This is a genomic window from Streptococcus sp. HMSC34B10 (assembly GCF_001839505.1).
GTDB classification, from domain to species: Bacteria; Bacillota; Bacilli; order Lactobacillales; family Streptococcaceae; genus Streptococcus; species Streptococcus peroris.
On the sequence record NZ_KV841553.1, the window covers coordinates 150639 to 192441 of the forward strand.

Here is a 41803-nt window from a genome sequence, read left to right on the forward strand (position 1 = left end):
ATAGATCCGTTCTAAGTATGGGTCTTTATCGAATTTCATTTTTAGATACTTGGTCAAAGTTGTTACCGATAAATACTTTTCCATCTCAGCCTCCCTCTTTCTCAAGTTTTTCCTGAGTATTATTATACCAAAAAACCGTTTAAAAATCTCTTTTTTCACCTCTAGAATACGAAAACAAGACTAGATTTCTTTGACCTTATCTTATAATATACAAAAGCCCTCGGAAAAAATCCAAGGGCTTTAATTAGTTCAATGAACTATTTTATTTTTTCAAGTTGTAGAATGATTCCAATCCACGGTATTCAGCTACTTCACCAAGTTGATCTTCGATACGAAGTAATTGGTTATATTTAGCGATACGGTCAGTACGTGAAAGTGAACCAGTCTTGATTTGTCCTGCGTTTGTTGCAACTGCGATGTCAGCGATTGTTGAATCTTCAGTTTCACCTGAACGGTGTGATACAACAGCAGTGTAACCAGCTTCTTTAGCCATTTCGATAGCGTCGAATGTTTCAGTAAGAGTACCGATTTGGTTAACTTTGATAAGGATTGAGTTAGCACATCCTTCTTTGATACCACGTGAAAGGTAGTCAGTGTTTGTTACGAAGAAGTCGTCACCAACCAATTGAACTTTACCGCCAAGACGTTCAGTAAGAGCTTTCCAACCTTCCCAGTCGTTTTCATCCATACCATCTTCGATAGTGATGATTGGGTATTTGTCAACCAATCCTTCAAGGTAAGCGATTTGTTCTTCAGCAGTACGAACAGCAGCGCCTTCACCTTCGAATTTAGTGTAGTCGTATACTTTACGTTCTTTATCGTAGAATTCTGATGAAGCACAGTCAAATCCGATAAATACGTCTTTACCTGGAACATAGCCAGCAGCTTCGATAGCAGCAAGGATAGTTTCAACACCATCTTCAGTTCCTTCGAAACGAGGAGCGAATCCACCTTCATCACCTACGGCTGTTTCAAGACCACGAGATTTAAGGATTTTCTTAAGAGTGTGGAAGATTTCAGCACCCCAACGAAGAGCTTCTTTGAATGATGGTGCACCAGCAGGTACGATCATGAATTCTTGGAAAGCGATTGGAGCGTCTGAGTGAGAACCACCGTTAACGATGTTCATCATTGGAGTTGGAAGAACTTTAGTGTTGAATCCACCAAGGTAGCTGTAAAGTGGGATTTCAAGGTAGTCAGCAGCAGCACGAGCTACAGCGATAGACACACCAAGGATTGCGTTAGCTCCCAATTTACCTTTGTTAGGAGTACCGTCAAGTGCGATCATAGCACGGTCGATAGCTTGTTGGTCACGTACATCGTAGCCGATGATTGCTTCAGCGATGATGTTGTTTACGTTGTCAACAGCTTTTTGTGTACCAAGACCACCGTAACGAGATTTATCACCATCACGAAGTTCAACTGCTTCGTGTTCACCAGTAGAAGCTCCTGATGGAACCATACCACGTCCGAAAGCACCTGATTCAGTATAAACTTCTACTTCAAGTGTTGGGTTACCGCGTGAGTCTAGGACTTCGCGAGCGTAAACATCAGTAATAATTGACATTTTTTACTCTCCTTTTGAGTTAAATTTTTTACACCTCTATGATACCTCAAAAAGAGACCTTTTTCAAGAAAAAACGTTATCTTTGTGCAAATTCTCCTTATCTATATAAAGTAACCGTTTTCTTTTGCAAGTGATATTGAGACTTTTATGATATACTATGATTATGACTGATTTATCAAAACAAATCCTAGAAAAGGCCAATGGTGGTCTTAAATTAAATCCTGATGAACAAAGACGCTTCCTCGGTACCTTTGAAGAACGTGTTCTTGGATATGCAGACCTTGAAACAGCTAATGATGATAAATTTCAAAAGGCTTATGTATCTATTTTAGAGAGTCTAAAAAAAGAAACTGAACAACTTTTTGTCAAAATTTCTCCTCAAGTAGTGTTTGAAAAGCAGGTCTATTATCTAAAACAAGCCAAAGATGCTGACTGCCAAGCAACCATCGTTTCTGAAGAACATAACTCTTCTCCTTTTGGTCTAGTTATCCATAGCGATGCTCCTGTTCAAACAAAAGAAAAAGACCTCAGAAAGGCCTTTTCAGACTTATGGTTGGAAAAAGAGAGTAAAGCTCCTACTTCTCTCTGGAAAAAATGGTTTGGTTAATTTTTTCAAAGCTAAGACTTGACCGATGTTTGCAGCTGTATTTTCTAAGTAGACAGCTGCTTTTTTTAGACTCTCTTCCAATGGTTCGCTTTTTTCTAGTATGGAAAAAGCAGCGACGATATTCTCAAATGGTAAGGGAGGTAAATCATCTGCCAAACTACCACAAATAGCAATGACTGGAACACCTTCGGGTGTTCTTTTTGCTACACCGATGGGAGCTTTACCGGCTAAACTTTGTGAATCCAGTCTACCTTCGCCAACAATCACTAGGTCTGCATTAGTAACTTTTTGATCGAAGTTTATCAAATTTAAACAAGTTTGAATACCAGATACAATCTCTGCTCCAGCGAAGGCACACAAGCCGGCTGCAATCCCACCGCCTGCTCCTGCACCATCTAATTGTAAAATTTCAGGTGCAACTTTATCATAAAAGTTTTTAATTGCAACATCAACTTCTTGGAATTTAGCTGGATCCATTCCCTTTTGTTTCCCAAATGTAAAGGTAGCACCATGAGGTCCACAGAGAGGATTGGTCACATCGGCCAGTATTTTTATATTTACATCAGAGGGAATTTGAAGTACTCTTTCCTTCGAAATCTTTCTTATTTCAAATAAAGATTGGCCACAAGCCTTCAGTTCCATTCCATTTTTATCATAAAACTGATAACCAAGACCTGATGCAATTCCAAGTCCGCCATCGTTACTAGCTGTACCACCAACACCGACATAGATATCTTTTATCTTTTGGCCTATTAAATGCCGGATCAGTTGAGCAATTCCCTTTGTTTGAACCTCTAGGGGATTTCGTTTTTCAATAGGAATTTTAGCAAGACCGACTAAATCTGCAACTTCAAAAAGAGCTAGTTTTCCTTTTTGAAAGTAAGGCATTTGAACCTCATCACCAAAAGGACCAGTAACCTGTACTGTTTTCTCTTCCAAACCTAGAGAACTTTTAATGGCGTCTACTGTTCCTTCACCTCCATCACCAACGGGTAAAAGTAAACACTCCACGTTAGGTATGGCCCTTTCGAATCCTCTTTTTATAGCTTCTGCTACTTGTTTTGCAGGTAGACTCTCCTTAAAAGAGTCAGGTGCTATAATTATTTTCATATTGATTTCTCTTTCTACCTAAAAGAAGTCTATCTTATCTAATGCTTTCAGTAAATCTCTATCATCTACCTGAAGATTTATTTGCTTTTTCACAATGTCCTTAGCACAAAAAGCTATGCCCGTCCCTGATTTTTTAAGCATTTTTAAATCATTAGCTCCATCACCGATTGCAATAGTTCTTTCGATTGGTACCTCTAATTCATCAGCCCATCTTACAAGAGTTTCTTCTTTGACTTCTCTACTGATGACTTGACCAACCAGATTTCCAGTTAAACAACCATCTCTAATTTCCAGTTGATTGGCAACAAACAATGAAATTCCTAAATCTTTTGCTAATCTTTCCACGATAGTGGTAAATCCACCTGATACCAAGCCGACTTCTATCTGATTTTCTTGAAGAGTTTCAATAAACTGCTCAGCATTTTTACTAAGGTGTAGTTCGTGATAAATCTTATCAAAAACCTCTATAGAAAGCCCTTTCAGAAGAGAAACACGTTTTCTCAAACTAGATTCGAAGTCTAATTCACCTTTCATAGCTTGGGCGGTTAGGAAAGCTACTTCTTCTTCACAATCCGCCTCTTTCCCTAATAAATCAATAACCTCTTCTTCTATCAAGGTCCCATCAACATCTAAGACACAGAGTCCTCTGACTTTATTCATCTATTTCCCTTACTTTCATCATCTCAAAAAATCGTATGAAAACTTCATACGATTTTAATGATTTAGTTTGCTAAGCTGTGATACAAATCAAGGTAAGACTGACAAGCAGTATCCCATGAGAAGTCACATTCCATGGCTTGAACTTGCATATTTTCCCAAACATCCGGATGGTTGTGATAAACATCCAAGGCGGTTTGTAAAGCCCAGTTGAGCCAGTAAGGAGTCAGGTTGTTAAAGCTAAATCCTGTACCAGTTCCTTCAATCGGATTGAATGGCTGAACAGTATCTCTCAAACCACCAACCTCATTGACAAGAGGCAAAGTTCCATAGCGCATAGCCATCATTTGTGAAAGTCCACATGGTTCAAAGCGACTTGGCATAAGGAAAATATCACACGCTGCATAAATCTCTTGTGCGAGTTTTACATCAAAGGTAATATTGGCAGACAATTTTTCTGGGAATACTTGTCCAAACCAGGAGAAAGCTTGTTCGAAACCAGGATCTCCTGTACCCAAGAGAACGATTTGAAGGTCTTCTTGAAGCATACGATGCAATCCTTCAACAACGACGTCAAAACCTTTCTGTCTTGTTAAACGTGATACAATACCAATCATTGGAACATCCGGACGGACAGGAAGACCAACTCTTTCTTGAAGTTTCGCTTTATTTTGAGCCTTACCTGACAAATCAGTCTTATCAAAATGGTACTCTAACAAAGCATCTGTCTCTGGGTTGTATAAATCAGTATCAATTCCGTTTACAATACCAGAAAGCTTACCAGATTCCATTCGGAGAATTTGATCAATACCACACCCAAACTCAGTTGTCATAATTTCATGAGCATAACTTGGTGATACAGTTGTAACACGATCAGCATAGAGAATACCAGCCTTCATCCAGTTGAGGCAATCATTCCAGCGAACTGTACCATCCGCATAGCGTTCAAAACCAACTCGGAATAAATCCCAAAGCATACCCTCAGAGAACTGACCTTGAAATTCCAAATTATGGATAGTCAAGACAGTTTTGATGTTTTGGTAAGCTTGAATCCATCTGTATTTTTCTTTCAACAAGAAAGGAATCATAGCTGTGTGGTAATCATGAGCATGGAGGACATCAGGGATAAACCCAATGCGTTCCATAGCTTCTAAGGCAGCAAGTTGGAAGAAAGCAAAACGTTCACCATCATCGAAATCTCCGTAAACATGGCCACGGAAGAAATAGTATTGATTGTCAATAAAGTAGAAAGTAACACCGTTTAAAACTGTTTTCTTAACTCCACAAAATTGTTTGCGCCACCCAACATACACTTCAAATTGAAGAACATCTTCGATTTGATCACCAAACTTTGCTTCCACCATGTCATAATACGGTAAGATAACAGCAACTTCCTGTCCTGCTTTTACCAGTGATTTAGGAAGAGCTCCGATAACATCACCCAAACCACCAGTTTTTGAAAAGGGCGCACCTTCTGCTGCTACAAATAAAATTTTCATGAAAAGATATCCTCTGTTACTTTTTCGCCTTTTTTAATAACTACAGGTTTTTCTACCGTACCTCGAACAACAACTCCCGCAGCTATTTCAGCACCCTTGTCTACGATAGCATTTTCAACTTGTGCACCTTCTCCGATAACAACGCGAGGGAAAATAATAGATTCTTTTACAAAGCTATTTTTATTGATTCGAACATTACGTGAAATAACGGATTTAATGACTTCACCTTCAACGATACTACCAGAAGCAAATTGTGATGTATTTACTTTTGAACCAGGTGCATAGTATGTAGGCTCTTCATTTTTAACCTTTGTATGAATCTTTTGATTTGGTGAGAACAAAGAGTAGAATTTATGCTGATCGAGCATATCTATATTCGCTTGGTAATATGTTTCTACTGAATGAATATTTGCTAGGTAACCTGTGTATTCATATGCAAAAGCACCTTCTTTTGCTGCCAAATCCCGCAAAACATACCGTAATTTTTCTGGAAACTCTTTTTGAGCTTCTTCTTCCAAACGTTTAATCAACCATGGTGTATCTACAACAAAGATATCAGTAGACATATTGTAGTAATCTTGATTTGATTTTTTATCAAAGAGTTTGTGGGAAACCACATGATCAGTTTCATCGATATCAAGGATTGCATTTACTTCTGAAATTTCCTTCTTAGGCAATTTCTTATACACAACTGTGATTGGTGACTTGGTCGTATTATGCAAATGGAAAACTTGAGCAAGATCGATATTCACCAAAACATCACAGTTCAAAGATACTGTTTGATTTGAACCAGAACGTTTCAAGTAGGTCAAGAGTTGTTGATAATACTCTTTACCAACCGTACTGCTTTCTACACGGGTATTGTAAATTCCAAGATAGTAGTGACTAAGAAGCGTATTCAAACCCCATTCACGTCCTGAACGAATATGGTCAAAAACAGAGCTGATATTATCTTGTTGAAAAATTCCGAAGATACTACGAACACCAGCATTGGCTAGACTTGAAAGTGGGAAGTCAATCAAACGATACTTTCCTCCAAATGGCAAACTTGCCACTGGACGATTACTTGTCAAGGTTGACATATCATGAAAACCAACGGTGTTTCCTAAAATCGCTGAATATTTATCAATCTTCATCTGTTGCTACCCCCACTACTTCATTATATCCGATTACTTGTACTTCTTCTGTACCATCAATCTCTACACCATCAGCAATGACTGCTCCTTCTCCGATAATCGCACGAGTAATTTTAGCGCCTCTTCCGATAACTGCTCCACTCATGATAACAGAATCAACAACCTCTGCTCCTTTACGAACTTGAGCAGCTGTTGAAAGGATAGAGTGTTTAACTGTTCCATTTACATAACATCCATCTACTACAAGAGAATCTTCTACATGTGCGTGTTCTCCAAGGAAGTTTGGTGGAGCGATAAGGTTACGTGAATATATTTTCCATTGACGATTACGGCTATCTAGAGCATTCTCTGGGGAGATATATTCCATATTTGCTTCCCAAAGTGATTCAATCGTACCAACGTCCTTCCAGTATCCATTAAATTCATAAGCATAGACACTTTCACCAGTTTCAAGATAGTTTGGAATAACGTTCTTACCAAAGTCAGACATGTCAATGTTTGCTTTTTCAGCTGCAACAAGCATGTTGCGTAGACGTTTCCAATCGAAGATGTAAATACCCATAGAAGCCTTAGTAGATTTTGGCTCAGCTGGTTTTTCTTCGAATTCGACAATACGATTATTGGCATCGGTATTCATGATACCAAAACGACTTGCTTCTTTTAATGGTACATCCAAGACCGCAACTGTCAAACTTGCGTTATTGTCCTTGTGAGATTGGAGCATATCATCGTAGTCCATCTTGTAGATGTGGTCCCCTGAAAGAATCAATACATACTCAGGATTGATGCTATCAATATAGTCGATGTTTTGGTAAATGGCATGACTTGTACCTTCAAACCAGCGGTTTCCCTCACTAGCAGAATATGGTTGAAGGATAGAAACTCCTGTGTCAATACCGTCTAAACCCCAACTAGAACCATTACCAATGTGACTATTTAGAGCTAGCGGTTGATATTGTGTAATAACACCAACATTATTGATACCAGAGTTAGCACAGTTTGAGAGAGCAAAGTCGATAATGCGGTAGCGCCCGCCAAATTGCACAGCAGGTTTTGCAATGCTTTGAGTAAGTTTACCGAGACGAGTTCCTTGCCCACCAGCAAGGATTAAGGCTAGCATTTCATTCTTCATTTTCTTCTCCTTTATATGTTTTATTTAATTCTTTTTTAGTAGGTTTCAAGCGACGTTTAATTTTCCAGATACTTGCCCCCATTGCTGGTAAAGTAAAGGTTAATGTCTGCTTATAATCCTTCCATAATCCTTCTTGAGTTTGAACTGTTTGGTTGTGTTCCTTCCAAACACCACCCCATTGTTCTAACTCTGTATTCCAAATTTCTTCATAAACACCTGCGACAGGAAGACCAATTGTGAAGTCAGGGCGTTCAACTGGTGCCATATTGAAGACACAGACTAGCATATCGCCTTTCTTTCCTTTACGGATAAAGGATAGGACACTTTGATCTCTATTATCGGCATCAATGATTTCGATACCATCATAACTCATATCTACTTCCCAGAGGCAACGATGATCTTTATAAAACTGATTCAACTGAGACGTGAAGTATTTCATCTTGGCATTCATTGGATCTTCAAGATTGGACCACTCCAATTGCTCTTCTGATTTCCACTCTAAGAATTGGCCAAATTCGCTACCCATGAAAAGTAATTTCTTCCCAGGGTGACAGATTTGATAGGTATATAGATTTCTCAAACCTGCAAATTGATTGTACCTATCTCCCCACATCTTATGCATCATACTCTTCTTACCATGGACAACCTCATCATGTGAAAATGGCAAAAGGTAGTTTTCGCTAAAGATATACATAAAACTAAAAGTCACAAGGTTAAAATCATACTTGCGATAGATTGGATCTTCCTCGTAGAAACGGAGAATGTCATTCATCCATCCCATGTTCCACTTATAATCAAATCCAAGTCCACCCATCTCTCTCATCCCGGTTATCTTAGTACCCGAAGAAGATTCTTCAGCAATCATCATAACATCAGGGTGAGCAAGTTTAATAACAGTATTTAAACGTTGAAGGAAATAGTAGCCTTCGTAGTTGAGATTTCCACCATCTTTATTTGGCGTCCATGGTGCATTATCATAATCAAGATAGAGAATATTACTTACAGCATCAACTCGAATACCATCCAAATGATAAAAATCAATCCAGAACTTAATACTTGAAATCAAGAAAGATTGAACTTCGTTTTTACCTAAGTCAAAGTTTAATGCTCCCCAACCATAGTTGTGTGCTTTATCATGGTCTTGATATTCAAAAGTAGGTGTTCCATCATAATAGGCTAATGCATCATCATTGATGGTAAAGTGACCTGGAACCCAGTCTACGATAACACCGATATTGTTTAAGTGACACTCCTCAACAAAGTCCTGAAACTCTTCTGGGGTACCATAAGTATGCTCTAAAGCAAAGTAACCCATGAGTTGATAACCCCAACTCAAACCAAGCGGATGCGCCATCAAAGGCATAAATTCAATGTGAGTATAGTTCATCTCAACTAGGTAAGGTATCAATTCTTCTTTTAGTTGAGCAAAACTGTATGGCGTGCCATCAGGATTTGTTTTCCAAGAACCTGCATGAGCTTCATAAATATTAACCGGTCTCTCAAAAAATCCTAAACGTTTTCTGCGAGCTAACCAAAGCCCGTCCTTCCATTTCTTCTCAGGAATTTCTGTTAAAACAGCCCCTGTTCCCGGACGAGTTTCAAAGCGAATGGCTAGAGGATCGAGCTTCATAAGCTGATGACCATTAGCGCGAGTAATATTATATTTATAAATATGTCCCTCTTTAGCTAAAGTGGTAAAAACTTCCCAAACTCCAGATTCATTCCGAACCATAGGGATTTGGTTTTCAATCCAATTGGTAAAATCACCGACTAGATGGACTGCCTGCGCATTTGGAGCCCAAACACGGAATGTGTAGCCCCATTCCCCATCTCTCTCCTCAAGATGTGCGCCCAAATAGTGTTGAATATGGAAATTTTCGCCAGTTGTAAAAGTTCTTAAAGCTTCAAATTTATCCATAAATCCCCCTTTGTATTGTAAGCGTTTTCTATAATTCTATTATACTATCTTTTAAGGAAACTTTCAACTAATTTCCGAATTAATATAAATTTTTTTCAAAATTTCCTTAAATCATTTTCTTACTATTTTAGTAATCTTCTTTACTTATCAGTATCCTTGCTTGATTTTATTTGTTGTAGTAACAAATTACTTACTATAAAGATTTCAATTCTTATTTTATGAATTACACAACCCAGAAACTTAACATTTTATGATTCAATGTTATTTTTTGTTCGGTTTAATCATATATAATATCATTTTACCAAATTTTCTGAAATTTTCAACTATTTATTGTAACTTTTTTTATTTTGATATATTCTTACATTTTACGCAAAAAAAACTCAAGATTAAATCTTGAGTTTTGCTTGATGATTTAAGATAAAATATTCATGACAGCTACGCTTACATTATCAAGAGTATTTTCTTGGTTTGATCGACTATTAGAAATCAACACTTCAAGGTTACCTGCATTCTCATAATAGTGAGATTCTCCTTTAGCATTAAAGACAACCAAGAAATGCTCGTCCTCATCTTGAATTTCATAGACAATCCAACCACTATTTTCAACCGATGTATGAACAAAGACGTGACGGTAAACTTCCTCATATGTAGGATATGAAAAGGCACCACACTTTGTTTTTAGGCGTATTATTTCACGAATAAATTCAATACTATCCTGACGTTCGTTAATCAAGTTCCAATCTACCTGGTTCACTGCATCTGGAGCATTGTAACTATTCATAGCGCGTTCGCGATCGTCATGAGTTAGCTCACCATTTTCCCCTGTAGGTACCAATTTGGTTCGACCAAACTCTTGGCCAAGTTCCATAAAGGAGATACCTTGCATAAGTAGATTCATGGCAGTTGCTGTTTCTACCTTTTTCATGATGCTTTCTTGGTCTTCCGTTATATGAAGAGTCGCCAGCAAATCATGTAAATTATAATTATCATGTGCTTCTACGTAGTTAACAACCTGATTAGGGCTTAAATAAGAACCTAGTTCACGGCTACCAAGGATAGCTTTAGCAACAATCGGTTCAGTAGCAGCTCCACTGACAAAACCAGACTTGATATCTCCATAGACTTCGCCACCTTTTACAGCATCACGTTGGTCATCATTGAAGAATCCAATATTTGGCAACTGATAGGCATTGTCCTTCTTAGCCTTATCATAGGGAGCAAGACCAGTTCCCATATCCCAACCTTCTCCATAAAGGATAATTTTAGGATCAACTTCATCCATTGCCCAACGAATCATCTGCATGGTTTTAACATCATGGATTCCCATTAAGTCAAAGCGGAAACCATCAATATTAAACTCATTCACCCAATAGAGAAGGGAGTCAATCATGTACTTACGGAACATTTCGTGCTCACTGGCTGTCTCGTTACCTACACCTGTTCCATTTTGATAACTACCATCACGATTCATCCGGTAATAGTAGTCTGGTACAGTTGTTTGGAATGGGGCATCAACAGTTGAAAAGGTATGATTATAAACCACATCCATGATAACGCCAATTCCAGCATCATGATAGGCTTGAATCATAGTCTTCAAATCGCGGATAACTTGACCTGGATCATTTGGATTTGTAGACATGCTGGTTTCTGGTGCATTGTAGTTTTGTGGATCGTAACCCCAGTTGTAGGTCACATTTCCATCTGCATCATACTCTTTGTGACGATCAGCTATTGGCTGTAGTTGAACATAGTTCACACCCAATTCCTTAATGTAGTCAAATGCAGTAGACTGGCCGTATTGGTTGACTGTTCCAGTTTGGGCTGCACCCAAGAAAGTTCCTCTTAATTCAGGAGCAACACCAGAAGTTTCAGACTTGGTCAAATCACGAATATGCATTTCATAAACAACAGCTTGACAAGGATTTTCCAATCGCCAAGTTGCTTCTGTTCCGTTTTTAACTTCAAATCCTTCAACTTGACGTTCTTCTTCTGAAAGAATTGCTGAACGTTTACCATCTGGACTCGTTGCAGTCGTATATGGATCGCGCGTCAATGATTGGTGATGTGGAAAATCGATCTGATATTGATAGGCACGACTTGCAAGACCTTCTGGAACTGTTAAACTCCAAACACCAATTGTATTATCCTTGTGACTATAAGAATAACTATTCCCACGTTTCATCTCATAAGTTTTCAGGATAGCAGCGTCATTACTGGCTGATTCATAGACTACAACTTTTACAGTTGTTGCTGTAGGCGACCAGAGTTTAAAGCTCGTTTCGTTAGCAGAAACTCGGCAACCCAATTCTCCTTGATAACCCCAGTGGTGATCAAAGCTTGCGCTATTAATAGCTTTATCAAAAGCAAATGGATTTTGATCTTTATAGTGTGGACTTGCAATGGCTGGATTTTCAGAATAATAAACAGAATCATCCCCATCCAAAATCCAAACTTCTGTCAAAAGTGGATAATAGTTGAATCGGATAGGATATTCTCTTGTCTCCCCGTCCTTTTCTACTCTAAAGATAAACTGTTCAAGAGGTGTTTCACTTGCTTGAGTCAATGAAAATTTAGTTCCAAAATATTCTTTTACTCTATTAAGTTTTTCTGTGTCTATTGGATCTTTACTATAATTGCATGCGTCATAATCTTCATCTTTACGATGGTAATGAATAAGTACAGGATAATTGTACATAAATTTACCTAATTTCTAATTGTTGATTTTATACCATTTCATTTCTTGTTTAAATGATTCGAATGATATCAAGAAATAAAAAACGGATATTGTAAAATATGTGCTGGTTACAAACCCTCTAGCCAAGCTTCATCTCGAATCTCGATTCCCAGTTCTTGTGCCTTTTGGAGCTTGCTTCCTGCATCTGCTCCAGCAACTACAAGGTCTGTTTTTTTCGATACACTACCTGTAACCTTGGCTCCCAGACTTTCTAATTTAGATTTAGCTTCTGAGCGATTGAGGCGCTCTAGCTTTCCAGTCAATACGACAGTCAGACCAGATAAAGCTGCATCACCTGAAACTACCTGTCCCTTGTAATCTAGATTAACACCAAATTCTTTCAATTCCCTTAAAAGAATTTTTGAGCCTTCTGTTGCAAAATAAGTTTGCAAACTCTGTGCGATGACACTTCCTAAAGTTTCAATGTTGGAAACTTCTTCTGGATCTGCTTGAGCTAGTGTCTCGATAGAATGAAAATGTTGGACTAATAATTTGCTAGCTTTACTTCCAACATGACGGATTCCCAATCCAAATAAGAGTTTTTCAGCGGAATTTTCTTTGGAAGCTTGAATAGCTTGATAAAGTTTTTGAGCTGTTTTTTCTTTCACACCCTCTAATTGGAGGAAATCATGTTCGGTCAAGCGATAAATATCAGCTACATCCTTAACTAAATTGGCTGCAAAGAGCTTTTCAACCATTGATGGGCCAAGACCTGAGATATTCATCGCATCACGTGATGCAAAATGAATCAAACCTTCCATGATCTGAGCAGGACATCGCGGATTGATACAACGTAGAGCCACCTCATCTTCAAAATGCAAAAGCTTGCTCTCACAACTTGGACAGTTTGTTGGAATGTCGAGTTTTTCTTCAGAAATCCGCTTAGATTCTACGACACGCAAGACTGCAGGAATGATATCTCCAGCTTTATAGACGATAACTGTATCAGCCTTACGAATATCCTTTTCAGAAATATAATCCACATTATGGAGAGTCGCTCGACTAACAGTTGTACCAGCAAGTTGGACCGGTGTTAGATTAGCCGTTGGCGTCACTACACCCGTACGCCCTACTGTCCAATCAACAGAAAGTAGTTTAGCTTCTTTTTCTTCAGCTGGGAACTTATAAGCTACAGCCCACTTGGGAGCCTTCACAGTAAAACCTAACTGCTCTTGACCAGCAAGGTCATTAACCTTAATCACAACTCCGTCGATATCATAAGACAACTGGTCTCGTTCTTGACCTACTTCTTGGATAAATTGCCAAACCTCATCCATACTGTGAGCTAATACACGTCTAGGATTGACAACAAAACCTAACTGTTCCAAGTGTTTTAAAACTTGTTCTTGACTATCTCGAGTAGAAGGACTAGCTTCCTGATAGAGGAAGGTAGCGAGATTACGCTTAGCTACTACTGCTGTATCTAATTGGCGTAGGGTTCCTGCAGCAGCATTTCGTGGATTAGCAAACTCTGGCTCTCCATTTTCTTGACGAGATTGATTAACCTGGTCAAAGGAAGCTCTGGGCATATAACATTCACCACGAACAGTCATATCGAGCGCTTCTGGCAATGTCAATGGAATATCTTTAACGCGTTTTAGATTTTCTGTAATATTTTCACCGATTGAGCCATCTCCACGCGTCGCTCCAACTACTAAAACTCCTTGTTCATAGGTTAATGAAATGGAGAGACCGTCAATCTTTAATTCACAAATATAGGTAACATTCGGTAATTCTTTTCGAACACGCGCATCAAATGCAAGTAATTCTTCACGAGAAAAAGCATCCTGCAAGCTATATAGAGGATACTGGTGACTATATTTTTCAAAACCATCAAGAATCTTTCCCCCCACACGATGAGTCGGACTATTGGGCAAGACTTGTTCTGGATGTGCCTGCTCCAACTCCACTAACTCACGATACAAGCGGTCATACTCACTATCAGATACAGATGGATTGTCACTTGTGTAATATTCTGTCGCATAACGATTTAGTAACTCTACTAACTCATTCATTCTTTCGTTCATAGAACTATTTTACCATAAAAATGGGCCTATAAGGTAGATAGAACCTTAAAAACAAAAAGTGAGAAGAGATTTTTATCTCTTCCCACCTAATTTTTATTTTTACGATTTAAAATTGCATTTAGTAGGATAGCAAGTACACTGGCAACCACAATCCCATTTGAAAAGAACATTTGGAAAGCAGTTGGTAGACTATTAAAAAGATTGCTTCCATTTAACCCTACACCAGCTGAAATAGATACAGCAGCAATCAGGAAATTATGTTCATTGTGTGCAAAATCAACACGTGACAAAATTTGCATTCCTTGGATAGAAACAAAACCAAACATAATGAGCATAGCTCCACCCAAAACTGGACTTGGAATAATCTGTGCCAAGGCTCCAAACTTAGGTAATAATCCTAAAAGAATCAGGAAACCAGCAGCGTAATAAATTGGCAAACGTGTACGGATACCAGATAATTTCACCAAACCTACATTTTGTGAGAATCCAGTGTATGGGAAGGTATTAAAGATACCTCCCAATAATACTGCTAGACCTTCTGCACGATAACCGTTACGTAGTCTAGTACTATCAATCGGATCTTTTGTAATATCTGAAAGGGCAAGATAAACTCCGGTTGACTCAACCATAGATACTGTAGCAATAATACACATCATAACGATGGAAGAAATTTCAAACTGAGGAGCTCCGAAATAGAAAGGACTTGGAATGTGAACAAGAGGTGCATTTGCTACTGGAGAAAAATCAACCAAGCCTAGAAAAGCAGCGATTACAGTCCCTGTGATTAAACCAATCAAAATCGAAATGGATTTGATAAAACCTTTAGTCAAGATGTTGACCAAGAGAATAATCAAAATCGTAATAACAGCTAGTGCCAGACTTTCTCCCGTTGGGTTTTCAACATTGCTTCCGTTTCCCATGTTTCCGATAGCTACTGGGATCAAGGTTAAACCGATCGTTGTTATGACAGAGCCAGTAACAATTGAAGGGAAGAGATTGGCTACTTTAGAAAAGACTCCTGCAACCAAAATCACATAAATCCCTGAAGCAATCAAGGCACCAAACATGGCACCACTACCATGACTCTGACCAATCATAATTAAGGGAGCCACTGATTGGAAAGCCACACCAAGAACAACTGGAAGTCCAATCCCAAATTGTTTATGCAGTTGCACTTGCAAAAGAGTTGCAAGACCACACATGAAGATATCTGTTGAAATTAAATACGTCAATTGCTCGGTGGTATATCCCAAAGCACCTGCAATCATGATAGGAACCAGGATTGATCCTGAGTACATCGCCAATAAATGTTGCAACCCTAGTATGGCTGCTTGTGAATGTTTTTCTTGCTTGTTCATTAGATGTCTGCCTCCTTAAAAATTACTTTTCCATCTTCAAAACGTTCCACACGAGCTAATGATACGACTGTTTGTCCAGCATTTTCTAGCAATTCACGGCCCTTTTGGAAAGATTTTTCAATCACAATCCCAACCGCTTCAACACTAGCACCAGCCTGTTGAATGATTTCAATCAACCCTTTAGCAGCTTGACCATTGGCCAAAAAATCATCAATAATGAGAACATGATCCTCAGGGGATAAAAATTTACCAGCGATAGACACTGTGCTTGTCACTTGCTTGGTAAATGAGTAAACTTCTGCTGTTAAAATACCTTCAATCATGGTAATATTTTTAGCTTTTTTAGCAAAAATCATCGGCACATCTAGTTGCTCTGCTACATAAAGAGCTGGAGCAATTCCTGATGCTTCAATGGTTACAACCTTGGTGATACCAGCCTCTTTAAAATGTTGAGCAAAAGTACGCCCAATCTCACGCATCAAAGAATAATCTACTTGGTGCGTTAAGAAAGAATCCACTTTGAGAATATCTTTACCCAAAACATTCCCATCTTTTAAAATCCGTTCTTCCAATAATTTCATAGTAACCTCCGAAAGAAAAAGGGACCTACCAAGTAAGTCCCCGATAAGAAATATAGTCCAGTAACCATACTCTCCTGTGACTTACTCATTGCTAGGTATTTACGGTACCTTGTAGAAACACCACGCCAATTCGTGATATAAATGAGTAAAAAATACGATTTAGTGAGCGTCTCCATTCCAGATGGAATTTTTCACAATGACATAGTCAACGTGACGAAGATCAGCAACCTTACGACCCCCAGCATAAGAAATTGAACTTTGCAAATCCTGCTCCATTTCAGTTAAAGTATCTTGTAAGTGACCTTTTACTGGTAAAAGAATCTTTTTACCCTCGACATTTTTATAAGCACCTTTTTGATACTCAGAAGCCGAACCATAATATTCTTTGAACTGTTCTCCATCAATCTCAATTGTTTTTCCTGGACTTTCAATGTGTCCAGCAAACAGAGAACCGATCATGACCATTCTGGCACCAAATCGGATTGACTTAGCAATATCTCCATGTGTCCGAATACCACCGTCAGCAATGATAGGCTTGCGAGCAGCCTTAGCACACCAACGAAGAGCTGCTAACTGCCAACCACCAGTACCAAAACCAGTTTTAACCTTAGTAATACATACCTTACCAGGTCCAATTCCAACTTTAGTAGCATCGGCACCCGCATTTTCAAGTTCACGCACAGCTTCTGGAGTTCCAACATTACCTGCAATGACAAAAGTCTCTGGCAATTCTTTCTTGATGTGTTGAATCATGGAAATCACACTATCTGAATGACCATGAGCAATATCAATGGTGATATACTCTGGAGCGTCATTCTTGAGTTGACTCACAAAATCATACTCGTACTCCTTAACTCCAACAGATATAGAAGCAATCAAGCCTTTATCATGCATGCGTTTCACAAAGGGGATTCGTCCTTCTTCATCAAAACGGTGCATAATGTAGAAATAACCATCCTTGGCAAGTTGTTCTGCCACATCTTCGTCCAAAATTGTCTGCATATTTGCAGGAACGACAGGTAACTTAAATGTATGATTTCCTAAAGTAACATGAGTATCAACCTCAGATCTACTTTTGACCACACATTTATTTGGAATGAGCTGAATATCTTCATAGTCAAAAATCGGAAATTCGTTTAACATTTCGATGTCTCGTTTCTTTTATAATGACCTACCTATGCTTTCGCATCACTACGCCTTTTCCGACGTTTCCTTTAACGATTATAAACTAAGGTAAAGTTTTTGTCAAACATTTTGAAGTATTAAAATTATTATGTTCGGATTTTACTCGTTATTTCACAAAAAATAGAGAGTTTATAGGCTCTCTAAATTTGTTTTATATTATTTTGAAAATTTTTTTAATATCTCTATTTTTTTATTGCTCCATTATAATGTTACTTGATAGTTAGTACCTCTCAGAATACAACCAATCATCATAAAATTCATTTCCAAACCATATATAAAGTTCCTACTGTTACCACCATCCCCAAAATCCATACCGTTTTAAAATACCATTTTCGAGTTTTATGATGGAACATGAGTCCTGCCATACAGGCTCCAAAGCCACCAAGTATAAAAGCTCCTAAGAGTAAATACTTCTCTGGAATTCTCCAGTATCCGCGTTTGGCCTTATATTTATCTATTCCATATAGGATAAAGATAAAGAAATTCCATAGCAAGAGTAGAATGCTAGCAAGTTGTTTTATATCAATCATCTGTGTATAAGCCTCCTTGTCAGTTGTTTTATCCTATTTCTTTTTTTGAAGTCAAAGACCAACTTATTTCAAATAGTTCAAAAACCCTTTCGTCAGCTAGAGTATCATCAAGTGGCAGACTAATCCAATAGCGTTTATTCATATGAAAAGCTGGGTAAATGCCTTTTTCTACTAATAAATCAGCAACTTGATCATGCTTAAGATTAACGACTTCTACCTGTCCTTCTTGTGCTTTATCCAGTTTTTCCCACGAAATCTTCATTAGCACTGCATACCACTTCTGATTATCTTCATGACGCAAAACCGCCGTATCAGGTGATTTCTCCCAAAGGTATTCTAATTGATTTCCATACTTTTCTTGAACAAGTGTCATGATTCTCTTGGTCTGAGGACAGATAAAATCCTGCACCTCAAAACAAGACTTTCGAATGTCATAAAGAACTTCTAAACAAGCTTCACGAACAGTTCCAACAAAAGTACCTCTCATACTTTCCATATGAACTTGAGGATAAAGATCTCCGGTTTCTTGGTCATAAACTTGAAAAGATAAGTCTCCATCGTCAACTGTAACTACCATTAGAAAGTCTCCCTGCAAGATAGTCGAACTATAGGTCCATATTCCTTGATTTTCTACAAATCCATATTCTTTAGCCTTCTTAGTATTAAATTGATAGGACTTAAAAATTTCAAACATAAGCGAAAACTGCTACAAAAAGCTAGCAGTTCCTTTCTATTTTTTAAAAGACAACCTTTTTTCCATGTAATTGTGTCACACCTAGTTGATCGATAAAGGTTTGACGGTTGTCCATGTCAATACCTCCACCTGGTAGGATTTCAATTTTACCTGCAGCGTGTTCTAGAATTCTACGATAGTGAGCAAATCGTTTCTCTAACGAATCTCCAGATACACCAGCGCGAGTCAAGATGCGTGTCACTCCAGCTTGACTAAGCCAATCAATGGCTTCCAACTGATCTTCATCGCTTAATTCATCAAAAGCCATGTGGAAAACAATTTCCATGCCTTTAGAAGCAGCAATCAATTTTTCAAGGTTGAACTTATCCAGCTTCTTATCCGCTCTCAATACACCAAAGACAACTCCTTGGCCACCTGCCTGAGCAGCTATACAAATGTCCTCAAGCATAATGGCGATTTCTAGATCATTGTAAACAAAATCACCACCACGTGGACGAATCATAGTCATAATAGTCGTATCGTAGTTAGATGCTAGTTCAACAGCTGCCTTGGTTACTCCGTAGCTTGGTGTCGTTCCACCAACAGCAAGGTTATCACAGAGCTCAATACGTCGAGCTCCAGCCTGCATGGCCTTTTCAATCAAGGTCACATTTTCAGCACAAAATTCGTAAATCATTTGATTCTCCTCGAAGATCTATTTAATGTTATTATATCATATTGTTTTAAGCAACCTTCATTTCTTATCAAGGAAAAATACGACTTATTAAAGCTATTCCTTATCTGGAATCACCTTAAATAGATAATAGGTTATAAATACTGTTAAGCAACCTAAAGCAATTTTTACAGGTAAGAGCGAAGCAAAATAGATGGAGATTCCCATCAAGATATAAATCGAAACAATGATTTTCTTCTTACGTTCACGCGCAATAGACTTAGTTTCTCTAAAGTCAGCAACATAGGTTTGATAAAGTTTGGTATGATAGAGCCAATCTTCAAACCGTTTGGAAGATTTAGAAAAGCAAGCGATTGACAATAAGAGAAAAGGAGTTGTTGGTAATAGCGGTAAAACAACACCAATGATTGCCAGGGCTAATGAGATGAATCCAATACTGAGATAAATGATACGCATGTCTACTCCTAGGTCAGTATAATCTTCTTCTAGTTTCGCATAAAAAGATGAAATCTGTCAAGTTTAAATTAGAAAAGGACTAAAATATCTACTTCAGTCCTTTCACTTTTATTTAACTTTTTCTTCTTCGTAGTCACCGTTGCTACATACAATTTGTTTACCACCACCACGGATTTTCTTCTCCATCAGGAAGTGACCACACTTAGGACAATCACGTCCAACAGGTTTATCCCAAGAGGTAAACTCACATTCTGGGTAACGATTGCATCCGTAGAAAAGTCGATTACGTTTGGTTTTGCGTTCGATGATTTGCCCTTGATGACAGCTTGGACAGGTAACACCGACTTCTTTGACAATAGCTTGTGTGTGTCGACAATCTGGGAAATTGCTACATGCGTAAAACTTACCAAATCGTCCAATTTTAATCACCATCGGACTACCACAAACTTCACAGTCAAATCCTGCTGGTTCATCCTTGATTTGAATTTTTTCCATCTCTGCTTCAGCTTTTGCAACCTCTTTAGAGAATGGTTTGTAAAATTCATCAATAACCCGTTGCCACTCTTCTTTTCCAACCTCAACATCATCCAGTTTACCTTCCATTTCAGCGGTAAACTTCACGTTAACAATATCTGGGAAGTATTCGACAATCAGCTTGTTTACGACTTGACCTAGATCAGTTGGTTCAAAGCGTTTAGATGCTAGTCTTACATAGTAACGTTTTTGGATTGTTTCAATGGTTGGAGCATAAGTTGATGGACGTCCAACTCCGTTTTCTTCCAAGGTTTTAATCAGTGTTGCTTCTGAATATCGTGCCGGTGGTTGTGTGAAATGTTGTTCAGGTTTGCTATTGACCTGTTTGACCACATCTCCTACTTTCATATCTGGCAGCATCTTATTTTTATCAGAATCGTTGTAAATCGCCAAATAACCATCAAACTTAACCTGGCTACCATTAGCAGCAAATTGAACGCCATTTTGCGAAAGTTTAACAGCCATGGTATCAAAAATCGCACCAGTCATCTGACTCGCTACAAATCGATTCCAGATGAGTGTATAGAGTTTAAGCTGGTCTTTATCCAAATACTTAGCAATTTTTTCTGGTGTATTGAAAACACTAGAAGGACGAATGGCTTCGTGGGCATCCTGAGCACCAGAAGCATTTTTTACCCGACTGCCATGCTTAGAATAGTTACTACCAAAGCGTTCATTGATGTAGCCTGCAGCTTCATTTTGAGCTACAGGACTAATACGAGTAGAATCGGTACGCATATAGGTAATCAAACCTTGAACACCTGTACCAATATTGATTCCTTCATAGAGTTGTTGGGCAACCATCATGGTTTTACGAGTACGGAAGTTAATCTTGTTAGCCGCATCCATCTGCATAGAGGAAGTGGTATAAGGAAGCGGAGCGTTTCGCTTGCGTTCTTTCTTATCAACATGATCCACCATAAAGTCTTTACTGGTTAGCTGAGAAAGAACTTCCTTAACCTCATCATTGGTGGTGAGCTTCATTTTTTTACCATTCAAACCAAAGAAAGAAGCTTGAAATTGTTTGGTTCCTTTTTTGAAAGTACCATCAATAGTCCAGTATTCTTCTGGCTGAAAGGCATTGATTTCATTTTCACGGTCAATGATTAATTTAAGTGCGATAGATTGCACACGTCCAGCTGATAAGCCCTTCTTGACCTTCTTCCATAAAATAGGTGAAATCGAATATCCTACCAAGCGGTCAAGAACACGTCGAGCTTGTTGAGCATCTACCAAGTCCATATTAATTTTACGAGGTTCTTTAAAAGCATTCTTGACCGCATCCTTGGTAATCTCATTGAAAACAACACGGTTTGTATCATTTTCATTAAGATTTAAAATATGAGCCAAATGCCATGAAATCGCTTCTCCTTCACGGTCCGGGTCACTTGCAAGAAAAACTTTATTGGCTTTTTTTGCTTCTTTTTTTAAGTCATTAATTAGAGGACCTTTTCCTCGAATATTGATATATTGCGGTTCGTAATTATTTTCCACATCGACTGACATACTTGATTTTTTCAAGTCACGAATATGACCGACGCTAGCTAAAACCTTATAGTTCCGGCCTAGATATTTTTCAATCGTTTTAGCCTTAGCAGGCGATTCCACGATTACCAGATTTTTTTTAACTGTTGATTTTTTCTTCTTTGTTGCCGTAGCCACAGTATCACACCTTTTCAAAGTAATAAACTTTATAAAGTGTAAACCATTTTTAAAAACCTGTCAAGACTTAACACCCATATAATAGAAGAAAAGTTTGCTAGATGAAATGATTCTATGTCTAAAACTCAAATTCGCCGAGAATATCCTGCCCACATGTTGCCAACTTTGCTCCCTCCTGAATCAAATGATGACACCCATCTGAGCGCCCATCCAAAATAGAACCTGGGATAGCAAATACATCTCTACCTTCCTCCATAGCACGTTCACAAGTGATCAAACTTCCTGATCTCATCTTGGCTTCAGCCACAATGACTCCTCTACACAAGCCTGCAATAATCCGGTTTCTAGCTGGGAAATGATATTTCAAGGGTTCTTCACCTGGACCGTACTCGCTTAATACTAAATGATTGTCTCCAATATATTCCTGTAAACGTTTATTGGCTCTAGGATAGTAAACATCTAGACCCGTCCCGATAACCGCAATCGTTTTACCACCTTTTTGTAGAACTGACATGTGGGCTGCTGTGTCAATTCCCTTAGCAAGTCCGCTTACTACAACCAATTCATTTTCAAGTTCTTCAATAACTTTTTTCACAGATTTTGTACCTACTTGACTACAAGAGCGACTACCCACAACTGCAATCTTTGGTAATTTTAAGAGATTTAAATCTCCTTTATAAAATATCAATACAGGAGCATCATAAATTTCACTTAGCGCAATTGGATAAACATCATCCAAAATAGAAAATGAAGGAAACTTTTCAAAATCCTTTTGCAATCGTTCCATACTTTCAAAGGTAAGTTTGTGATAACGTTCCATAAAAGCCACTGGATTTCGACACTCTGAAGCTTCTGCGATGGTCTCTAAACTCAATTCTTGATCATAAATTTCTCCATATTGAAGAACATTTAACACTTGTTGATTACTTAATCCTGCCTGTTTTAACTTATAAATTTCAAAATTATCAATCTTAATTTTCATGATCGACTCCTTTTTTTCTATCTATTTATTTATTCGTAAAAAATGAAAAAAACTTCCCAAAAATTTAACTTTTTTAGGAAGTTTCCATTATTAATAATGATGATTTTAGTAATCAGGACGAAGAACTCCTGTGACAGTTGCCTTGGTTGCCTCATAGTCCCCATCAATAACAACCTTGATAATGCGTTTGGCATCCTCTTCAGGGCAAGGAACTAGCGGTAGGCGAGTTGGCCCAACTTCAAATCCCATATAGTTGAGAACTGCTTTAACGGGTGCAGGACTTGGATAAGAGAAAAGAGCATTGACTTTAGGGATGAATTTACGTTGAATAGCCGCTGCTTTCTTCAAGTCACTTTCTTCAATAGCCGTAAGCATTTCATGCATCTCATCACCATTGGTATGTGATGCAACAGAGATAACCCCGTCAGCACCAAGATTCATCGCATGGAAAGCATCTCCATCTTCACCAGTATAAACTAAAAACTCTTTAGGCTTATGCTCGATTAAATAAGCCATGTTAGCCAGACTCGTACATTCCTTGACACCAACGATGTTTGGATGTTCTGCTAAGCGAAGTAAAGTTTCTGGAGTCATTTCGACTACTACACGTCCAGGGATATTATAGATAATAATTGGTAAATCAGAGGCATCTGCAATAGCTTTGAAGTGTTGGTACATCCCTTCTTGGGAAGGTTTATTGTAGTAAGGAACAATCGCAAGACCAGCCGCAAAACCACCAAACTCTGCTACTTCTTTAACGAATTCGATAGAGTCACGTGTGTCATTTGTCCCCACACCAGCGATTAAGGGAACACGGCCATTGACAACCTTCTGAACGGCGGCAAATAATTCCAACTCCTCATCGTGGGTCAAGGTTGGACTCTCAGCGGTTGTCCCTGCTAGAAGGATACCATCCGTATGGTGAGCCAATAAATGCTCAATTAAATCTGGAATCGCATCGAAATTTATAGAACCATCCTCATGGAAAGGAGTAATAAAAGCCGTGATAATTTTACAATCTTTTAAATCTTGATAAGACATACAAAACACCTCTCTACTTTAAAGAAGGAGTTCAAAAGAACTCCTACACATTATTTCAATTCAAATTTTAATTCAGCAGTTAGATGAACTAAACCTCGTTCATGTAAAGTTTCTGCGATTTGAACTGAGTTCCAAGCTGCACCTTTTAGAAGATTATCAGATACCACCCACATATGGATTCCTTTTTCTGCATCCAAGTCCTTACGGATACGTCCAACGAATGTATCACGTGAACCGACAGCATTGACTGCTTGAGGATAGATTTGATGAGCAACATCATCTTCAAGAACTGCACCTGGGAAGGCAGCAATAGCTGCTTTCACTTCGTCAATTGGGGCCACTTCTTTTGTTTCAATATAGACTGACTCAGAGTGAGCTGACAAGACCGGAATACGCACACAGGTTGCTGATACGGCAATGCTATCGTCTTCCATGATTTTTTTGGTTTCGTTTGTCATCTTCATCTCTTCGTAAGTGTAGTCATTGTCAGTGAAGACGTCAATCTGAGGAAGAGCATTAAAGGCGATTGGATAATGTTTCTTGTCCCCACCACATGGCAAGATGTTTGCTTGGACATCACGTGGATTCACACCTTCATTCAAAACTTCACGTAACTCACGTTGTGTCTCAAGAATAGCACCCATACCAGCACCTGAGACAGCTTGGTAAGTAGATACGATGATACGTTCCAAGCCCCATTTTTGGCGAACAGGCTCAAGAGCCACCATCATTTGAATAGTTGAACAATTAGGACAAGAAATGATTCCGTTGTGAGCATCAAGGGCGTGAGCGTTCACTTCGGGAACAACCAGTGGTACATCTGGATTTTGACGGAAGTAGGAAGTATTATCTACAACAACTGCTCCTGCTTTAACAGCATAAGGTGCGAATTTTGCAGAAGTTGAACCACCAGCAGAGAAAAGAGCAATATCAACACCTTCAAAAGAATCTTCTGTGGTTTCTTCAATGGTCACATCTTGACCCTTGAATTGTAAGACCTTCTCTGCAGAACGTGCAGACGCAAGGTAGCGAATATTTTCAATTGGAAGAGTTGATTCTTCTAACATTTTGATCATTTGAGCACCTACGGCACCTGTAGCACCGACAACAGCAACTGTGTATCCCATAACAAACCTCTTTTGGAATTTTCTAAAAATTTCTGTAATAGAGCTATTATACTACTTTTTAAGAAAATTGAAAAGTCTTTACCATACCTATTTTCTGAAAATGACAAAAAAGGCCGCTAATACTAGCGAACCTTTTATTACTATTCGTAAAATTGCTTGTATGGCTTATTAAAAGCGTTTAAAATATCTGATGGAGTATCTGCATATGATTTTGTCTCTATCAAATTTCCTTTAACGATAATTCTTTCAACAGCATTAGCATCTTCACAGGTCACCAAGGTAACCTCACTAACACCATCTCGTTCATCAATTACATCTACTCGATCAGGAGTTACAATTTTGACTTCTTCAATCTCGTATGTATAGACTTTTTCTTTATCAGTGAGATAAATTTTCATTCCTTTTTGAGCACGAGCAAGAGGTGAAAATAACTTCTTATCCGCATTTTCTCCAGCAAATATCCGGTGACTCGCCAAAGAATAGTTTCCTTCTCCCATTACCTGATTTGGTTTCATTGTCCCAGCACCATAGAAAAGGTTAACATTTGCGAGTCCTTTAAATATAGGCAAGTTCATTTCAAGTTCTGGAATTGCAATTCCACCAATAACAGGAAGCTGTTGGGAATCCCATTGAGCTGATAGCACTGCCTCTGATGATAGAGCTTTAACTGAGTTAAAATCAAAATTTCCATCCGCAGAAGCATTTTTATCAAGTGTTTCTTTAGAAACTTGTCCTACCTGATACTTATTGGTATTTAAAATCATAAAGAAATTTCGAATCTGTGAATTAAAAATTAAAGCTAGAGACAAAAGGATTAAAAACCCGGATATAATATTAATCAGCAGATTCTTATGCTTATTCTTTTTTCTTTTAGTTCTTTTTTGAGACATTATTCTTCACTTTCTATTTCATTTTCTGCCCCAACTTCTTCTTTCTCTGCTGCCGCAACTGTCGTAAAGGTCACAATTTTAGCATCCTGATCAAGACGCATCACTTTAACTCCCATAGTTGAGCGTCCTGTTTGCGAAATATTGGCAACGTTTGTTCGAATCATCACACCTTTATCTGTAATGATCATCAAGTCTTCATCACCCGTAACAGTCAAAAGACCGGCAAGTGGACCATTTTTATCGGTAACATTGGCTGTCTTCATACCTTTACCACCACGGCCCTTGGTCGGATATTCTGTAGCGACCGTTCGTTTACCATAACCTTTTTCGGTGATAATCAGAACCTCATCCTGATCAGTAATAACACTGGCTCCAACTACTGTATCACCTTCACGAAGGTTCACCCCTCGAACACCAGTAGCACTACGGCTCATACTGCGAACAGTTGATTGGTTAAAGCGGACTGCGTAGCCTAGTTTTGTTCCGATGATGATGTCCATATCTTCTTGAGTAAGGAGAACATTAATTAACTCATCTTCATCTTTCAGATTTAAGGCTTTGAGACCGTTTTGACGAATGTTTGCAAATTCTTTGACGCTCGTTCTCTTGACAATACCTGCTCGAGTTGTGAAGAAGAGGTAAGCATCATCACTACGTTCTGAATCAACATTGATAATGGTTTGGATACTTTCTCCTTCATCCAGCTTCAAGAGATTCACAACAGGCAATCCTTTGGCTGTACGACCATACTCAGGGATTTCATAACCTTTAAGTCGGTAAACTCGCCCTTTGTTGGTAAAGAAGAGTAAGTGATCATGGGTGCTAGTAGATACCAACTCACGCACAAAGTCATCATCCTTGACGCCAGTACCTTGAACACCACGTCCACCACGTTTTTGAGCAGTAAACTCGTCTTGATCCAAACGTTTGATATAACCTTTGTTTGATAAAGTGATGAGAACATCAGATTCTTCAATCAAATCTTCATCTTCGAGTGTCAAGACTTCACCGACCATCAACTCAGTACGACGTTTATCACCAAACTTACGTTTGACCTCATCCAATTCTTCCTTGATGATTTGTGCCACACGATCTGGCTTAGCAAGAATATCTGCTAAGTCAGCAATCAATGCTATGAGTTCATCATACTCAGACTGAATCTTATCACGTTCCAAACCTGTCAAACGACGGAGACGCATATCAAGAATTGCTTGACTTTGACGCTCAGAAAGCTTGAACTTGCTCATCAATTCTGCTTGAGCCTCTTCATCAGTTTCACTGGCACGGATGATACGAATGACTTCGTCAATATGATCTAGTGCAATCAAGAGACCTTCTAAGATATGCGCACGCGCTTCAGCTTTCTCTTTATCAAACTGAGTGCGTCGAGTCACCACTTCTTTTTGGTGCTCAATATAAGCATCTAAGATTTGACGCAGAGAGAGAATCTTTGGAACACCATTTTGAATGGCCAACATGTTAAAACCAAAGCTAGTTTGCATCTGAGTCATCTTGAACAAGTTATTTAAAATGACATTGGCAGACGCATCCCGTTTCACTTCAATGATGAAACGTACACCTTCTCGGTTTGACTCATCACGAACAGCTGTAATACCTTCGATACGCTTTTCTTGTACTAAGCGTACAATGTGCTCATGCACTTTCGTCTTGTTAACCATGTATGGAAATTCTGTAACAACAATACGCTCGCGACCAGTTTTAGTGACCTCGATTTCAGTGCGAGAACGAAGTACGATAGAGCCTTTTCCTGTTTCGTAGGCTTTATAAATACCTGATTTCCCCATAACGAGAGCACCAGTTGGGAAATCTGGACCAGGCAGTACTTCCATCAATTCTTTGGTTGTAACTTCTGGATTATCCATGACCAACTTAACAGCATCAACGGTCTCTCCTAAGTTGTGTGGCGGAATATTGGTCGCCATACCAACTGCGATACCCGTTGCTCCATTGACCAAAAGATTTGGAAAACGTGCAGGCAAAACTAAAGGTTCACGCTCATTGGCATCATAGTTATCAACAAAATCAACTGTATTTTTATTGATATCACGAAGCATTTCAAGAGCAATCTTGCTCATACGTGCTTCGGTATAACGTTGAGCAGCAGCTCCATCACCATCCATAGAACCAAAGTTTCCATGTCCGTCTACAAGCATGTAACGGTAACTCCACCATTGTGCCATACGGACCATAGCTTCATAGATTGAGGAATCTCCGTGTGGGTGGTATTTACCCATAACATCCCCAGTAATACGAGCGGACTTCTTATGAGGTTTATCAGGAGTAACTCCTAATTCATTCATCCCATATAAAATACGACGATGAACTGGTTTCAATCCATCACGGACATCAGGAAGAGCTCGAGCAACGATAACACTCATGGCGTAGTCGATAAAGCTAGTCTTCATCTCCCTTGTCAAATTGACATTCACTAAATTTTTATCCTGCATTAACAAATGCCTCATTTCACTATTAATAACTAGTTTTATTATACCATAAATTCTTGTCTATTTCAGTGTTCTGAAACGTCTAAAACGTTTACATAAAAAAGTAAATAGGTTATTCGTGACAAAGCTTTTTAAAAGTGCTAAAATGAAGATGAACGGGAAATCCCACAATAAAAATAAAGGAGATGTTTAGGCAAATGACAGCAACTAAACAACACAAAAAAGTTATCCTCGTTGGTGACGGTGCCGTAGGTTCATCTTACGCTTTCGCTCTTGTAAACCAAGGTATCGCTCAAGAACTTGGTATCATTGAAATCCCTCAATTGCACGAAAAAGCTGTTGGTGATGCTCTTGACCTTAGCCACGCCCTCGCTTTCACTTCACCTAAGAAGATTTATGCAGCTGAATACGCAGACTGTGCGGATGCTGACCTCGTTGTAATCACAGCAGGTGCTCCTCAAAAGCCAGGTGAAACTCGTCTTGACCTTGTAGGTAAAAACCTTGCAATTAACAAATCAATCGTAACACAAGTTGTTGAATCTGGATTTAACGGTATCTTCCTAGTAGCTGCTAACCCAGTTGACGTTTTGACATACTCTACATGGAAATTCTCTGGATTCCCTAAAGAACGTGTTATCGGTTCAGGTACTTCACTTGACTCAGCTCGTTTCCGTCAAGCCCTTGCTGAAAAATTGGATGTTGACGCTCGTTCAGTTCACGCCTACATCATGGGTGAACACGGTGACTCAGAATTCGCCGTTTGGTCACACGCTAACATCGCTGGTGTGAACCTTGAAGAATTCTTGAAAGATACTCAAAATGTTCAAGAAACTGAATTGATCGAATTGTTTGAAGGTGTTCGTGATGCTGCTTACACAATCATTAACAAGAAAGGTGCTACATACTATGGTATCGCAGTTGCCCTTGCTCGTATCACTAAAGCAATCCTTGATGATGAAAATGCAGTACTTCCACTTTCTGTATTCCAAGAAGGTCAATACGGAATTAAAGAAGTCTATATCGGTCAACCTGCTGTTGTTGGAGCACACGGAATTGTACGTCCAGTAAACATCCCATTGAACGATGCTGAACTTCAAAAAATGCACGCTTCTGCTAAAGAATTGAAAGCAATCATTGACGAAGCATGGAAAAACCCAGAATTCCAAGCAGCTTCTAAAAACTAAGTTCACATAGAAATAAAAAGTCTAGACAAGTTTGTCTAGACTTTTTTATTTCAAAATAGTTTAATCCATTTTAGCAAATGCTGCTTCAGCATCTGCATTACTAATTACTCCTAATTGAATCTTAGCAATTTTACCATTGGAATCAATAAGATATTCTGTTGGGATACTTCGGATTTGGTAAGCTTGGAAAATGCTTCCTTTTGTATCATACAGAACAGGAATATTCTTATAACCTTGTTCTTCAAACCATTTTGGAAATTGGTCTATAGTTTTTTCACCTTGGATCCCTGGTGCAATAACTGATAAAATTTCAAAGTCACGATCTTCCTTAGCAGCAAGTTCCATCAATTCTGGCATACTTTTCTTACATGGTCCACACCAAGAAGCCCAAAATTTAAGATAGACTTTTTTACCTTTATAATCAGACAATTTGACTTCTTTTCCATCCATTGATTGAAGAGTGAAATCTGGTGCCTCTGCTCCCACAGCCACTTGCTTCACAGTCGTTTGTTGCTGTGGTTGACTCTGAGTTGTTTGGCTTGGTTTACTCTCTTCTTTGCCACAAGCAAACAGAAGAAATAGCGACAAGAAACTAAATCCGAAATAAATAATTTTTTTCATATGTAACTCCTTTTATCCTAAAATACCCGATAATATATTTAACTGTCCCAACATTAATAAAATTCCCATGAGAATAATCAGCAAACCACCAATTTTCTTTAATAAGAGGATGTGGGATTTGATTTTGCTAAAAAACGGCATGATAAGACCTGATGCCAAGGCCAGAACTAAAAATGGAAGCGCCATTCCAAGAGTGTAAACAAGAGTTAGTAAAGCTCCCTGAAGTGCTCCATTTCCTCCTGATGCAGCCAATGCTAAAACAGAACTTAAAACTGGTCCGATACAAGGAGTCCAGCCAAAACTAAAGCTAATTCCTAATAGAAAGGGTGATAGATACTTGCTGGACTGTTCCTGTTTAAACTTTAGTGTTTTTTGTACCTCTAGTTTTCTTAGATGAAGGATTTCCATCTGATGTAATCCCAATAGGATAATAACAACTCCCATAGTATAACGGAACCAGTCAGCATAAAGTATGTTCCCAAGAAATCCAGCTCCGAAACCAAGGATAAAGAAAATAAGAGAAATACCTGCAATAAAACAAAGAGTGCGAATCAATCCAGACCAGGAAACATCTTTACCCAAAAAACGAAATGTCTTCGACTCCTCTTGATCATCTAACAAAATTCCAGCGTAGACTGGTAACAAGGGAAAGATACAGGGAGAAAAGAATGACAAGACCCCAGCTATAAAGACAGAAATAAAAAATAAAATACTTTCCAATTCAGAACCTACTTTCATTTAGTTATATTTTATTTTACTATAAAAGAAAACGTTTGTAAGATATCTGCTACGCAAATTTATTTTCAACTTTAAAAGATCAAAAAAGGAGCTTAGCTCCTTTTTACTTAATAAGTTCTTTCTTCACCCTGACTAGTTAAGATAACTGGCCCATCCTTTGTAATCACAAATTGGTGTTCATATTGACAAGAAAGGCCTCCGTCAACCGTTTTATGAGCCCATCCTGTTTTCATATCAGTATCAATTTCCCAATCACCTGTGTTAATCATCGGTTCAATTGTTAACACCATACCTTCTCTTAAACGAAGTCCTCGGCCTGCAATTCCATAGTTGGGAACCATTGGTTCTTCATGCATGGTTGGTCCAACACCGTGACCTACCAAGTCACGAACAACACCGTATCCACGACTTTCTGCATATTCTTGGATAGCAGCGCCGATATCACCAATACGATTTCCGACAACTGCTTTCTCAATGCCTATATACATAGCTTCTCTAGTGACTTCCATCAAGTTCTTTACTTGCTCAGAAGGTGTTCCAACTGCATAAGCCCAACAAGAGTCTGCCAAACCGCCTGTATAGCTTTGAGTATATTTCTTCACTTGTTGGACTTTGTCAAAGTTTAACTTAGAAACGTCTAATTCAGACTTGGCAATAGGACCTCCTAAAACCATATCTACTTTTAGTAAGTCTCCGTCTTTAAGAATATAATGTCGCGGAAATGCATGCGCAACCTCATCATTTAGAGAACAACATGTTGCGTAAGGATAATCCATCACCGCTCCGTCAACCCCAATTTGTAAGGGAAGGAAGTTTTCTTCTTTACAACGGCGACGTACATATTCTTCGACTTCCCACATATCTACACCTGGTTTGATGATTTCACGCAAACCGATGTGAATACTTGCAAGAAAATCACCCGCCTTATCCATTGCTTCGATTTCTCTAGCTGATTTTAATGTAATCATGTTTTCTCCTAATTCTAATTAATTTTTACAGTTACATTTGCTTTTGATACTATTTGGTGATTGAGATAAATGTCATAATCAATAATTGCTGACCGTCTCGTATGATGGATAATTCGTGCCTGAATCCGTAAAATATCATCAATCTGAACAGCCTGTAAGAAATAAATCAACATCTGTTCAATGATAAGATTACGTCCACTATTAACAACCAAATCCTGCGTCATATGGGTTAAAATTTCTGCAAGAACTCCATTAGCAAGGACACCATTTTTTTCAAGCATGAATGGTTCAACCGTAATGACAACTTCGTCATGATGGTATGATAACTTCTGACCAATCTGCTCAGAAAATGTTGGGAGAGCTGATACCTGCGAGCGGCTCATTTTTTCCATGACATCCCGCCTAGTAATAACACCAAGTAAGGTTTGATTACTTCTAACAACGGGTACCATTTCAAAATCTTCAGCAATCATTCTCTGACTCACGTTAGCGATATTCGTTGCTAAACCAGTCATATAAACAGTCCTTGTCATGACCTTATCAATGGTAGTACCTGGTGATTTATCTCCAGCATCACGCATGGTTACAACCCCCACAACCACCTTGTGTTGATTGATGACAGGAAAGCGACTAGTTCTATTCTTTCGTACCAAGTCCAAATAATCCTTCACAGTATCTGTTTCCTGTAAAAAACCATATTCATGACTAGTACGATAGATCTTTTCAACTGTTAGAATATCTGTCTTAATTTGAACATTTGAAAGAGCTCGATTAATCATAGTTGCAATCGTAAATGTGTCATGCTTACTGCGTAACACTGGGATATTTTTTTTATTAGCAGCATCCAAAACATCTTTATGAACTTCAAATCCACCCGTTACCAAGACAGCATTTTCATTTTCAAGTGCCAATAATTGGATCCGTGTTCTATCACCGACAATAAGTAGACCACCATCATGAAGATAAGAAAGAATATTTTTTTCTGTCATGGCTCCAATGGAGAATTTACTGAATTCTCTCTCCAAACCTGCTTGGCCAGCTAAAACTTCTGAACCAGTGACTTCTGCAATTTCTGCAAAGGTTAATCTCTCAATGGCAACTTTTTTGGACTTGACACGGACAGTTCCACTTCGAGGACGTGTTTCAACCAATCCTCTATTTTCAGCTTCTTTGATAGCACGATAAGCTGTACCATCACTCACTCCCAGCCTATTTGAAATACTTCGAACACTGACCCGTTTTCCGACTGGTAATTCTTCTAAATAAGCTAAAATTTCTTGGTGTTTACTCATTTAGCTCTCCTTTTGTATAGCGAAATTCTAGATAATCCCGCATCTTACGAGTATATCGATCACTACCCTTGAAACGACGATATAGAACGAAGCCTGATTTTTGTGCAACCTTTTGACTAGCACTATTTTCTAAATGCGTCACAATAGAAAGTTGCTTTAATTCAAACTGATCCATAGACAAATCGCGTAATTTAGTCACTGCTTCCGTCATATATCCTTGAGACCAATAATCTTTCCTTAAAAAATAGCCAATTTCTGCTTCTTTACGGATTTCATCCAGCTTTTCAAACTTGATGGCTCCAATCATCTTCTGTGCTTTCTTATCACAAATCGCCCAAATTCCCAAAGGTGATTTCATAAAGTAGTTAGCAAGAGCATATTGACTTTCCTCAATGCTGGCTTGCGTAGGAAAAATAAATTGGAGATTTTCAGGGTCTGATGCTAGAGCATGAAAGTCATCTACATCCGTAAAAAAGAATGGACGGAAATACAAACGTTCCGTCTCATAGAAAGAATACATTGCTAATTTTGTCCAGATATTCATTGTGTTCCTCAAAATGTCTAATCTTCTATTAGCTCAATATCTGCTCCAAGGTTACGTAATTTCTCAATAATATTTGAGTAACCTCGTAAGATATACTCAACACTAGTAATCTCAGTTCTACCTTCAGCCATAAGGCCTGCAATAACTAGGGCTGCACCTGCACGTAAGTCAGTCGCTCTTACACTTGCACCGTGTAAAGAATTACCACCCTTATAGATAATGTGATCATTAGTCGTTGTAATATCTGCGTTCATTTTAGCTAATTCAAAGACATGGTTCACACGTTTTTCATAAATGGTATCAATCAGTGTTCCTCGTCCTTCTGCTTTCAACAAAAGTGGTGTAATCGGTTGTTGAAGGTCTGTAGCAAATCCTGGATATGGAGCAGTTTTGATATTAACAGCTTTTAGATTTTTCTGCTCTTCAACAAAGATACTATCTTCAGAAACAGTCATATGAACACCCATTTCTTCTAACTTAGCAAGAAATCCTTCAAGATGTTCATAAAGTACATTATTAATAAGGATTCCCTTCCCTACGGCTGCAGCTAAGGAAATATAAGTTCCAGCTTCAATACGGTCTGGAATAACTTGATGCCGAGTTCCGTGTAAGGATTCAACACCATCAATGGTAATCATATCTGTACCTGCACCACGGATATGAGCTCCCATATTGTTTAACAATGTTGCTACATCAATGATTTCAGGCTCACGAGCAGCATTCTCAATAACTGTACGGCCTTGAGCTTTAACCGCAGCAAGCATTGTATTAATGGTCGCTCCGACACTGACAGTATCCATATAGATATGTGCGCCATGCAATTTAGAACCATTTGTGGAGAGATTCATATTGTCTCCCTCGTAAGTTGTAACGGCTCCCATCGCTTCAAATGCTTTTAAATGCAAATCAATCGGACGAGGTCCCAAGTCACATCCACCAGGCAAACCTACTGTTGCCTCACCGAAACGACCTAGAAGACTCCCATAGAAGTAATAAGATGCACGAAGACTATTAATTTTACCGTATGGCATTGGTTTATTTTGAACTCCACGAGGATCTATTTCTAAAACATCGTCATAGCGTTTAACACTAGCTCCCATGATTTCCATTATATCAATCAAACTAGCCACGTCTGAGATGTCTGGTACACAGTCCAAGATGACAAGATCATCTGATAAAATAATAGCTGGAATCAGAGCAACCACACTATTTTTTGCTCCGCTAATGGTTATCTCACCCTTTAATGGACGGCCACCGTTAATGACAATTTTTTTCATTAATTACTATAAACTCTTTCACTATTTATTCATGAGGTCTCACCTTATATTATATCATATTTCTTTCTTTTTTTCTATTGATGTTGATGAAATATATTGCTAAAGACTATACTGAATCCAAATAATTTCCAAAGTATTCTTAAAACATTACTTTCTCTAATTTTATGGAACAAAAAAGCCTTCCGAGAATCTCGAAAAGCTCTATTATATGCTAGTTAAAGCCTACTAACCTTCCATTTTAAGGCTAGAGATAAAAAGGTTTACTAACCCCTTTTATTTTGCGATAGGGTATACAGAAACTTGTTTCTTATCGCGACCTTTACGTTCAAAGCGTACTACGCCTTCAACTTTAGCGAACAAAGTATCGTCTCCACCACGACCAACGTTTACACCTGGATAGATGTGTGTACCACGTTGACGGTAAAGGATTGATCCACCAGTTACAGTTTGTCCGTCAGCTGCTTTAGCTCCAAGACGTTTAGCTTGTGAATCGCGTCCGTTTGATGTAGAACCTCCACCTTTTTTGTGGGCGAAAAGTTGCAAGTTGCTAAGAGTCATTTTTAACATAATGTTTTCCTCCGTGTTAGTTTTCTGTGATAACTCTGGTTTGGACGAACTCAGAAGAGTTCTCCGATAAATTTGCCATACCCAAGAAAAATGATTCGAAGAATAACTGCGTCATTTCTCTCTGGTGTGAAGGAAGATCAGTTGGAATTTCAACCATCAGATAACCACCTTCATCTTCGTTTAATTCTAAGATTGGTTCGTAGCCTGCAAATTTCTCAATGGAATTGATAAAATTTATGGCAAGCGTAGAAACAGATGCACACACGACATCATAGCCGTATTCGCCACTCTCGGCGTGTCCACTAATCTCCGCACTCCTCAGCTCGCCATCTTCGGCTCTCTCAAAGACTGCTTGTATCATGTGTTCTCCTTAAAATTAAGCGTTGATTGCGTTGATGACAACTTTTGTATATGGTTGACGGTGACCTTGTTTACGGTGGCTACCTTTTTTAGGTTTGTACTTATAAGTAACAACTTTCTTTTGTTTTCCTTGTTTTTCAACAGTTCCAACAACAGTAGCTCCAGAAACAAGTGGAGTTCCGACAACAGTGTTTTCACCACCAACAAGAACAACTTCGTTAAAAGTAACTTCTTGACCAGCTTCAACGTTCAATTTTTCGACGTAGATTGCTTGACCAACTTCAACTTTAACTTGTTTTCCGCCAGTTTTGATAATTGCGTATGTGCTCATTATGCACCTCCTATGTATTTTTGGGTTTCCCCGTATTTTTGTGAAGACTCGCCTAGCATCGTGGGACGAACCACTTAATAGAAGAGCTCTAAGTAAAACAAAGAATAAACTAGGAATGGAGCCGAAGACATAACTTATGTTAGGCAAGGCGATCATGACGAAGTTTAAATTTGTTATAAAACGAGCGACGATGTTCGAGCGGTTGCACAGGATTGTGCACAGTCAACTCTACAAGTATAGCATGATTCCAAATTTTTGACAAGTATTTTCAATCAAAATGATGCTTTTCTTTGCTTTTTTTAATTTATGAATATCTATCTTGTTCAGTATTTATCTGTGAGATAAAATCATTGTTCTAAAAAGCTCAAAGAGTGACTAGTAATCTCAAAAGAGCTCTCTAGCTAGTTCACCCTATCTGTGATATAATAAACACAATAAATCGTTTTTAAAAAGGAGTCTCTATGCTTAAACTCGGCATTATCGGAACGGGCGCAATCAGCCATCATTTTATCGAAGCAGCTCATACTAGTGGAGAATATCAACTGGTTGCAGTCTATTCAAGAAAAATCGAAACTGCAGAAAGGTTTGCTTCTCAATATTCAAATGTAACATTATTTGACCAGCTAGATGAATTTTTCAAGCATCCATTTGATGTGGTTTATGTTGCTAGTCCAAACTCCTTGCACTACAGCCAAGCTAAAGTTGCTTTATCTGCTGGAAAACATGTTATCCTTGAAAAACCAGCGGTGACTCAACCACAAGAATGGCAAGATTTGGTTCAAACGGCTAAAGATAATAAATGTTTTATCTTTGAAGCAGCACGTAACTATCATGAATATGCTTTCGCTACAATTAAGAACTTTTTAGCTGATAAACATGTTTTAGGTGCCGATTTTAACTATGCCAAATATTCATCTAAGATGCCTAACCTACTTGCTGGCGATACTCCTAATGTTTTCTCAGACCGTTTTGCAGGTGGTGCACTTATGGATCTTGGTATTTATCCACTCTACGCTGCTGTTCGCTTATTTGGAAAACCGACTCATGCAACCTATCAAGCTCAGAAACTAGATAATAGCATTGATTTAAATGGGGATGGTATTCTCTCCTATCCTGACTATCAAGTACACATCAAAGCAGGAAAGAATATCACTTCTAATCTTCCTTGTGAGATTTATACTACTGATGGAACCTTGACACTTAATACAATCGAGCATGTCCAATCAGCTACTTTTACAGACCATAAAGGAAATGAAGTTCAACTTCCTATCCAGCAGGCTCCTCACACCATGGCTGAGGAAGTCGATGCTTTCGCACATATGATAAATCAACCAGACCAGACACTCTATCAGCAATGGCTTACTGATGCAACAAATGTTTATCAAGTTCTTTATACCATGCGCCAGGATGCTGGCATTAGATTTGAGGCAGAAAAATGAAAACCAAACTACCCACCGAATGGCAAAAATTGATTGATAAACTTGGTTTCCAAGAATTCACTTCCATTCAAGAACAACTTTTTGAGCCTATAACAGAAGGTGAAAATCTTCTTGGAGTCAGTCCAACAGGAACAGGAAAGACTTTGGCCTATCTCCTACCTAGTCTTCTCAAACTTCAAAAGAAAAAAGCCCAACAATTATTGATTTTAGCTCCTAACACTGAACTAGCTGGACAAATTTTCGATGTCACTAAAACCTGGGGTGAATCTATTGGCTTAACTGCTCAGCTATTTCTATCCGGTTCGAGCCAAAAACGTCAGATTGAACGACTTAAAAAAGGACCAGAAATTCTGATTGGAACTCCCGGACGTATCTTTGAACTCATCAAATTGAAAAAAATCAAGATGATGAATGTGGAAACAATCATTCTTGACGAATTCGACCAGCTCCTTGATGATTCTCAAATTCATTTTGTCGAGAAAATTACCCACTACGCCCCCCGTGATCACCAACTCATCTACATGAGTGCCACTACCAAGTTTGATCAAGATAAGATTGCAGCTAACACGCGCATCATTGATCTATCAGACCAAAAGTTGGACAATATCCAACACTTCTACATGCAAGTAGATCATCGTCATCGAGTTGATTTGCTCCGTAAATTAGCTCATGTTGAGGATTTCCGCGGTCTCGTCTTCTTTAATAGTTTGTCAGACCTTGGAAGCGCCGAGGAAAAATTGCAATATCGCGATGTTTTGGCTGTTTCGCTAGCTAGCGATGTTAACGTTAAATTCAGAAAAGTTATCTTAGAAAAATTCAAAGATAATCAACTGACACTACTTCTTGCGACAGACCTTCTCGCTCGTGGTATCGACATTGATAGTCTGGAATGTGTGGTTAACTTTGATGTCCCTAGAGATATGGAAACATACACTCATCGTGCTGGTCGTACGGGTCGGATGGGCAAAGAAGGATATGTGATTACTCTTGTAACCCATCCAGAAGATCTCAAAAAGCTGAAGAAATTTGCAAGTGTACGTGAAATTGTCTTGAAAAATCAGGAACTCTATATCAAATGAGAGTGGGACAGAAATCGGTAATTCGTTAGAATTCGATTTCGTCGTCCCACCTCCGCACAGTTGAGTAGGGCTGTAAAAGCTGATGAAATCAGCGTAGTAGAGCCCACTCAACCACTGCGTCTTGCTCGACAATCCAAAGACAATTGAGAGGCTAGGACTTTTGTCCCAGCCTCTTTTTCTTATCCCCAGGTAATTTCTAAGCGGTAGTTCGCAAATGGAACTCCTTCTTTGTTTTGTAATTGATAAGCTAGTTCAATCTTCTCTCCACCAACTTCATAGTGGCTTGTTTGGATAATAAACTCCTGCAAGCCCATAGGTGTTGGAATATAGGCTAAACTATCAGTTCCCTTTAGAAAACGCATGATGGTCTTTGGAGTTGAGAAACGCGTCATAATCAGCTCTTTATCATCAAACTTGAGGACTACTTTTTCTTTCTCCTCATTATAAAAAAGCAGGTATCCATAGTCGCCCTTTTCACGTAATTCAACATCATAAAGTTGGTCCACTACTTCCAACTGCTCATCGAACTGGATGGTATTTCTCATTCTAATCTTCACAAGTCTTCCTCTTTCTTCTCACTTATCCCTACTATTTTACCAAAAAGGCAAGGAATTTGCTATAATGGTCTTATGAATGAAAAAGTATTTCGTGACCCTGTTCACAACTATATCCATGTTAATAATCAAGTTATTTATGACCTGATCAATACAAAAGAATTTCAACGGCTACGTCGCATCAAACAGCTTGGGACATCTAGCTATACTTTCCACGGTGGAGAGCATAGTCGTTTTTCTCACTGTCTAGGAGTTTATGAAATTGCACGTCAAATCACTGAAATTTTTGATAGAAAATATTCTGACGAATGGAATCCAAATGAATCTTTGTTGACCATGACTGCAGCCCTTCTACACGACCTTGGACACGGTGCCTACTCACACACTTTTGAACATCTCTTTGACACGGACCATGAGGCTATTACAAGAGCAATTATCCAAAGTCCTGAAACAGAAATTCATCAAGTTTTACTCCAAGTAGCTCCTGACTTTCCTGAAAAAGTAGCCAGCGTCATCGACCACAGCTATCCGAACAAGCAAGTCGTTCAGCTAATTTCCAGCCAGATTGATGCTGACCGCATGGACTATCTTCTTCGTGACTCCTACTTCACTGGCGCTTTTTATGGGCAATTTGACCTGACACGTATTCTTCGTGTCATCCGACCTGTTGAAAATGGTATCGCCTTTCAGCGTAATGGGATGCATGCCATCGAGGACTATGTCCTCAGCCGTTACCAGATGTACATGCAGGTTTATTTCCACCCAGCCACACGCGCCATGGAAGTCCTTTTGCAAAATCTTCTCAAACGTGCCAAGGAACTCTATCCTGAAAATAAAGACTTCTTTGCCCTTACTTCACCACATCTACTACCATTTTTTGAGAAAAATGTAAGCTTGTCTGACTATCTAGCACTAGACGATGGGGTTATGAATACTTATTTCCAACTCTGGATGACAAGTACAGATAAGATTCTAGCTGATCTATCGCAACGTTTTATCAATCGTAAGGTCTTCAAATCCATCACTTTTTCTGAGGAAGACCAAGACAAACTTGAAATCATGCGGAACTTAGTAGAAAAAATAGGATTTGACCCCAACTACTACACAGCTATCCACAAGAATTTTGACCTTCCATACGATATTTATCGACCTGAGTCTGAAAATCCTAGAACACAGATTGAGATTGTTCAAAAGAATGGTGAACTAGCAGAACTTTCTAGTCTGTCTCCTATCGTTCAATCTCTTGCAGGAAGCCGTCATGGTGACAACCGTTTCTACTTCCCTAAAGAAATGCTAAATCAAAACAGTATTTTCACAAATATCATTCAACAATTTTCACATTTGATTGAGAATGATCATTTTACTCCAGACAAGAAATAACAGAGGAAATTTATGAGTATAAAACTTATCGCCGTCGATATCGATGGTACCCTAGTCAATAGCAAAAAAGAAATTACTCCAGAAGTTTTTGCAGCTATCCAAGATGCCAAAGCAGCTGGAGTCAAGGTTGTGATTGCAACAGGACGCCCCATCGCTGGTGTTGCCAAACTCCTTGACGAATTGCAGTTGAGAGATGAAGGAGACTATGTTGTGACCTTCAACGGTGCCCTTGTCCAAGAAACTGCCACAGGACAAGAGATTATCAGTGAATCCTTGACCTACGAAGATTATCTAGATATGGAATTTCTTAGCCGTAAACTTGGAGTCCACATGCATGCAATTACCAAAGACGGTATCTATACTGCTAATCGCAATATCGGAAAATATACTGTACACGAGTCAACTCTCGTCAGCATGCCAATTTTTTACCGTACACCTGAAGAAATGGCTGACAAGGAAATCGTCAAATGTATGTTTATCGACGAACCAGAAATTCTCGATGCTGCTATCGAAAAAATCCCAGCAGAATTTTACGAACGCTACTCTATTAACAAATCTGCTCCATTTTACCTTGAACTCCTTAAAAAGGATGTAGACAAGGGCTCAGCTATTACACATCTAGCTGAAAAACTAGGATTAACAAAAGATGAGACTATGGCTATAGGTGATGAGGAAAATGACCGTGCCATGCTAACAGTTGTTGGTAATCCCGTTGTTATGGAAAACGGAAACCCAGAACTCAAAAAAATCGCCAAATACATCACCAAATCAAATAATGAATCCGGCGTAGCCCATGCTATTCGAACTTGGGTCTTGTAACATGATTAACATATAGAAAAGCACCCCAAAAGATAGATGTAAAACTCTAATTCTGATATGATACCTCTTAAGTAGACATGGTAAA

Annotated in this window: 39 protein-coding genes and 1 riboswitch (1 of these 40 running past the window's edge); of the genes, 6 read left to right on the forward strand and 33 right to left on the reverse strand. The window is 38.7% G+C overall.

The window, feature by feature from the left end; all coding sequences use genetic code 11:
* Together xseA and eno are read right to left on the reverse strand one after the other, a co-directional pair.
* A protein-coding gene (gene xseA / locus HMPREF3237_RS05045; RefSeq protein WP_070889042.1) for an exodeoxyribonuclease VII large subunit crosses the window boundary here: on the reverse strand, positions 1 to 84 show its 5' end (the start). The gene continues 1257 nt to the left of window position 1, outside the view; the window shows 84 of its 1341 coding nt (coding positions 1-84); the start codon lies at positions 82 to 84; its stop codon lies off the left edge, out of view.
* A gap of 178 nt (positions 85 to 262) precedes the next feature.
* Positions 263 to 1567, reverse strand: coding sequence for a surface-displayed alpha-enolase (gene eno, locus HMPREF3237_RS05050; protein WP_070889043.1), 1305 nt, complete (start codon positions 1565 to 1567; stop codon positions 263 to 265).
* A 163-nt stretch (positions 1568 to 1730) separates the two neighbouring features.
* Between eno and HMPREF3237_RS05055 the strand changes: the two genes are divergently transcribed.
* Positions 1731 to 2174: a DUF1694 domain-containing protein gene (locus HMPREF3237_RS05055; protein ID WP_070461096.1), complete on the forward strand. Its 444-nt coding sequence runs from the start codon at positions 1731 to 1733 to the stop codon at positions 2172 to 2174.
* Here the strand turns inward: HMPREF3237_RS05055 and HMPREF3237_RS05060 are convergent.
* The 21 genes from HMPREF3237_RS05060 to gyrA form a co-directional block, all read right to left on the reverse strand.
* Complete coding sequence (locus tag HMPREF3237_RS05060) at positions 2115 to 3284, reverse strand: glycerate kinase (RefSeq protein WP_070889044.1); 1170 nt, start codon at positions 3282 to 3284, stop codon at positions 2115 to 2117. The two genes, HMPREF3237_RS05055 and HMPREF3237_RS05060, sit on opposite strands and share 60 nt — an antisense overlap.
* A gap of 18 nt (positions 3285 to 3302) precedes the next feature.
* Positions 3303 to 3944 carry a phosphoserine phosphatase SerB gene (gene serB / locus HMPREF3237_RS05065; RefSeq protein ID WP_070889045.1) on the reverse strand — a complete coding sequence of 214 codons (642 nt, stop codon included), beginning with the start codon at positions 3942 to 3944 and terminating at the stop codon, positions 3303 to 3305.
* A 62-nt stretch (positions 3945 to 4006) separates the two neighbouring features.
* Positions 4007 to 5440, reverse strand: coding sequence for a glycogen synthase GlgA (gene glgA, locus HMPREF3237_RS05070; RefSeq protein ID WP_070889046.1), 1434 nt, complete (start codon positions 5438 to 5440; stop codon positions 4007 to 4009).
* The gene (glgD, locus tag HMPREF3237_RS05075) at positions 5437 to 6576 is read right to left on the reverse strand and encodes a glucose-1-phosphate adenylyltransferase subunit GlgD (protein ID WP_070889047.1); all 1140 of its coding nucleotides are present in this window, start codon (positions 6574 to 6576) and stop codon (positions 5437 to 5439) included. Before glgD ends, glgA begins: the two co-directional genes overlap by 4 nt.
* On the reverse strand, positions 6566 to 7708 hold the full coding sequence (locus HMPREF3237_RS05080) for a glucose-1-phosphate adenylyltransferase (protein WP_006145636.1): 1143 nt from the start codon (positions 7706 to 7708) through the stop codon (positions 6566 to 6568). Before HMPREF3237_RS05080 ends, glgD begins: the two co-directional genes overlap by 11 nt.
* On the reverse strand, positions 7698 to 9626 hold the full coding sequence (gene glgB / locus HMPREF3237_RS05085) for a 1,4-alpha-glucan branching protein GlgB (RefSeq protein WP_070889048.1): 1929 nt from the start codon (positions 9624 to 9626) through the stop codon (positions 7698 to 7700). The genes HMPREF3237_RS05080 and glgB overlap by 11 nt, the downstream gene beginning before the upstream one ends.
* A 412-nt stretch (positions 9627 to 10038) precedes the next feature.
* Entirely contained in the window at positions 10039 to 12321 is a 2283-nt protein-coding gene (gene pulA, locus HMPREF3237_RS05090) for a type I pullulanase (protein ID WP_070889049.1), read from the reverse strand.
* 107 nt (positions 12322 to 12428) lie between these two features.
* Positions 12429 to 14387, reverse strand: coding sequence for an NAD-dependent DNA ligase LigA (gene ligA / locus HMPREF3237_RS05095; protein ID WP_070889050.1), 1959 nt, complete (start codon positions 14385 to 14387; stop codon positions 12429 to 12431).
* A gap of 86 nt (positions 14388 to 14473) precedes the next feature.
* Positions 14474 to 15745 carry a nucleobase:cation symporter-2 family protein gene (locus HMPREF3237_RS05100; protein ID WP_070889051.1) on the reverse strand — a complete coding sequence of 424 codons (1272 nt, stop codon included), beginning with the start codon at positions 15743 to 15745 and terminating at the stop codon, positions 14474 to 14476.
* A complete protein-coding gene (locus tag HMPREF3237_RS05105; protein WP_070889068.1) occupies positions 15745 to 16326 on the reverse strand; it encodes a xanthine phosphoribosyltransferase in 582 nt (193 codons plus the stop codon). The genes HMPREF3237_RS05100 and HMPREF3237_RS05105 overlap by 1 nt, the downstream gene beginning before the upstream one ends.
* 68 nt (positions 16327 to 16394) lie before the next feature.
* Positions 16395 to 16491: riboswitch (purine riboswitch) on the reverse strand.
* On the reverse strand, positions 16486 to 17469 hold the full coding sequence (guaC, locus tag HMPREF3237_RS05110; RefSeq protein WP_070889052.1) for a GMP reductase: 984 nt from the start codon (positions 17467 to 17469) through the stop codon (positions 16486 to 16488). (Overlaps the previous riboswitch by 6 nt.)
* A gap of 299 nt (positions 17470 to 17768) precedes the next feature.
* On the reverse strand, positions 17769 to 18038 hold the full coding sequence (locus HMPREF3237_RS05115; RefSeq protein WP_070889069.1) for a DUF1294 domain-containing protein: 270 nt from the start codon (positions 18036 to 18038) through the stop codon (positions 17769 to 17771).
* Between the two features lie 31 nt (positions 18039 to 18069).
* The gene (locus HMPREF3237_RS05120) at positions 18070 to 18735 is read right to left on the reverse strand and encodes an MmcQ/YjbR family DNA-binding protein (RefSeq protein ID WP_070889053.1); all 666 of its coding nucleotides are present in this window, start codon (positions 18733 to 18735) and stop codon (positions 18070 to 18072) included.
* A 43-nt stretch (positions 18736 to 18778) separates the two neighbouring features.
* Positions 18779 to 19411 (reverse strand): copper homeostasis protein CutC, encoded by a 633-nt coding sequence (locus tag HMPREF3237_RS05125; RefSeq protein ID WP_070889054.1) that lies wholly within the window; start codon positions 19409 to 19411, stop codon positions 18779 to 18781.
* Positions 19412 to 19504: 93 nt separating this feature from the next.
* Entirely contained in the window at positions 19505 to 19864 is a 360-nt protein-coding gene (locus HMPREF3237_RS05130) for a YbaN family protein (RefSeq protein WP_070889055.1), read from the reverse strand.
* Positions 19865 to 19972: 108 nt separating this feature from the next.
* Entirely contained in the window at positions 19973 to 22060 is a 2088-nt protein-coding gene (gene topA, locus HMPREF3237_RS05135) for a type I DNA topoisomerase (RefSeq protein WP_070889056.1), read from the reverse strand.
* 118 nt (positions 22061 to 22178) lie between these two features.
* Complete coding sequence (gene dprA, locus HMPREF3237_RS05140; RefSeq protein ID WP_025168688.1) at positions 22179 to 23036, reverse strand: DNA-processing protein DprA; 858 nt, start codon at positions 23034 to 23036, stop codon at positions 22179 to 22181.
* Positions 23037 to 23147: 111 nt separating this feature from the next.
* On the reverse strand, positions 23148 to 24083 hold the full coding sequence (gene dapA / locus HMPREF3237_RS05145; protein ID WP_070889057.1) for a 4-hydroxy-tetrahydrodipicolinate synthase: 936 nt from the start codon (positions 24081 to 24083) through the stop codon (positions 23148 to 23150).
* A 50-nt stretch (positions 24084 to 24133) separates the two neighbouring features.
* On the reverse strand, positions 24134 to 25210 hold the full coding sequence (locus HMPREF3237_RS05150; protein ID WP_070889058.1) for an aspartate-semialdehyde dehydrogenase: 1077 nt from the start codon (positions 25208 to 25210) through the stop codon (positions 24134 to 24136).
* A gap of 140 nt (positions 25211 to 25350) precedes the next feature.
* The gene (locus HMPREF3237_RS05155) at positions 25351 to 26100 is read right to left on the reverse strand and encodes a class A sortase (protein WP_006145655.1); all 750 of its coding nucleotides are present in this window, start codon (positions 26098 to 26100) and stop codon (positions 25351 to 25353) included.
* A complete protein-coding gene (gyrA, locus tag HMPREF3237_RS05160; protein ID WP_006145656.1) occupies positions 26100 to 28568 on the reverse strand; it encodes a DNA gyrase subunit A in 2469 nt (822 codons plus the stop codon). Before gyrA ends, HMPREF3237_RS05155 begins: the two co-directional genes overlap by 1 nt.
* 194 nt (positions 28569 to 28762) lie before the next feature.
* Between gyrA and HMPREF3237_RS05165 the strand changes: the two genes are divergently transcribed.
* Entirely contained in the window at positions 28763 to 29749 is a 987-nt protein-coding gene (locus HMPREF3237_RS05165) for an L-lactate dehydrogenase (protein ID WP_025168689.1), read from the forward strand.
* Between the two features lie 60 nt (positions 29750 to 29809).
* Here HMPREF3237_RS05165 and sdbB read toward each other — a convergent pair whose 3' ends face one another.
* From sdbB to rplU, 9 genes are all read right to left on the reverse strand, one after another.
* Positions 29810 to 30370: a thiol-disulfide oxidoreductase-associated lipoprotein SdbB gene (gene sdbB / locus HMPREF3237_RS05170; RefSeq protein ID WP_006145660.1), complete on the reverse strand. Its 561-nt coding sequence runs from the start codon at positions 30368 to 30370 to the stop codon at positions 29810 to 29812.
* A gap of 12 nt (positions 30371 to 30382) precedes the next feature.
* The gene (gene ccdA2, locus HMPREF3237_RS05175; protein ID WP_070889070.1) at positions 30383 to 31090 is read right to left on the reverse strand and encodes a thiol-disulfide oxidoreductase-associated membrane protein CcdA2; all 708 of its coding nucleotides are present in this window, start codon (positions 31088 to 31090) and stop codon (positions 30383 to 30385) included.
* 125 nt (positions 31091 to 31215) lie between these two features.
* The gene (locus HMPREF3237_RS05180; RefSeq protein ID WP_006145662.1) at positions 31216 to 32076 is read right to left on the reverse strand and encodes a methionyl aminopeptidase; all 861 of its coding nucleotides are present in this window, start codon (positions 32074 to 32076) and stop codon (positions 31216 to 31218) included.
* A gap of 14 nt (positions 32077 to 32090) precedes the next feature.
* Positions 32091 to 33368, reverse strand: coding sequence for a CBS-HotDog domain-containing transcription factor SpxR (gene spxR, locus HMPREF3237_RS05185; protein ID WP_070889059.1), 1278 nt, complete (start codon positions 33366 to 33368; stop codon positions 32091 to 32093).
* A complete protein-coding gene (locus tag HMPREF3237_RS05190; RefSeq protein ID WP_006145664.1) occupies positions 33361 to 33912 on the reverse strand; it encodes a GNAT family N-acetyltransferase in 552 nt (183 codons plus the stop codon). The genes spxR and HMPREF3237_RS05190 overlap by 8 nt, the downstream gene beginning before the upstream one ends.
* Positions 33913 to 33929: 17 nt before the next feature.
* Positions 33930 to 35189, reverse strand: a complete 1260-nt coding sequence (locus HMPREF3237_RS05195) for a UDP-N-acetylglucosamine 1-carboxyvinyltransferase (protein ID WP_006145665.1) — start codon at positions 35187 to 35189, stop codon at positions 33930 to 33932.
* 273 nt (positions 35190 to 35462) lie between these two features.
* Positions 35463 to 35756 (reverse strand): 50S ribosomal protein L27, encoded by a 294-nt coding sequence (gene rpmA, locus HMPREF3237_RS05200; RefSeq protein WP_006149998.1) that lies wholly within the window; start codon positions 35754 to 35756, stop codon positions 35463 to 35465.
* Positions 35757 to 35772: 16 nt separating this feature from the next.
* Positions 35773 to 36117: a ribosomal-processing cysteine protease Prp gene (locus tag HMPREF3237_RS05205; RefSeq protein ID WP_070889060.1), complete on the reverse strand. Its 345-nt coding sequence runs from the start codon at positions 36115 to 36117 to the stop codon at positions 35773 to 35775.
* 15 nt (positions 36118 to 36132) lie between these two features.
* Positions 36133 to 36447, reverse strand: a complete 315-nt coding sequence (rplU, locus tag HMPREF3237_RS05210) for a 50S ribosomal protein L21 (protein WP_003002830.1) — start codon at positions 36445 to 36447, stop codon at positions 36133 to 36135.
* A 461-nt stretch (positions 36448 to 36908) separates the two neighbouring features.
* Here rplU and HMPREF3237_RS05215 point away from each other — a divergent pair, with 461 nt between their 5' ends.
* Together HMPREF3237_RS05215 and HMPREF3237_RS05220 are read left to right on the forward strand one after the other, a co-directional pair.
* Positions 36909 to 37886, forward strand: a complete 978-nt coding sequence (locus tag HMPREF3237_RS05215) for a Gfo/Idh/MocA family protein (protein ID WP_070889061.1) — start codon at positions 36909 to 36911, stop codon at positions 37884 to 37886.
* Positions 37883 to 38965, forward strand: coding sequence for a DEAD/DEAH box helicase (locus tag HMPREF3237_RS05220; RefSeq protein ID WP_070889062.1), 1083 nt, complete (start codon positions 37883 to 37885; stop codon positions 38963 to 38965). The genes HMPREF3237_RS05215 and HMPREF3237_RS05220 overlap by 4 nt, the downstream gene beginning before the upstream one ends.
* A 179-nt stretch (positions 38966 to 39144) precedes the next feature.
* Here the strand turns inward: HMPREF3237_RS05220 and HMPREF3237_RS05225 are convergent, their stop codons facing one another.
* Entirely contained in the window at positions 39145 to 39522 is a 378-nt protein-coding gene (locus HMPREF3237_RS05225; RefSeq protein WP_006145670.1) for a YwiB family protein, read from the reverse strand.
* Between the two features lie 72 nt (positions 39523 to 39594).
* Between HMPREF3237_RS05225 and HMPREF3237_RS05230 the strand changes: the two genes are divergently transcribed.
* Both HMPREF3237_RS05230 and yidA read left to right on the forward strand, forming a co-directional pair.
* Complete coding sequence (locus HMPREF3237_RS05230) at positions 39595 to 40899, forward strand: HD domain-containing protein (protein WP_070889063.1); 1305 nt, start codon at positions 39595 to 39597, stop codon at positions 40897 to 40899.
* 12 nt (positions 40900 to 40911) lie between these two features.
* Positions 40912 to 41718 carry a sugar-phosphatase gene (gene yidA / locus HMPREF3237_RS05235; protein ID WP_070889064.1) on the forward strand — a complete coding sequence of 269 codons (807 nt, stop codon included), beginning with the start codon at positions 40912 to 40914 and terminating at the stop codon, positions 41716 to 41718.
* Positions 41719 to 41803 lie beyond the last annotated feature (85 nt).

Coding starts and splice junctions, on each gene's coding strand:
- eno (WP_070889043.1), bottom strand. CDS start 1,567: ATGTCAATTATTACTGATGTTTACGCTCGCGAAGTCCTAGACTCACGC.
- HMPREF3237_RS05055 (WP_070461096.1), top strand. CDS start 1,731: ATGACTGATTTATCAAAACAAATCCTAGAAAAGGCCAATGGTGGTCTT.
- HMPREF3237_RS05060 (WP_070889044.1), bottom strand. CDS start 3,284: ATGAAAATAATTATAGCACCTGACTCTTTTAAGGAGAGTCTACCTGCA.
- serB (WP_070889045.1), bottom strand. CDS start 3,944: ATGAATAAAGTCAGAGGACTCTGTGTCTTAGATGTTGATGGGACCTTG.
- glgA (WP_070889046.1), bottom strand. CDS start 5,440: ATGAAAATTTTATTTGTAGCAGCAGAAGGTGCGCCCTTTTCAAAAACT.
- glgD (WP_070889047.1), bottom strand. CDS start 6,576: ATGAAGATTGATAAATATTCAGCGATTTTAGGAAACACCGTTGGTTTT.
- HMPREF3237_RS05080 (WP_006145636.1), bottom strand. CDS start 7,708: ATGAAGAATGAAATGCTAGCCTTAATCCTTGCTGGTGGGCAAGGAACT.
- glgB (WP_070889048.1), bottom strand. CDS start 9,626: ATGGATAAATTTGAAGCTTTAAGAACTTTTACAACTGGCGAAAATTTC.
- pulA (WP_070889049.1), bottom strand. CDS start 12,321: ATGTACAATTATCCTGTACTTATTCATTACCATCGTAAAGATGAAGAT.
- ligA (WP_070889050.1), bottom strand. CDS start 14,387: ATGAACGAAAGAATGAATGAGTTAGTAGAGTTACTAAATCGTTATGCG.
- HMPREF3237_RS05100 (WP_070889051.1), bottom strand. CDS start 15,745: ATGAACAAGCAAGAAAAACATTCACAAGCAGCCATACTAGGGTTGCAA.
- HMPREF3237_RS05105 (WP_070889068.1), bottom strand. CDS start 16,326: ATGAAATTATTGGAAGAACGGATTTTAAAAGATGGGAATGTTTTGGGT.
- guaC (WP_070889052.1), bottom strand. CDS start 17,469: ATGTTAAACGAATTTCCGATTTTTGACTATGAAGATATTCAGCTCATT.
- HMPREF3237_RS05120 (WP_070889053.1), bottom strand. CDS start 18,735: ATGTTTGAAATTTTTAAGTCCTATCAATTTAATACTAAGAAGGCTAAA.
- HMPREF3237_RS05125 (WP_070889054.1), bottom strand. CDS start 19,411: ATGATTTACGAATTTTGTGCTGAAAATGTGACCTTGATTGAAAAGGCC.
- HMPREF3237_RS05130 (WP_070889055.1), bottom strand. CDS start 19,864: ATGCGTATCATTTATCTCAGTATTGGATTCATCTCATTAGCCCTGGCA.
- dapA (WP_070889057.1), bottom strand. CDS start 24,083: ATGTCTTATCAAGATTTAAAAGATTGTAAAATTATCACGGCTTTTATT.
- HMPREF3237_RS05150 (WP_070889058.1), bottom strand. CDS start 25,210: ATGGGATACACAGTTGCTGTTGTCGGTGCTACAGGTGCCGTAGGTGCT.
- HMPREF3237_RS05155 (WP_006145655.1), bottom strand. CDS start 26,100: ATGTCTCAAAAAAGAACTAAAAGAAAAAAGAATAAGCATAAGAATCTG.
- gyrA (WP_006145656.1), bottom strand. CDS start 28,568: ATGCAGGATAAAAATTTAGTGAATGTCAATTTGACAAGGGAGATGAAG.
- HMPREF3237_RS05165 (WP_025168689.1), top strand. CDS start 28,763: ATGACAGCAACTAAACAACACAAAAAAGTTATCCTCGTTGGTGACGGT.
- sdbB (WP_006145660.1), bottom strand. CDS start 30,370: ATGAAAAAAATTATTTATTTCGGATTTAGTTTCTTGTCGCTATTTCTT.
- HMPREF3237_RS05180 (WP_006145662.1), bottom strand. CDS start 32,076: ATGATTACATTAAAATCAGCTAGAGAAATCGAAGCAATGGATAAGGCG.
- spxR (WP_070889059.1), bottom strand. CDS start 33,368: ATGAGTAAACACCAAGAAATTTTAGCTTATTTAGAAGAATTACCAGTC.
- HMPREF3237_RS05190 (WP_006145664.1), bottom strand. CDS start 33,912: ATGAATATCTGGACAAAATTAGCAATGTATTCTTTCTATGAGACGGAA.
- HMPREF3237_RS05195 (WP_006145665.1), bottom strand. CDS start 35,189: ATGAAAAAAATTGTCATTAACGGTGGCCGTCCATTAAAGGGTGAGATA.
- rpmA (WP_006149998.1), bottom strand. CDS start 35,756: ATGTTAAAAATGACTCTTAGCAACTTGCAACTTTTCGCCCACAAAAAA.
- HMPREF3237_RS05205 (WP_070889060.1), bottom strand. CDS start 36,117: ATGATACAAGCAGTCTTTGAGAGAGCCGAAGATGGCGAGCTGAGGAGT.
- rplU (WP_003002830.1), bottom strand. CDS start 36,447: ATGAGCACATACGCAATTATCAAAACTGGCGGAAAACAAGTTAAAGTT.
- HMPREF3237_RS05215 (WP_070889061.1), top strand. CDS start 36,909: ATGCTTAAACTCGGCATTATCGGAACGGGCGCAATCAGCCATCATTTT.
- HMPREF3237_RS05220 (WP_070889062.1), top strand. CDS start 37,883: ATGAAAACCAAACTACCCACCGAATGGCAAAAATTGATTGATAAACTT.
- HMPREF3237_RS05230 (WP_070889063.1), top strand. CDS start 39,595: ATGAATGAAAAAGTATTTCGTGACCCTGTTCACAACTATATCCATGTT.
- yidA (WP_070889064.1), top strand. CDS start 40,912: ATGAGTATAAAACTTATCGCCGTCGATATCGATGGTACCCTAGTCAAT.